The organism is Pseudoalteromonas phenolica, assembly GCF_044788725.1.
Lineage (GTDB): Bacteria > Pseudomonadota > Gammaproteobacteria > Enterobacterales > Alteromonadaceae > Pseudoalteromonas > Pseudoalteromonas phenolica_C.
In genome coordinates this window covers 1,498,741-1,556,411 of sequence record NZ_CP173161.1, presented here as the reverse complement: position 1 = coordinate 1,556,411, position 57,671 = coordinate 1,498,741, and the positions used below count along the sequence as shown (strand labels likewise).

Here is a 57,671-nt window from a genome sequence, read left to right as displayed (position 1 = left end):
TGCAATCAATAAATAAATCGCTTTCAATGACTTCACCTGAATTCAAAGTGAGCGATTGAATAAAACCACTTTCTGAATCTGTCGTTACTTTCTCCACAGTAGCAATTAAATGTTGCACCCCCATGACAATTGACTTTTTCTTTAAAAATTCAGCATAGAGCCCAGCATCAAAGTGATAGGCGTAACCGAAATCTTCTAAGTCATTATCAATCTTTTGAGGAATATAGAATTTACCTTTACTAGCAAGCTGCGTTGATAGACAAAAATCTGCTAGTTCAGCGTCTAGACCTTGCTGCTTAGCTTTATGATAGAAATGATGGAAATCAACGCCTTTCACTTTCATCCCATAATCCGCAAAGGGATGAAAAAACGCATGCGCTGGTTTGTACCAATCCTTAAACTCAATTCCAAGTTTAAATGACGCTTCTGTTTGCTCTATAAACTCTTTTTCATCAATACCTAACTGATAATTGAAATCAACAATATTAGGTAACGTCGCCTCACCCACACCAATTGTTTCAATTTCATTAGATTGAATTAAAGTGATTTTCAATGGCTGTGTTTGTGCATATTTAGCTAAACTAATGGCAGTCATCCAACCTGCAGTTCCACCACCTAGAATGACAACAGAGTTGATAGCATTATCTACTTTCATTGTGACTTCCTATTGCTCATTATTTAATAACACAGAGCGACAATGTGTCTGAACCACATCAGCATGGCTGGGCTGCTTACTTGCAAGCTGTTCAAAATACGCACTACCACCTGCTAAAAATTCATTAATTTTCGCTGAGGGAATTGAATCAATCGTGCCATTGTAACGAGATGGCTTAACACCCATACCGGTTAATACTGCGTACCAACTAGTCGGCTGAAATAACTCTTCAGACGCAACTATTACTGAACCAAGCTCCTTAAATAACTGTTCGCGTTTCTTAAGGGTTGGTGGTTTTGGCATTTCATTTTGACACCATATCCAAAATGCAGAGTCATCTCTTTGGGTGTAGCAATAATGTGCAACCAAGAAATCTCTGATCTGCACGTATTGATCAACCATCTTTTCATTAAATGCTGCTTGTAAAGAAGATTCACAACGCTTGCTCGGATTAAGCTTTGCAAACATGGCTAAAGATTCTGCCACTAAGTGGATAGCTGTTGATTCGAGAGGCTCAATAAAACCTTGCGCCAGACCAAGGGCGATACAATTATGTTTCCACGGCTGCTTTCGGGTGCCTGTTTTAAATCTTATTAATCTAGGCTCAGTAATTGGCTCACCTTCTACAGTCGATAAAAGGATTTCTTTGGCCTTTTCATCGTCCATAAACTTGCTGCTAAATACGTAACCATTACCGGTTCTAGTTTGTAATGGAATATGCCAACTCCAACCAGCTTCTTGCGCTTTTGATATCGTGTAAGGTCGCAGTGGTTTTGAATGGTCACGCCTAGTCTGAACCGCAATCGCACTATCACACGGTAAATAGTCTGACCAATCATCATACTCAGAACCAAGCGTTTCACCCAGAAGTAGACTTTTAAAGCCGCTACAATCAAAGAAAAAATCACCTACGATTTCTTTGCCACAACTTAATTTGATGCCTTGAATAAACTGTGTTTCTTGACACTGCATAACATCAACAACAGTACCCTCGATGTGTTGAACGCCTTGGGCAGTTGCAAACGCACGTAAATAATCAACGGCTAAGCCTGCATCTAAATGTAACGCGAAGCTGGTTCGGTTAATATGATCGTTTGGATTGCTTGTCGGAACAAAAAAGTGGTCTTTTTTTGCAAGTACACTTTCTAACGAATAAACCTCGATATCTGTAGCATTGCCTTCAAATTCTGCTTTTAACCAGGCTTGATAAAACTCTGCACCATCAATTGACTGGCCAAACTTTCCGAATGGATGAAAATACCGCTCATTCTGAGATTTCCAGCCATCAAACTCAATACCGAGTTTAAAACTGGCATCTGCGTGCGCCATGAAATCACTAAGGTTTATGCCACAACCTTCAAGCATATTTAAAATTGGCGGTATCGTTGCTTCACCGACCCCGATTGTGCCAATCTCAGCTGACTCAACCAAAGTGATTTGCGTTTGTGTGTTTTTATAAAACTGTGACAACGCAGCGGCAGCTAACCACCCAGCGGTGCCGCCGCCAACGATCACAATTTTTTCGAGTTTATTATTCATTTAAATTTATCTCCTCGCGAAGAAAACGCTCATGCTCAACACTTTTGCCAACTAAGTTATCTATTTCTTGTTTCATAAAGGCCAAGTGTTTTTGTAAATACTCAATAGGCATGTTGTTCGCTCGCTCGTTGTATTTTCTTGGATACATACCCAAGCCATCTAACAATGCGAGCCAACTGTCTTTACCAAATATGTCCCAAGGTAAAGGTTTTAACTCTGCATTCTGCTCATAGTTTTGTAGTTTTGACTTTAACGTTTCTGGAATAGAAACATTACGACAATCTAACCAAAACTGCGTGTCATCTCTTTGACTTAGAACATAATGCATAATGATAAAATCACGGACGCGTTCGTATTCTAACGCCGTCGCATAGTTAAATTTTTTCGCTGTATCGGAGGAAATTTGATTACCTGGGATCAAGTCTATTAATTTCGCAATGGCTGTCTCAATCAAAGCGATACTAGTTGATTCCAAAGGCTCTAAAAAGCCACTTGAAAGCCCTATTGAAACACAGTTACTTTGCCACGCGTTTGCTCTTCTGCCGGGGGTAAATTTAAACTTTCTCAGTGCAGAGGTCATATCACCTTCAAGTGAAGATAGAAACTCTAGTTCAGCATCTTCATCATTAATATGTTTACTTGAATAAACATAACCATTACCCATACGCGTAGTAAGTGGAATTCGCCATTGCCAACCCGCACTTTTCGCTTTTGAAATTGTTTTGTTTGAAATTTCGCCAGTCTTTTCTGTTTGGACTGCGATTGCACTATCGCACAGTAAATAGTTTGACCAATCTAGGTAGTCTACTTCTAATGCTTTACCGATTAATTCGGCTTTAAAGCCTGAACAATCTATAAATAAATCGCCGGAGATAAGCTCACCTGACTCTAAAATTAAGGCGCCTATATCTTCTTTGCTTTTTTGCACACTTTTTACTTTTGCTTCAACCCTATTCACGCCAAGTGTTTCTGCCGTTTCTCTCATCAAGCGAGCAAATAATGCAGCATCAAAATGGAGTGCCCAATCGAATACTTCTAATTGATTTTGAGGCTTGTTAGGCATCAGTACTTTATTATTTTTTGCCAGTTGTACGCCTAAAGAATAATCTTGTAAATCAATCGTTGAATCATGTGTTCTGGCTCGCAACCAGTAGTGATGAAAATCTAGACTTGGAGTGCCTTGGCCAAATAGACCAAATGGGTGGATAAAACTATGACCTGACTTTTGCCAATCAACAAACTCAATGCCAAATTTAAATGTGGCATTGGTTTTTGCAATTACTGTTTTATCACTCAGCCCTAACTGTTGGTAAAACCGTCTAATCGTAGGGATCGTTGCTTCTCCAACACCTACAGTGCCAATTTGTTCAGACTCTACCAGTGTGATTTCTACTTTATTTGCAAAATGCTTTGATAATGCTGCGGCTGTCATCCAACCCGCAGTGCCACCACCTAAAATTACAATCTTTTCGAGTTTCATACATCGCTCCAAACGAAAAAAACCGCTCAGCACATACTGAGCGGTTTTCTACTACTTCGTCAATCTAATCATTGATTAGAACTTAGCTCGTACACCTAGTGTGTAACGTGCTTCGTAAACGTTTTGGAATGCCTTCTGCGCAGGGAACTGAACATAAGTTTGTTGATATTCTTCTGTTAAGTTCGACACGTTGAAGTAAACACTTAAATCTTCATCGAAGTTATAAGTTACATTCAGATCAAGTTGCTCGTAGTCATCTTGGTAAAGTGCTTGACCACCTGTACCAGCACTACCTGCAGTGATTAAACGAGGGCTACGTGCGTTGTAAGCGATACGTGCAGAGAATTCTTCTTGCTCATACCAAAGTACAAAGTTGTAAGTGTCTTTAGACATGCCAACAAACTGTAGATCTTTACCGTAGATGTCTTTCGCTTCTTGCGTGCTATCTGTGTAAGTATAGTTAGCGTCAATACCAAAGTTATCTAGTAAAGTACCTGTTTCGAAGTAATCGCTAACAGCAACCTTAGTACCAACTTCTAGACCTTGTACTTTACCGCCTTTACCTTGTACGTTTGCAGTAAATGGCCATGGACCACGACGAACACCATCTGAATCAGGCTCGTCAACCATCACTGTACCCGCTTCTGTGAAGCTCTCGATTTCAATGTCGAAGAATGAAACGAATGCCATTGTCGCACCGTCACCATACCATTCTGCAGAGAATGACATGTTTTCTGAACGCCAAGGGTCTAGCTCAGGGTTACCATTAAGGCTACCGTTCACAACACGCATACAACCACATTCGTTATTGAATGTCATACCAACTGTTTTACCAGCACCCCATTGAGCAAGGTCAAGTGCTTGCATGTTCTTCGCGTACGCACCACGAACTACAACTTCTTCAGTCACATTGTAAGCAACGTTTAATGAAGGTAGGTAATCAGTGTAAGAACGGTCTGTTAAAGTATCACCGATATCTGGACCTAAACCTGAGTGAGGTAAGTTAGGACCAGCTAGGTTTTGCTTAACTGATAGATCAGTTTTTACAACTTTAACACCAAAGTTACCGCTTAAATCACCATATTCGAAGTTAGCTTGTGCAAAGTAGTTAAACTCACTTAGCGTTACATCGTATGTAGCACCACCGTTTTCAGTTCTTGCAACATTACCAAATGTTTTTTCATGGAAGGCACGAGGATCACGGAAGTTATCTGGGTCAATTGACCAAACGCCAGGAATACCTTGTACGTTACCAAAATCAGTCTGCCACGAAACTGTCGTGTGCTGATCTAGACGTGTTGGTGGTAATAATGTGTATGGAGTCCATACGCCATCGATGTTTTCACCAGTACCTTCAACACCGTAACATGCTTGACCTTCTTCAGCACCAACATAAGTTTGGTCAACCGCTTTCCACTGTGCGATGTCACAACCATTGCCGAATGTTGAAGTGTAAGTGAATTGGTCATGATCTACATCACGACGGCTGAAACGAACACCGAAATCAACACTAGTGATGAATTCATTATCAAGTGCATAGTTCCACTTTGAGCTTACTGTTGTAAGTTCAGCGTAATCGTCTGTGTTACCTTCAGATGAGAATGCACCTACATGATAAGAATCAAGGTCAGCCATGTAATCTGCAACTGAACGTACGCCTTTACCACCATTTACTTGCTGGTCGAAACCACCAAACACTGGGAACTCACCTAAGTTATTGTGGGTAATAAAGAACTCTGAATCTTGAATACCTTGAGAGTAAGAACCAAAACAACCACCGTTGTCACCTACGATCTCATCGTTGTCACCACAGTATGCAGCAGGTAAGAAACCACCTGGACCTGTCACTAGTGTGCCACTGTCGATACTTAGGATATCACCTTCACCATAACCGTGACGCATACGCGCTGATGCACGAGCGTGAGTAGCACGAACTTGACCTGTTAGCGCACCACCATTGTCGAAATCAAGTTGAAGATTTAAGTTATGAGACTTTTCTTCGTTGATGTTAACTTGCGTGAATGATTGCATACGGTACGGACGCATTGCATAAGCATTTACGCCAACCCATTTGTCACCATTTTCATCAACGTATTCGTCACCAGTTAAGCTAGTTGCGTGAGCATAGTTAGCAAAGGTCTGCCAACGGCTGTTGTGGTTAAAACCACGACGAGCGTTGAAACGGTCTTGGCTCGTATAGAAATAATCTGCAGTTAAAGTAAAGCCATCACCTAAATCAGCTTGAGCTGAGAATTGGAATGCTTCGCGCTCACGCTCTTCAGTTTTATTGAATGCTGTAAAACCGTGAGGAATAATGTGGTTAAGACCAGGATCTTGGTAAGGTGTTTCGCCCCAAGTACGGTTGTTGTTTGTCCAACCTAAACCACCATTTTCTGAAGTATCGTTGAAACCATTGTAGTCAGAAGCAAGTGTTACGTCTGTCTTAACAGCTGCAACTAACACACCAAACTTACCATCGTTGAAGTTAGCTAAGCCGTGGATAGTGCCATCGTTTTCGCTGCTGATAGAACCAGTTGCTAATTCTGCACCCGCAGTATAAGTCCAACCTTCTTCTAAATCGAAAGGACGACGTGTTTTAAGATTGATAACACCCGCGATACCTTGACCTGGGTTTTTAGCTGTAGCCGTTTTGTAAACATCTACGCCACTGAATAATTGTGCTGGAAGATCACCAAAGTCTACAGTTGAAGAGTCAATTGTAGTTGCACTTAGGAAAGTTTCACCGTTAAAAGTAACGTCTACTTGAGGTAAACCACGGATCTGAACTGGACCACTTTCACCCGCAGTACGCTCAACCTGAACACCAGTAATACGCTGTAATGAGTCAGCAATTGTAACGTCAGGTAATTTGCCGATATCTTCAGCTGCGATACCATCTACTTGAGATGCCGCGAAACGTTTTGTATTAATTGCTGCTGCAGTACTCGCACGAATACCACGAACTTCAATTACTTCAACATCTTCTTTTGCTTGATTTGCTTCATTTGCATAAACAACGCCAGATGCGCCAGCACTCAGTACAAGACCGATGTTGGCAGCAATTAAGCTTTTCTTAAAATTATTAGCTAACACAGGATTCCCCTTGAATCATTTTGTTGGTTTTTTATTCACTTCTGCCCAGTGAGGATGACAGCGTTGTCATCTAATAACAAACCATACACCGTAAATTACAATTTCGCTACATTTTTTTTGTACGCTACTCAAAAAATATTCAACAGAAATACTATCCAATTGAAATATAAGTAATTTACAGTGTATGCATGACAATTTGTTACAATAATCGTGTGGAATATAGCATAAAAAAAACGATTTTGAATAGTAATTGGGATAAGAGAATTTACCTAAACTGGCTCCACAATATCCTTGTGGACCTCAATTTTTAGGTTTTCATTAAGAGAAAATGAGCTTTGGCAGAAGCTTTCAAGGGTGATAACCATTCTCAATGACAACGCTGTCATTATAGCTATTTTTATCTAACAGTGTCTATCTCTATTTCACCAAAATATCAGATTTAAAAAACAAAAACGCGCCAAATGGCGCGTTCTAATTTAAAAATAGGTATCAACTTTTAAGGCGTCCAAAATACCGTCAAATCAATATCTGGTTGATTCAATACTGCTCGTAAGGGCACATCGTATTCTGAGCCTTCAGCTTTAGCATTTTCGTACACCGCTTTTTTCTCATCACCAGAAATAAGCAATACCACTTTACGAGCATCTGCAATACCGCTCAGCGTTAAACTCATACGCTCAGTGATACTGCCTGTTACTTCACTCTCAATTGCATTAATTGCACATACTTTGTCGGTGCCTTCTAGACCATTCTTTAAACCATCAGCATGAGGGAATAAAGAGGCTGTATGACCATCTGGCCCCATACCTAAAATAGTCACATCTGCTGTTTTTAATTCAGCATAGGCTTTTTCACATTCAGCTTGCCCTGCAACTGCAGTTTCTGCCGAATTTTTCATTGTGACAAAGTTTGCTTTTGCCGCATGGTTTTGTAGAAGCGTTGATTTAATAAATGCTTCGTTAGACTTTTCATGGGTCGCATCAACCCAGCGCTCATCAACCATAGCAACTGATACTTTTTCCCATGGGAATTCTAAGTTTGCCAGATATTTATAAGCTGGTGCAGGCGATGAACCGCCTGAAACCATAAGCACTGCTTTACCATCTTGCTCAATACCTGACGATAATTGCTCTTTTAATAAAGTAGACAAGGCTTCTGTCATCAGCTCTTTTGAATCAAAAAAACGCTCTGTTAACTTAGCCATTATGCGCCCTCTCCTACGTTAAACCATTTATGGTTACACTCTTCTAAAAGCTCATCGGCCGCTTCTGGTCCCCAAGAGCCCGCACGGTAAAGTGAAGGTGTACCCTTTTCTTGCCAACGAGCTATGATTGGGTCAATCCATTTCCATGCACGACGTACTTCTTGTCTATGGATGAACAGTGACGGATTATTTGCTGCAGCATCTAACATCAGACGTTTATAAGCATCTGAGTGGAAGCCATTTTCATACTGGTCGCTTAACTCAATATTTAGCGTAACAGGCTGAAGTTGCATTTCGTGCTTGTCTAATTTTTTAGACATCAACGTTAGTTGAATGCTTTCTTCTGGTTGCAGACGAATAACAAGACGGTTTGGCTGTACAGGGCCTACATTGTTGCCATATACATTGTGAGAAACTGGCTTATATTCAACCACGATTTCAGCACAACGCTGCTTCATGCGCTTACCTGTTCTTAGGTAGAAAGGTACACCTGACCAACGCCAGTTATCGATATGCGCACGGATAGCCACAAATGTTTCAGTTGTACTCGCGCCTTCTGCAAGCTCTTCTAAGTAACCTGGGACAATTTTGCCACCTAACTCACCCGGTACATATTGGCCGCGTACCACGTTATTATCAACGTCTTCGCCAAGTAGTGGACGAAGTGCCTCCAGTACCTTTAATTTCTCTGTACGAATACTCTTTGCATTTAACTTATGCGGAGATTCCATTGCTACCAAGCAAAGTAGCTGTAACAGGTGGTTTTGGACCATATCACGCAAAGCACCTGCTTTGTCGTAGAAACCAGCACGAGATTCCAAGCCAACCGTTTCAGAAATACTGATCTGAATATTATCAATGGTTTTGGCATCCCATAGGTTTTCGAATAATGCATTCGAGAAGCGTAATGCCATTAAGTTTTGTACTGTTTCTTTACCTAAGTAATGGTCGATACGGAAGATCTGCTCTTCTTTGAAAAACTCCGCGATACGCGCGTTAATTTCTTCTGCAGACTTACCACAGTAGCCAATTGGCTTTTCTACTACGACACGTGACGTTTCTGTGATAAGGCCTTTAGTTGATAAAATCTCACAACATTGACCGTATACAGCAGGAGGAAGAGATAGGTAGAACACGCGAGACTTATCTTCTGCGTCTGAATTTAGAATCTTGTGTAATTCGTCCCAGTTATCATCCGCTTCAGTCACATTGATCACAACAGGGATCAGATAACTGGAAAACGCTTGCCAATCTTTATCGTTAAACTCGCCGTCAGATAAGAATGACTTAAGTGCCTGATGCGCCGTTTCAATGTATTCTTGTTGTTGTTCTTGACCACGAACGGTTGGCAAAATACGAGAGCCTTCAGGTAAGTTGCCTTCTTGATAAGCTCTATACATCGCTGGCAATAATTTACGAAGTGCTAAATCACCACCACCGCCAAAAATTACAATATCAAAAGGGTTAAGCATAATTTACTCTCTACATGGTTAGGCGCGACGTTTGGCTCTGGCGCGCTACATACTTGCTTGCTGGGTAGTTTACCAAGCAAGCTTGGTTTGCGGTATTGAATTCGTTTGCATTTTACGGGGGCTGGAATGATGAAAAAGATTAAAATGAGTCTTAGGGGCTCTGTAATTCCTCTCACAAAAATACAGGCCCTAAGAACTCCAGCGCTACCCGTTCAAAGGTATTGTTTTCACTTTGCGTGAAACCGGTGTGCCTCGGATGAGGCGAAATCCATTAACGATTTTGCTTGTAATAAGCAATTAATCCAGCTGTTGAGCTATCATGTTGGTGCTCAACATTTTCTTGTGTTAATTCTGCTTCAATCGCTGATGCTAAACCTTTACCTAGTTCAACACCCCATTGGTCAAAAGAACAAATCTCTAAAATAATGCCTTGGCAGAAAATCTTGTGCTCATATAGGGCGATCAGTCGGCCTACCGCTTTGGCATCTACCACATCTAAAATCATAGACGTTGTTGGACGATTACCCTGATGAATTTTGTGTGCAATTAATTGCTCAATTTCTGCTTCAGATTTGCCTTTTGCAGTTAAACCTGCACGAACCTGCTCCGCATCAACACCCGCCATCATGGCTTCAGTTTGCGCGAAGAAGTTCGATAATAAAATATCGTGATGCTGGCCAACATTATGCTGAGGCTTCAATGACGCAATAAAATCAGCAGGTACTATCGTATTACCTTGGTGTAAGTACTGATAAAATGCGTGCTGACCATTAATACCTGTCATCCCCCAAATAAGTGGGACAGTTGTATATGGCACTTGGCGACCATCAAATGACACGTGCTTACCGTTACTTTCCATCTCACCCTGCTGTAGGTAAGCTGGAAGCATATGTAGCGCTTGATCATAAGGTAAGATTGCTTGCACTGTATGACCTAAAAAGCTGGTATTCCAAACACTTAAAAGTGCCATAATCAACGGAATATTTTCTTCAAATTTAGCTGTTTTGAAGTGCTCGTCAATTTCGAAAGCACCTTCTAATACCGCTTCGAACTGCTCGTAACCTAGATAAAGTGCAATTGGTAAGCCGATAGCACTCCAAAGAGAGAAACGACCACCAACCCAATCCCACATGGTAAATACGTTTTCGTCTGCAATACCAAACGCACGCGTTTTCTCAAGGTTGGTACTTACGGCAACAAAATGCTTTGCAATGTCAGCTTCTGTTGCATCAGACTCTAAGAACCACGCAACTGATGAGCGTGCATTGGTCATGGTTTCAGACGTTGTAAACGTTTTTGAAGAAATCACAAATAACGTCGTTTCAGGGTTTAAGCCTGCAAGCGCTTGATGTAACTGAACACCATCAACGTTCGAAACATAATGTACATTTAACGTGTCATCAGCGTAAGCTTTTAACGCTTCAGTTGCCATTTGAGGGCCTAGGTTAGAACCACCGACACCAATTGCAACCACATCTTTTACTGACTTGCCTGTAAAGCCTAACCACTCACCTGAACGCACTTTTTCAGTGAATGCTTTAATTTTTTCAAGTTCAGCGTTTACTAATGGCATGACATCTTCGCCATCTACTTCAACCACTGAATTCGAACGATTTCTTAGTGCAGTATGTAACACTGCTCTGTCTTCAGTGATGTTAATCTTTTCACCTGAAAACATTTTTTCGCGCCAAGCTGCAATATCGCATTGCTCGGCAAGTTTAATAAGTTGAGCAAATGTTGAATCGTCAATTAACTGTTTAGAGTAATCGAAAAGAATACCTGGGATCTGAGTAGAAAACTTATCAAAGCGTTTTTCATCGTTTGCAAATAACGACTTTAAATGTTGTTGCTTCAAGCTTTCTGCTGATTTCTCAAGTGCTTGCCAGCTACTTAGTTCACTTCGGCAGTTCATAATTCATTCCTCTAAACACGATTGTGCACATACTTAAAAATTGAAAACGGCACTAATTTTACTCGACAGAGTTAACCATAAGTTAAAATGACAACGCTGTCAATTGGCTAATTTCCAATTTTAGAATGTGGATAATACCTGATTATTTTTAAAATGACACCGGTATCAGTCAAATTTTTATTTCCATATAGGATGCTATTTATTTCCTTTCCTGGTTAAAATAGTTAATCATCATTACCATTTAATGAAATAAGAGCCCGTTTCGCTCTCTCACGCTGAAGAATAATAAATTATGAAAGTGACTATTAATGACGTTGCCAAACTAGCTGGCGTGTCTATGAAGACCGTATCTCGCGTTATCAACAAAGAACCTTCTGTACGTAAAAAGACTTATGATCTCGTTATGGAAGCCGTTAAGGAATTGAACTATCAACCGAATATTGCAGCGCGAAATCTGGCAGGTACGTCTTCATTTGCAGTTGCGCTTGTTTATGACAACCCGAATGCTTATTACGTGATTGATATGCAAAATGGTGTACTTTCTCGTTGTAGAGATGAAGGCTTTGAGTTGGTTATTCACCCTTGTAGTAGTACTGACGACCAAATGCAAGATGAGTTCAAAACTATGATCCAACGCTCTCGCCTTGCAGGCCTTGTGCTAACACCACCACTTTCAGAACAACAAAATATCATCGAGATGCTTGATGAAATGAATATGCCGTATGTTCGCTTACTATCAGGTCGTGAAGAGCAGAATGAAGGAAAAAATAACTGCATATTGGTAAATGACTTCGCGGCAGCATACGAAATTACAGAGCACCTCATTAAACACGGCCACAAAAATATTGCATTCGTGTTAGGTGACAAAGAGCACAAATCAACAACTGAACGATTAGCGGGTTACCAGCAAGCATTAGCAGATAACAATATCAGTTTTAATCAGTCGCTGATTTTTGAAGGTCACTATTCTTTCGAGTCGGGCGTTAATGGTGCAAAACATCTGCTAGCTGATAACAACAAGCTTGGTGTAACCGCTATTTTAGGTGGTAACGATGAGGTTGCCGCGGGGGCATTATTTGCAGCTCGCTTGATGAACATTGAAATTCCAGCGCAACTGTCTATTTCTGGATTCGAAGATTCACCCTTCTCACGTCAAACTTGGCCAAAACTGACCACCGCTCACCAGGCCAATAACGTGATCTCTGAACATGCGGCTCGTCTACTGTTTAGTAAAGCACGCAGCAGCCGTAAGCAAGAAAAAGACATCATTACAAACTTTACACCGTCTATTGTGGTACGGGAAAGCACAGGTCCTGCGCCTTTATAAAAGATATAAAAATAAAAAAGCGCCTGTTGGCGCTTTTTTATTGTGTTTTGAGATTTTTACTGCTTATAACTTGCAAAGAAACGCTGCATTTTGTCCATCGCAGGTATCAATTCATCTTTATGAGGCAAGAAAACCAAGCGGAAGTGATCAGGTTTATACCAATTAAAAGCTCTACCATGCACAAGTAATATTTTTTCTTGCTTTAATAGGTCCAGCATCATTTTCTCATCGTTAGTGACGTTAAATTTTTCTACATCAATTTTCGCAAAAGCGTAGAGCGCACCTTTAGGTTTCACGCAGCTGATCCCATCAATGGCATTAAGTCCTTCATAGGCTATGTTTCTTTGCTCGTATAGGCGTCCGCCGGGCTCAATTAAATTATCGATAGATTGAACACCGCCAAGGGCTTGCTGAATGGCAAACTGCGCAGGTACATTAGCACATAAACGCATAGAGGCCAGTATATCTAAACCGGTAATAAGGTCGCTCATCGCTTCTATATTTCCGCTTAAGATCATCCAGCCCATTCTTAAACCTGCTGCACGGTATGTTTTCGCCAACCCATTGAAAGTAATAACTGGCAAGTCGTCACATAACGCAGCAATAGAAAAGTGCTCTACCCCATCGTAAAGTATCTTTTCGTAGATCTCATCGCTTAAAATAAGCAGATTATGCTCACGCGCAACCTTAACCAACTCTTCTAATAGTGCTTTGTCGTAAACCGCCCCTGTTGGGTTATTTGGGTTGATTAACACCAATGCTTTAGTTTTATCTGTGATTTTAGCGCGAATATCAGCTATATCAGGAAACCAGTCTTGCTCTTCATCACACATGTAATGCACTGGCTTACCACCTGATAGCTTCACAGATGCAGTCCAAAGCGGGTAATCAGGAGCTGGAATAAGTACTTCGTCTCCCGAATTTAACAGCGCTTGTGTGGTCATCTGAATAAGCTCGCTCACCCCATTACCAATGTAAATGTTATCTACACTAATATGTGGTAATTGCTTTTGCTGATAATGTTGATAAACAGCGACTCGAGCAGAATAAAGCCCTTTTGAATCACAGTAACCTTGTGCGGCATAAAGATTTCGAATGATGTCTCTGTGCATATCTTCTGGCATATCAAAACCGAAAGAGGCCGGATTACCTACATTTAGCTTTAAAACCTTTAAACCATCATCTTCCATCTGCTTTGCTTGTTGCAAAACAGGACCGCGAATGTCATAGCAGACGCCATGTAATTTATTGCTTTTAGTAATTTTTGACATACTTCCCCCCAATAGAGCCAGCATAGCCTAAAGCACACGGCAAAAACCAGAGGGAAATAAGATAAATGAAATGAATTTTATTCTAGCTGCAATTTACTTCTAACCATTGTAATAATTGCGCTTTTGAGCCTGATACTTGAGCAGATAGACGCGCCATATTGTCGTCCATATCATCAAGGTCATCTTGTATTAACCCTTGCTCAATCGCACGTGCTAAATTACTTAGGCTTGTTGCACCAAATTGCGCTGCATTTGACTTTAAGCTATGAGCATGACGAATGGCTTCTTGTTTATCATTGTTTAGTGCCATTCTTAATTCATTTTCGAGCCTTTCGAACTCGCTACAGCAAAACACCACCGTATCAGCAAATTGCTCTCCTAGCAGAGCCTGCATCCCGGCCAGCGCATCTTCATTGATTGTTACATTCATAACTGCTCTCTTTCGTTATATCTTTCAATAATGTAGTAAAATACCAGCATGTTGGCAAAAGATAATCTTCAATATGATAAAATCAGCTTAGGTTACGAGCTTGAAAACAAAAATGAAACGATCAAACTGTACAAAATGTCATTATCCTGTAACAACGTGTGTCTGCGAATATGTCACTAAAAAAGTAAAGAATCGCACCAAGATTGTCATTTTGCAGCACCCTGATGAAGTAAACCTGGCTAAAAATACCGTTCGTCTTTTGCAGCTACAATTAAGCGATATACAAGTTGTTATTGGTGAATCCGAAAATGACTTCGCATCAATACTCAATGATCTTCCTAAAGAAAGCACTGCACTTTTATATCCAGGCAAAGATACTATTGATGTACATAACTGCTCAGCACTTGTTCCACAGCTCACTCACTTGGTGGTTATTGATGGTACTTGGAAGAAAACCAATAAAATTTTTGCTTTAAACCCTTGGCTTCAGTCATTACAAAAAATCAGCTTTTCATCGATACCAGAGAACCAATACCGTATCCGTAAAGCAGAGCAAAGCTACAGTCTCTCGACCTTAGAAGCGGTTGGGCACTTTATTAATGTTGTTGACGGCTGTGATAATCAACCTTTGTTGCATCTTCTTAATGGCATGATTGAACAACAAACCAAGTTTATGCCCGAACATGTTAAAGCAAGGTACTTTGAAGAATAACTATGGCAAGGCTAACGAGTGACTTTTATAGACAAGGACCAGATTATAGATTTGGTGACCAAATTTTATTCGAAGATATTAAACGTACCTTTGGCTTTAAAACCATCACGGTCGGCGCTTGGGTAACCAAAGAAGAGCGTTTTATCGCTGCTAATTTAATTTACGACAGTCTCGCTGATTTAACACAAATATTGAATATTCCCCCTGAGGTCATTGGTTTAAGAAAAACACTCAGTTTAAGTTTTGGATCAGGCGGACAAAAAGGCGTTCAAGCTCATTATGACAGCAATGGGAAAGTACTCGCTTTAGCTAAAAATGCCGGTGCTGGAGCGCTGGCCCATGAATGGTGGCATGCATTTGATCATTACATCTGTAAATTCTTATATCCGAACAGCCAATATTTTGATTTTGCCTCAGTGAAATGGCTTACTGAAAGCTCTTATCACCCCCACCCACTGAATGATGAACTCTCAAACTTTTATAAACACTGCTTTTTAGATGAAACGGGTCAGCAAGAAAGTGCCTTCTTTAAAAAGTCGATTATGCTCGATAAAACCTATCAACAAAATTATTTCAGCCGTCCGCAAGAAATGACAGCCCGCGCGTTTGAATCTTGCATCGGCCACCATACTGAAATTAAAAACCACTACTTAGTGTCTGGCGTCAAAAAAAGTAAGCTTGCACAACAAGGTGGTTTTCCTGATAAAACACTTCGAGGGCAGTTAGAAACTAGTATTTATCGTTATTTTAACGCACTAGGAGCTGCTTTACATCGATAGCCAAATTAGCTTGGCTCAACCACAGCATATAATCTTCAAACTTAATGGGTTTAGAAATAAAGTAACCTTGGGCTATGTCACAGCCATAATGCATCAGCTTATTGTAACTTGCTAAGTTCTCGACCCCTTCTGCAACCACCATCGACCCTAAGCTCTTTGCCATATCACAAGTCGTCTTACAGATTGTTTGATTTTTACTGGAAGTTTCAATATCCATGACAAACTGTTTATCAACTTTAAGCTCATCAAAGCCGAGTTCACTTAAATATGCGAGTGAAGAGTACCCAGTACCATAATCATCAATCGCAATTTTCACCCCTAAATGACGATAGTCTTCAATGGTTTCTTTTAGTTTGCCTTTACCGGCAATCGCAACAGATTCTGTGATTTCCAAAATAATTTGCGAGGGGTCTAATGAAAGCTCGTTTAGCTGAGTAATCAGTTGCACTATCAACTCTTTTCTCGATAAGTCTTTACCTGAAATATTCAAAGAAAGCATGTGGTTTGGGTACACTTTCACGATTTCCTGTTGATAACTTAAGCCTTGAGTTATCACCCACTCAGTTAGCGCATTAATTTGTCCTGAAGCTTCTGCTATGGGTATGAATTCATCCGGTGCCACAAACCCTAAGTCTGGATGCTGCCAGCGGAGCAAACCTTCGGCGCCATACACTTGCCCTGTGCATAAAAGCACTTGCGGCTGCAAAAATAAAGAGAGTTCATCATTATGAATGGCATGTTGAAGCGCCGCTGAAAGCTTTAAACGTCTTTCAGCCATCGCTGCAATTGTCGGATCATAAATGTGCCAATTCACGCCAAATGAGTGACTATCAGCTAAAGCTAACAAGCTGCGTTGTATCAAAAGTTCTGAATTGATGGCATGAGTTGGGTAATGAGCTACGCCAACTTTTATCTGATCAGATAATTGAAAACCTTTATACTCAACCCCTTCTTCAAATACTGCAGCCAATACACAGACATATTGCTCAATTTGATTAAGTGATAGGTCACCAATTAAGATCAGAGCAAAAGTGTCATCTGATAATTTGTATAATTGATGCGATTGCTCACTGCTCTCACCTTCAAGGTATGGGTTTAACTGTCCTTTCAACCTTTTAAACAATACTTTAAGTCGCTTATTGGCATATTCAACACCAAAACTTAATTTTACTTGGTCTGACATCATTGGGCTGAAAGCCAAAATTGTATGGTTCCTTTTAATCCCAACTAGAGTATCTAAGAAGTGCTGAAGCGCTTGGCGGTTTGCAAGACCAGTATCTTTATCATGCAGGCTGTAAAATACAAAAGAGTCCTGCTTTTTCTTATCAAGTAGATAAATTGCCAAGCAAATTAAAATGACATGTACAAACACCAAGGCACGAACAGGCCAGATCAATTCACTTTGTGGAATAAAGCCTGATACCAATAAAATTCTAGCCAATTCGATAAATAACGCAGGCAACCAAGCAACTAACATTAAACCGATTAAGGCGTGCTTTGTTTGTAAAGCAAAATAGTAAGAGGTAAGAATACAAACAAGCAAAACAGCAAAACTTAAAATCTGCGCTACAACTGAAATTGATGTTTGGAAGATCACCACAAAACACGCAGCGGCTAGAAAGAAACGTGCCGTTGTTTGCACTATTCTGTATGCACGCTTATTATTTTGTTTTAGCGATAAAAACTTCGCGTTAAACATAATGCAAGCTGCAGCGCTTAAGAACAGCCACCCCGCAGTAAGTGACGAAATATATTCTGCAACTAAATCGGGTAAGTAGAAATATATAACGCCTGTGATCACACTATATTGCAGAGCAATAAATGTAAAATACCCGCCTAGATAAGCGAGATATTTATGTTTACTTGTTAACGCCATCATAAACATAAATAAACTGACAAAATAAAGTAGTCCCAGCTCTGTGCCATACCAAAACTGTCGTGACTGCTTTAATGTGTCAAACTCTTCGGCTGTAATTAAATTTAAACTTATTTGTTGCGCAACTGGGTTTGTTACTTCGATATATATCGCGGTATTTTGACTCTCAGACGTCAACCTTATATGAGGGAAGATCCGCTGCTCAGGCGCACTATTATTCAGCTTCGAAAAGGCTGATTTATTTATTAACTTGCCCGATTGCACCCAATAAAAAGTAACATGACCTTGTGTTAGCTTGTCAGAGTAAAGCACCCAATGATATTTGTCGATTTGCTCAAAAAAGGTTGGTGATATTTTTAACCAAAGCTTTTGCTGAGGTTGTATGTCAATAAAAGGAGAAGATACGAGCACAAACTCTTTATCAAGTTGCAAGACATCAAGAATAGAGAGCTGGGGATCAGGTTGCGCTTCTAGATAGAAAGTGTCAAACGTTTCAGACTTTGCCTTAGAAACACCTAAAAGAAGTATAAAGATGATTATTCTAAATACCCAAACCGACATACCCTCTCCTTGCATTTAAGCTTGTCGCTTAAGAATTAAGTATGTCGATTTTCTATCGGATCGCCAGAATAAAAATGTAAATAAATTTAATCTTTAATGCAGATTTAATTATTACAATTATCGTCACTGATGCGACTAGCCACCGCACTATTCTGACCCTTATATTTCGCATCTTTACGTGCGTTATAAGGCTGTTCAGCTGGGCTTGTCATAGTTTCAAAACTGAGCGCACCAATTTTCATTTTTGGACGTAGTGCTAACGGTAACTTTCCTGAGTTGTAAAACTCTAAAACAATATTACCTGACCAACCCGGATCAATTCTGTGTGCTGTAACATGCACCATGAGCCCTAAACGTGCTAATGATGAACGGCCATCTAACCACCCCACTAAATCCGCAGGTAAAGTTACTGACTCATAGGTCATTGCCAGAGCTAGTTGACCGGGGTGTAAAAAGAACTGCTCATTTTCGCCCAGTTCAATCTCATCACTCATGATTGATTCCATGGCATCGTTTAGTTTGTCTTTTGGGCCACTTAAATCAATATATGGCGCGCCATGATCTTGGAATACACGAAACTTATTACCTAAACGTAAATCAAGGGTGATCCCTGAGATCATGTCATCACTTGGTGAAGGCTCAATAATAATTTTTTGATCTGCAATGGCTTGTTTAATATGGGTATCAGATAATCTCATTTCTTAATCGTCCGTCATCACAATCTCAACTTGTGAGTCTGTGCTTGATTGGTAGTGCAGCATGCTCGCAATAAGTTGACTGCATGCTGTGTAATGTTCAGTTGCCTTAATAGGCTGTTTTACAATATTAAGACCTTGCTCAGAATGTGTCCTGATCTCAATATCTAAAGGGATTTCAGCCAATAATGGTACACCATGGCGGCTCGCCAAACGCTCGCCCCCTTGCTGACCAAATACATGGTTTTTGCCACCACAATGGCTACAAATGTAGTGACTCATGTTTTCAATCAGGCCCAGTATAGGCAAGTTTACTTGATTGAACATCGCGATGCCTTTTTGTGCATCGGCAAGGGCTAAATCTTGTGGTGTAGTAATAATCACCGCACCACTGGCTGGCACTTTTTGCGTCATAGTGAGCTGAATATCGCCTGTGCCTGGAGGCATATCAACAAATAAATAATCCAGCTCGCCCCAGTCTGTTTCGTTCAATAATTGGTTGAGCGCTTGAGACGCCATAGGGCCTCGCCATACCGTGGCATCTTCTGCTGGTACTAGAAAACCAATAGACTGCATTTTTATGCCATCTTTGATAATAGGCTGTAGCGTTTTATTGTCTTTTGTTGTTGGTTTCTCGTGTTCTAAAGCAAACAGTGACGGAATAGATGGGCCATAAATGTCAGCATCCAAGATACCGACCTTGGCACCTTGTGCAGCCATCGCATAAGCAAGGTTTACCGCAGAAGTCGACTTACCTACCCCACCTTTACCCGATGCCACTAAGACAATGTGTTTTATTTGTTTGAATTTATCTTTTGCAGTTAATGCAATTTCAGCACTTAGCCTGATTTTTGTCTGTGTTTTCTCAAGCAGTTCAGCTTCAATATCTAATAACGCACTTTTTGCTGCAAAGGGTAAAGTAAGGTGCACCTCAAAACCGTCATTCGTTTTATCTACTTTATCTACCCAGTCATTGGCGATACCAAAAGGAAATACCGCACTTTTATACTGAGATAATGCGGTCAAAATCGCCGTTTTTTCGGGGTTAAGTTTGTCAAACAGTTTATTGAGTCCAAACATAAAAATAAAACGTGCTCGAATGATGAAAAAGACCTCGGAATTATGTAACATTCAACCCATTAACACCAGTCAATTCAGCTAAGCTAAGGCTTTAATGTTCCTTATTTTGGCTCAAATTAGTGGTTTGTTTAATAGTTAAGCAACATCACTTAAATTTCATGGAACCGTTTATGAGCAAGAGAAAAATTCTCATCACTAGTGCTTTACCTTATGCCAATGGTCCAACTCACCTTGGTCATATGCTTGAGTACATTCAAACTGATATTTGGTCACGTTTTCAAAAATTACGTGGTCATGAAACTTATTACGTCTGTGCTGATGACGCGCACGGCACGCCAATTATGCTCAATGCACAAAAGCAAGGCATCACACCTGAAGAAATGGTGAAAAACGTGAGTGTTGAGCGTCAACGTGACTTCGCAGATTTCAGCGTTGAGTTTGATAACTACCACAGCACACATAGTGAAGAGAACAAAGAACTAAGCGCATTGATCTACAATCGTTTGAACGATAAAGGTCATATCAAGAAGCGTACGATTTCTCAGCTATTTGACCCTGAAAAAGAAATTTTCTTACCAGACCGTTTTGTAACAGGTACTTGCCCGACATGTAATGCTGAAGATCAAAACGGTGACAGCTGTGATGCTTGTGGCGCAACATATAGCCCAACTGAGTTAAAAGATCCGCGTTCTGCGATGTCTGGTGCAATTCCAGTATTAAAAGATTCTGAACACTACTTCTTTGACCTACCAGCTTTTGAAGACATGCTGAAAGAGTGGCTACACTCAGGTAGCCTGCAAGCTGAAATGGCAAACAAACTAGAAGAGTGGTTTGCTGAAGGTCTGCAGCAATGGGATATCAGCCGTGATGCCCCTTACTTTGGTTTTGAAATTCCTGGTGCTCCGGGTAAATACTTCTACGTATGGCTAGATGCACCGATTGGTTACATGGCTAGCTTCAAAAACTTATGTGACATATCAGGCTTAGATTTTGACGCTTTCTGGGGCGAAGGTTCTGATGCTGAGCTTTACCACTTCATCGGTAAAGACATCATTTACTTCCACAGTCTGTTCTGGCCTGCAATGCTAGATGGTGCGAACTTCCGCAAACCAACTAATGTATTCGCACATGGCTTTGTAACCGTAAACGGTGCAAAAATGTCTAAATCTAAAGGCACCTTCATTAAGGCGCGTACTTATTTAGATCATTTAAACCCAGAGTATCTGCGTTATTACTTCGCAGCTAAATTAAACAGTGGCATTACTGACTTAGATTTAAACCTAGAAGACTTCGCACAGCGTGTGAACTCAGACTTGGTGGGGAAAGTTGTAAATATCGCGTCTCGTTGTGCAGGTTTTATTACGAAGAAATTTGACGGCAAGTTAAGTGATGTGATCATGGAGCCTGAGCTATTAGCTGAGTTCCAAAATGCCTCAGACACCATTGCTGAGCATTATGAAAACCGTGAATATAGCCGAGCGATCCGCGAGATCATGACCCTTGCTGACAAAGCAAACCAGTTCATCGACGCACAAGCTCCTTGGGTATTAATCAAAAACGAAGACACACAAGAACAAGCACACCAAGTATGCTCTCTTGGTTTGAACTTATTCAAAGTGCTTCTGACTTATTTGAAACCAGTACTGCCTGTAATGGCTGCGAACGTTGAGTCTTTCCTAAATACTGAATTAACTTGGGAAAGTGCACAAACGCCATTAGTTGGTCATGAGATAAGCAAATTCAAAGCGTTAATGCAACGTGTTGAAATGGACAAAGTAAATCTAATGGTTGAAGAGTCAAAAGAAAGCTTAGAAGCGGCTAATAAACCAAAGATTGACCCTAATAGCCCGCTTGCGAAAGAGCCTATTGCAGATGAAATCGAGTTTAACGACTTCGCTAAAGTTGATTTACGTGTTGCGAAAATCGCTAAAGCTGAACATGTAGAAGGCGCTGAAAAGCTGCTTAAACTGACGTTAGACTTAGGCGGTGAAACACGCCAAGTATTTGCCGGTATTAAGTCAGCTTACGCACCGGAAGACATCGAAGGCAAACTAACTGTTATGGTGGCTAACCTTAAACCGCGTAAGATGCGTTTCGGTATGTCTGAAGGCATGGTGCTGGCAGCAGGACCTGGCGGTAAAGAAATTTACATTCTGAACCCAGATGAAGGTTCAGAGCCTGGCATGCGTGTCATGTAATTAACAATTATGCTTCATAAGCCCGCTATCTTGCGCAATGCTGATCAGTTAAGAAACAAATAGATCAGTTGACCGATCTTTTAAAGGGTTCAGAATCCGATATTAGGAAACTAATATCGGATTTTTTTATGCCTCTTTCTAATCACTGTGACGACCTAACTTCGTTTTTAGATGATGTACACACCCTGGATAAACTAAAGAATGTCCTTGATGCCGATATACTTGAACAGGCGTTCGAATATGCTGGAGTTGCAACCGTGCGTCGAAGAAGGTTGCCGTTAGAAGCTATAATGTGGTCAGTCATTGGTATGAGCCTATTTCGTAACGAAACAGTATGGGATATCGCAAGCCGATTAGATATTACGCTGCCGGGGAAAAATAAACTGGTTGCGCCCAGCGCTTTGGTTCAAGGCCGTCAACGTTTAGGGGTTGATGCAGTGTGTCACTCGTTTCGATTGTTGGCCCAAAGAGCATTTTACAAGCATGCCTTTGAGCAGTGGTGTGGACTGAATTTGTTAGCTGTTGATGGAGTGAGCTTTAGAACTCAAGATAACGAAGAAAATCGTATTGCGTTTGGTAGTGACAGTAATCAATTTGGTGAAGGCAGTTATCCTCAAATCAGGATGTGTAGTTTGATGGAGGTATCAAGCCATCTATTACTGGATAGTAGCTTTGATGCACGCCATGTAGGGGAAATGACACTTGCCAAAAGACTTTTATCGTCTGTCCCAGATGACTCTTTAACGCTATTTGACCGTGGCTATTACTCTTTAGGCCTTTTATATCAGTGGCAAAGACAAGGTAAAAATACACATTGGATGTTACCAGCTCGCAAGGATTTACAATACCAAGTTGAACGTCATATCAGCGATGAAGATAAAATAATCTCTTTACATACTAGCCCTCAAGCTAAAAGTAAATTTAAAGATTTACCAGAGCAAATAACCGCCCGACTCACTACGTATAAAGTTGATGGGAAAAGCTACCGTGTACTGAGTTCATTAATCGATCCCATGCGTTATCCATATGATGAATTAACAGAAGTCTATACTCAGCGTTGGGAAATAGAGTTGGGCTTTAGAGAAATGAAACAAGGGTTGCATCAGTCTAAACATGCATTACGAAGTAAAAAGCCAGATATGGTACGTCAAGAGTTATGGGGACTACTGTTAGCTTACAACTTAATCCGCATTGCAATGATTGATGCAACGAAAGCGGAAGAAATCCTGATACCCAGACAACTTAGTTTTAGTTTATGTATGCGCCATATCATCGCATTTTTTATGCTCACTCCTATCCACAGTGCGAGTAAGTTGCCAGTACATTATGAAGAGCTGCTGACAACACTAAGATTGTTTGTATTACCAGACCGGCTTCCTGATAGGAGATACCCAAGAGAGGTTAGAAAGAAACCAAGGAAATATCCGTATAAAAGAAAATGCCAGTCAATTCTTAACTGACTGGCATTACGCTATCTTGCGGGCTTTTTTGTATCTGAAACAACTAATATTAATCACGCATAAAAAAGCCCAGTCAATTGACTGGGCTGTATCCTTGGTAACACTTAAAACTAATAAGTATTAGCCTTTGTACTTTTGCATCACAAGTGTTGCGTTAGTACCGCCAAAGCCGAAGCTGTTAGACATTACCGTGTTTAGCTCAACGTCGCGACGCTCAGTTACAATGTCTAGGCCTTGTGCTTGCTCGTCTAGCTCTTCAACGTTGATTGAAGGTGCTACGAAGTTATTTTCAAGCATTAGTAGTGAGAAGATAGCCTCATGTACACCTGCAGCACCAAGTGCGTGACCAGTCATTGCTTTAGTTGCGCTAATTGCAGGAGATTTTTCACCGAATAACTCTTGAATTGCACCTAGCTCTTTCACGTCGCCAACTGGTGTAGAAGTACCGTGTGTGTTTAGGTAATCGATTTCACCTTCAACATCAGCCATTGCTTGCTTCATACAACGAACAGCGCCTTCACCAGATGGTGCAACCATGTCGTAACCATCAGATGTAGCACCGTAACCTACGATTTCAGCATAGATGTGTGCACCACGAGCAAGTGCATGCTCTAGTTCTTCAACAACAACGATACCGCCACCACCAGAGATCACGAAACCGTCACGGTTTGCATCGTACGTACGAGATGCTTTTTCAGGTGTTTCGTTGTACTTTGTTGAAAGCGCGCCCATCGCGTCGAATTCCATTGCCAGTGTCCAGTGAAGTTCTTCACCACCACCTGCAAAGATAACGTCTTGCTTACCAAGTTGGATTTGCTCTACCGCATTACCAATACAGTGTGCTGATGTTGCACAAGCAGAGCTGATTGAGTAGTTAACGCCTTTGATTTTGAAAGGCGTTGCAAGACATGCTGAGGCTGTTGATGCCATAGTACGAGGAACCATGTAAGGACCTACTCGCTTAACACCTTTTTCACGAAGAATATCAGCCGCTTCTACTTGGTATTTAGAAGAACCACCACCTGAACCAACGATTAGGCCAGTGCGCTCGTTAGACACTTGCTCTTCAGATAGACCTGAATCTTCAATCGCTTGTGCCATTGAGATATAAGAGAATGCAGCAGCATCACCCATAAAGCGGTGTGCTTTACGGTCTACGTGTGCTTTAACGTCGATGTCGATGTTACCTGAAACATTACTACGAAGATTGTAGTCAGCGAATTCTTGATTGAAAACGATGCCACTTTTACCAGCTTTTAAAGATTCTAATACTTCATTCTTGTTGTTGCCGATGCTCGATACAATACCGATACCTGTAATAACGGCTCTTCTCATGGGTGATTCCCTTAATTTTATTTCTAAATTCTGTGTATTCTACTTTGAATTGCGACCTTAAGTGGTCAGCTTTCCAGCTTACACACGTACTCTGAATTGTTTTTTACTAAATTTCAACGGACGAAAACAATTAAAACACGTAGAATACTGCATTAATACGATCCTTACTGCATTAATCATGATCAAAAACGCACAAATTCACTTTAATGAGTCTGGCACACCGGTCGCCGACGACTTCGATGATGTTTATTTCTCCAACGATGACGGTCTTGCTGAATCTCACTATGTTTTCTACGAAAATAACAACATTTCAGCGCGTTTAGTCTCACACGACCAAAAACACTTTGTGATCGCAGAAACCGGGTTTGGTACAGGCCTTAATTTTTTAAATACTTGGCAGCAATGGCGTCAAATAGACGGTAGCAAAGCAAAGTTACATTTTATTTCTTTTGAAAAGTTTCCGATTAAACAATCAGAACTCATCAAAGCGCTAGCAGCTTGGCCAAGCCTTGCCTCTTTATCTGAGCAGCTTTGTAAACACTACCCGATTGCACTTGAAGGTTGCCACCGCCTTGAGTTTGAAAATGGCCGTGTGACCCTTGATTTATGGTTTGGTGATGTGCACGACACTTTACCAAAAATGAATTACACCGAAGGAGGTATTGTTGACGCTTGGTACCTAGATGGCTTTGCACCAAGCAAGAATCCAGATATGTGGACGCAACCCCTTTTTAACGCCATGGCGAATTTAAGCCGAGATAATGCAACATTCGCGACATTTACTGCCGCAGGTTTTGTCCGTCGCGGCTTACAAGAAGCTGGATTCGAATGTAAAAAAGTAAAAGGCTTTGGTCGCAAACGTGAAATGGTTGTTGGTCAGTTAAATACCGCTAACAGCATATACAATACACCTGCGTTTTATAACTTAAACAAAAGACCGCTCAGTAAAGTTGCCATCATTGGTGGTGGCGTTGGCACTAGCTGTTTACTGTATCATTTAGCCAAGCGTGGCATTAGCGCGACATTATTCTGTCAAGATGATGCACTTGCTAAAGGCGCCTCGCATAATCGACAAGGTGCGGTTTACCCAAATCTGCAATCTGAAAATAGCCCATCCAGTGAATTCTATGCCCACAGCTATTTATACGCCTTAAGGTTATACAAAGATATTGCCGACCAAGGTTTTGAATATGACCATGATTGGTGTGGTGTTTTACTCCAAGCAGTGAATGACAGCAAATCGCTGCAACACAAAAAGTTAGTAGAAAAAGCGGTATGGCCTGAGGCACTGATTTATTCTGTGAATGAATCACAAGCCAGTATACTTGCTGGTACTGAATTACCCTACTCTGGATTGTTCTTTCCAGAAGCTGGTTGGGTTAATCCTGCACAGTTAACCCATGCAGTATTTAACGCTGCTAATACATTGCAAAACGTGCAAACACATTTCAATACAGATATTCAAACTTTAGAGCAAAGCGAATATGGGTGGTATTTGGTTACTGAAGACAATCGATTTGGACCATTCTCTGATGTATTTGTTTGCGCCGGTGAACATAGTGACAGGTTTGAGCAAACAAAAGACATCGGCTTACACGGTGTCAGAGGCCAAGTGTCACATGTTGAGTCTGGTGAAGCATCTAATAAATTAAAAACTGTTCTATGCCATAAGGGTTATTTTACGCCAATTAATGATGGCCATCATTGTATGGGGGCCACCTTCGATAAACACACCAAAAGCCGTGAAGTTAAAGACGAAGATAATGTCACCAACAAAGCTCAGCTAATGAAATTTTACGAACAGAGTGACTTTGCGAAAAGCCTGGGTGACATAACCGCTGCGAAAGCTGCAGTGAGATGCTGTTTCAACGACCACTTACCTATGCTTGGTCAAGTTCCTGAGAAAGCTGATTTATGTCAGGCCTATGCAAACTTAAGCAAAGGCAAGCAGTACGATTTCTCTGAAGAACAAGTGCCTTATGCAGGACTTCATATCGTTACAGGTTTTGGGGCTAGAGGCTTGTGCAGCGCGCCATTGGCAACCGAGCATTTGATTGCCAAATTATGTAACGAACCAAGCCCTTATAGTTTAAGGGTCAATGAGGCCATACACCCTAATCGCTTTATTGTCAGAGATCTTATACGTAATAAGATTTAACGGCTAAGATAACAAAGGCGACCTAGGTCGCCTTTGTTATCTTTAAAACCAATCTAAATTAAGGTTTTGCAATTTGTATAACCACGCGTCGGTTTCTACCTCGACCTATCGCATTATCATTAGGTTGCACATGACGCTTTTCACCAAATCCCTCGGTTTGAATTTTCTCGGCCGGTACACCCATGCTCGCCATATAATCTTTTATCGCTTTCGCTCTCTTCTTCGAAAGCTCCATATTCACCCAGCGCCCACCATAACTGTCGGTATAAGCTGATATAAAAATAGATTCTATATTTTCATCGTTTTTAAGATATTCACCGATCATTTCTAAACGCTTTCGAGATGATTTTGAGAGCTCGCTAGAATTCTTTTTATAATTCATTACCGTAAAGGCAATATCTTCAAAACTGTATGGCAATAAGTTGTCACGACACTGTAAAAACGCCCAATAAGCTTGACGGAAGTTTACAGATGAAAGCGCGACTGAAATGCGGTCTGTACTATTTTGCCAATCTTGGTAAAAGAATGTCGGATAAAACCCTTTTTCAAGCTCAGTCAACATTTCCCAAGAAATATCATTATTGAGCTCGCCATCAAACTTTTTAAGCAATTGCATCTTACTTATATCACGCGCAGGGACGCCTGCACGCCATTGCGGTGGAACTGATTGCAAACCTGCAAAATCATAGGTTTCTGGGCGAACAACCATATCAAGATTAAAAGTTAGATCTTTGTTTTTACTGGCAACCACATTAAAAATGGCTTCACCGTAATATGGAATTTCATGATGCAAAGAACATGAGAGACGATTTGTCTTATTAACATCCCAATTTGAGCTATCGGTACCAGCACTATATTGGCGCATAGCAGCATCGGCAAAACCTATGTCCGCAATTAATAAACCCAAACCGAATAAATATGCTTTGTACTTCACAACCTTCTCCGCATTGACAAAATAATGCCGCTTTTATGATTTCGAAAAGATAATAGCAAGAAATATGCCGCCAAAATATTAGTAGCTTAAACTCATTGATCACCACCTTATTTCGGGTCGCAAAAATCTTCTCAACCAGTATAATACGCCCCTTAAATTCATAACATAAGTGCATTATGGCAGATCAAGAGCAAACTTTATTTTCGCAACGCTTTCGTGGCTTCTTTCCTGTAGTTATCGACGTAGAAACAGCCGGCTTTAACAAAGATACTGACGCGTTACTAGAAATCGCTGCCACAACATTAAAAATGGATGATGAAGGGGTGTTAAGTTTAGATCAAACCCTACACTTTCACGTCAAGCCTTTTGAAGGTGCAAACATAGAACAAGCTGCCATTGAATTTAACGGTATTGACCCTTTTTCAGAGCTACGCGGCGCAGAAGACGAAGATATCGTGATCAAAGAGATCTGTAAGATGGTGAGAAAAGCACAAAAAGCTGCTGGTTGCTCACGTTCTGTAGTCGTTGCTCATAACGCTGCGTTTGATCATGGCTTTTTAAATGCCGCAATAGAGCGTAACAAGATAAAACGTACGCCTTTTCACCCTTTTGTGAGCTTTGATACGACTTCTTTAGCTGGTCTTGCACTAGGCCAAACCGTGCTTGCAAAAGCGTGTCGCACTGCCGGTATTGAATTTGATAATAGCCAAGCTCACTCAGCCCTTTACGACACTGAACGTACAGCCGAACTATTCTGTTTTATCGTGAATAAATGGCAAGCATTGGGTGGTTGGCCGCTGCCTGAATTAGAAGAAGACGAAACGGAAGCATAGCCTCATATCGTTGAAGAATATAAATATCTAAACTTCTTTCATTAGATAAACTGCTTTCACCAGACATAAAAAAACCGCTTATCGAAGCGGTTTTTTATTGCTAACTTTAACTTATAGGTATTGGCCTAATGCTTTAACTTGGTCGATCATACGGTTAGAGAAACCCCATTCGTTGTCGTACCAAGCCATTACTTTAACAAGCTTGCCATCAACTTTAGTTTGCGTTGAATCAAATACTGATGACGCTGGGTTGTGGTTGAAGTCAATTGAAACAAGCGGAAGTTCGTTGTACTCAAGTACTTCAGCCATTGCACCTTCAGTTGCAGCCGCTTTAACCGCAGCATTAACTTCTTCAGCAGTTGTTTCGCGAGAAGCAATGAATGTTAGGTCAACTAAAGATACATTTACTGTAGGAACGCGTACCGCCATACCGTCTAATTTGCCAGCAAGCTCAGGTAGCACTAAACCAACTGCTTTTGCAGCACCTGTTTTAGTTGGGATCATAGACTGAGTTGCACTACGCGCACGGTAAAGGTCCGGGTGATAAACATCCGTAAGTACTTGGTCGTTTGTGTAAGCGTGAATAGTTGTCATACTACCCTGCTCGATACCAATTGCGTCATTTAATGCTTTAGCAACTGGTGCAAGACAGTTGGTTGTACAAGATGCATTTGAAATGATATTGCTAGAAGCATTAATCACTTCAGAGTTCACACCGTGAACAACCGTTGCATCAAGATCAGTACCTGGCGCTGAAACAATTACTTTTTTCGCGCCCGCTTCAATGTGCTTAGCTGCAGCATCACGAGACGTGAAAATACCTGTACATTCTAATACGATATCAACGTTAAGCGCTTTCCAAGGCAGGTTAGCAGGATCACGTTCTTGCGTAAGTGTGATTTCGTCATTACCAATCACTAACGTATTTTCAGCTAGAACAACTTCTTGGTTGAAACGACCATGTACTGAATCAAACTGAGTTAGGTGCGCATTCACGTTAGCAGGTGCTAGGTCGTTGATAGCGACTATCTTAATTTCTTCGTTTTGACCAGACTCGTAAAGCGCTCGTAAAACATTGCGACCGATACGGCCATAACCATTAATTGCGATATTAATCATTTTCAGTTCCTCGACTATTTTACTTCACTTGCTTGTTTCGCAAGCGCTTCGATCGCCTGCCAATCTTTATTTGCGATAAGTTCTTTATCTAACATCCAAGTACCGCCTACACACACGACGTTATTTAAGGCTAGGTACTTAGGTGCTGTTGCTAAGCTAATGCCGCCCGTTGGACAGAATTTAACTTGTGGTAATGGACCACCAATTGACTTAAGCATTGGTGCACCGCCCGCGGCTTCCGCTGGGAAGAATTTTAAAAACTTAAAACCATGTGATGCTAAGTTCATCACTTCACTTGGTGTTGCTGCACCCGGTAAGAACGGAATGTCAGTTTCTTTAGCAAGTGCTAAAAGCTCATCATTTACACCGGGACTCACCATGAAGTCAGCACCGGCAGCAACTGATGCTTCGAATGTTGCCCTGTCAATCACAGTACCTGTACCTACGTAGGCTTCTGGTACTGCTTCTTTCATCAACTTTACTGCCTCTGCCGCCACTGGCGTACGAAGAGTAATCTCAAGTGCTTTTAGGCCACCGTTATATAACGCTTTAGCTAACGGCGCAGCGTCTTCTAAGTTTTCAATCACCACCACTGGTACTACTGGCGCTGATGTTAAAATGTTTTCAATACTCATCTTGTTCCTCATTCCCAATGCTTTTATTCTTCTAGTCCAAAGGCACTCGCGCCTAGGTCTGCACTGCTTACGATATTTCTAAAGCCAGCGAATAGCTCACGGCCTGTGCCATAAGTTGGCTCTGTATGGCTGATCACATGCTCGCGTTTTGCTAACTCTTCATCTGATACATGTAGAATTAAGTCACCATTTGGTGCATCTAATGTGATCAAATCGCCTTCTTGAATCTTAGCGATGATCCCGCCTTCAACTGCTTCTGGGGCAAGGTGAATTGCTGCAGGTACTTTACCTGACGCACCTGACATACGACCGTCAGTCACAATCGCTACTTTGTAGCCTTGATCCTGAAGTGTTGCCATGACAGGCGTTAATTTATGAAGCTCAGGCATGCCCTTGGCTTTAGGACCCTGCTCTTTTAACACTGCGATAAAATCTTGATTTAGTTCGCCAGCAGCAAATGCTTCTTGCAATGCTGATTGAGAGCTAAATACTTTAGCTGGCGCACTCACAAACTGGTGTTGCTCTTGTACAGCAGATACCTTAATAACCGCTTTACCAATATTGCCTGTTAGTAGCTGTAAGCCACCTTGCTTATTGAATGGGTTGCTCACAGGACGAAGTACTTCTTCATCTAGTGAGTTTTCAGGACATGGTACCCACTTCACTTTGCTCGGACCTGTGCTGCTAGACATAATTAGGTTGTCATCAACATCTAAAACTGGCTCTTGGGTATACGCATCAAGACCTTCACCAACAATGGTTTTCACATCATTATGCAAGAAACCTGCGTCACGAAGTTCACGCATTAAGAAGCCCATACCACCCGCTGCTTGGAAGTGGTTAACGTCTGCAGAGCCATTTGGATAAATACGAGTAAGTAGTGGCACAACTTCTGAAAGTTCAGCCATATCTTTCCAGGTGATTTGAACACCTGCCGCTTTCGCCATAGCAACTAGGTGGATCGCATGGTTAGTAGAACCGCCGGTTGCTAGTAAACCTACTAAACCATTGATGACAGTCTTTTCGCTTACTACTTCACCGATTGGGTTTGCATCTTTAGTATCGATAAGCTGCTTAAGCATTAACTCAACCGCATTGCCTGTTAAGCCATCACGTAATTCAGTGTAAGGGTTAATGAAAGAGCTACCAGGCAGATGAAGACCCATGATTTCCATCAGCATCTGGTTTGAGTTTGCAGTCCCGTAGAATGTACAAGTACCCGCACTGTGATAAGACGCACTTTCCGCTTCTAAAAGCTCTTCACGAGATACTAGGCCTTGTGCAAACTTTTGACGTACACGTGCTTTTTCTTTATTTGGAATACCAGATTGCATCGGGCCTGCTGGCAAGAAATAAATTGGTAAATGACCGAATGAAAGCGAACCAATTAATAGTCCCGGTACGATTTTGTCACACACACCTAAACAGAAAACGCCATCAAATACATCGTGTGAAAGTGCAACAGCGGTAGACATCGCGATCACATCACGTGAAAACAACGACAGCTCCATACCATCACGACCTTGAGTCACACCGTCACACATTGCAGGTACACCACCAGCAACTTGAGCTGTCGCATCGTATTTTTCTGCAATCGCTTTAATTAAATCTGGGTAGTCTTTGTAAGGCACATGCGCCGATAGCATGTCGTTATAAGAATTGATAATTGCTAAGTTCGGTTGCTCATCAGCTTTTAAGCGACTTTTATCTGAACTTGTACATGCAGCCATAACGTGAGCTAAGTTGCCACATCCTAAACCAGCGCGCACACGTGTTTGTTTTTTTGCTTCTTGGATGCGTGCTAAATAGGCTTGGCGTGTTGCTTTGCTGCGTTCAACCACACGCTCTGTGACGGCTTGGATACGAGGATGTAACATAAAATTCCTACTTTTCTCTAAATTAAGAGGATAAAAGGCTCAGTACAATTAAAGACTCCACTCTAAATGTACCGAGCATCTTTAGATTTACCCGTTCAAAGGTACGCTATCAGGTTGTCTCTCACCTCAACCTGACACCGGTGTCATATTATTGAGCCATAAAGCTGACACCGGTGTCAACACCTAACCTACAATTTAGTCAAAGATTCATAAATGAACAAATTTCAGTTGCAGACAAAAATCATCAAAAAATTGCCAAAACAAATGCGCGATAATTTGGTAGTTAACTGATAAACAACATTTTTTTGACTTGAATGAATTTGAAGTATCAAAAAAGTGTAAAGGCTTCAACACAGTGAAGCCTCTAGATAAGAAGTGAAATTTTATTTAAGTTTTTAAGACAAAAACTGTTGAGTGATTTTACCTTCGTCTAATTTAACCATGTGCGGAGGGTAAATACGTGTGAATTGTTTTGAGTCTCTAGCGATAGTGACCTCTATCCCTGGGTGCATTAAATCATTAATTTTGACTCGACTACTCATTAGCAAACGCTGTAATTTTTGATGAACTAACCTCAAATTTCGTTGGTTTCGCTGATAGTGAACATTAAGTTGTTTTTCATTTGCAGCGAGTTTATTCAAATAAGCCGTTTTTTGAGGTGTTTCAGGCGCTTTCTCGGCCTTAGCTTTGGCATTGTTTAATGCAATTGCTTTTTCAGCCAAACGCTTCTCAAACAACTTAAACTCTGTTTGTTTTTCTTTTAATTCATGAAAAGACTGAGCAATTGCAATATGCGTTTTAGTGCCAGATGGCGCACCTAATTCACCCGTTTCTATGCGTAGAGCATTAAGCACTTTGCCACCAATGAGTTTTCCTCTCGGGGTATCGCCCTTCCCTATTCGAATTAATCGCCGAGACGATAAGTTACAGTGCAACGCTTGCTTTTCGATCAATAAATCTTGTTGAGTTTCGATACAAACATATTGTGCGTAACCAATTGATATACTGCGTTTTGCTCGAATAAAACACGAAAAATCAAGGTCCTCTGTCACTTTACGACCTATTGCACCTTGCACAATTGTAATGGCATTTTCACTTTGCAGATCAGCAGATTCAACAAAACCTAATACTGTAATATCGCCAGTCGCTTTTATTTTCATACCATCTTTTACGTCACCACTGATGATCACTGAACCATCAAACTCAATATGCCCTGTAGACACATCAACATCGTTGTAGCATAAAACATCATCGACACGCATACCTCTAGGTAAGGCAACTGGCACCCCTTTGGCATCGGCAATCAATAAGTTGGGATCTTTGTCTGATATTTTAGTGCCTTCTAGTACTTCAATCTCAAAGTTTTTACCCGGCTTAGCCTCAATAACATCACCAAAAACTGAATATCCTTGCGATCCTTCTGTTGCAGGAATTCGTTTCATAAGTGGACTACCCGGTTTCACGGTAATAATGGCACCTAAGTCACGCATATCGACTTTGCCACCATCCTTTTCCTGCGGGCTTAAAATTCTATCTTGGGCTGTCATACATAAACGCACAAATCGTGCATCTGTGCCATCTTTTGCACGCTGGCCATGGGCAACAATTGCACTGTACTGCGCGCCAGGTTGTTGCTCGAATTGCTGGCCTAAACATTGCTCAAGTGCATCACGGTTAACGCCTTTAATGACACCGGCTTTCTGTAATGCAATTTTAGCATCATCCATAGACACTATTTTACCGCCACAAGCGGTCGTGATGTGAGCATGAGCCATCATATTTGACTCATCAACTTTAATCATAATAGCCGCGTCAATAGCTCTCGCGACAATTAAGGAATCTTTACCGTAGTCATCACTAGATGAAAAAAGCTTACCTATATTGGCATGTACAACTTCAAAATCAGCATAGCTAGATTGCTCTAACAACTCCATGAGTTGTGAAGCACTCGCAGGAAACCCTGACTCGATAGGGTGTGACAATAAGTACACAAATCCATCACCCTCATCAAAACGAAACAATGACATAAGTCTTTCCACACTACGGTTTATTATTATTGACTAAAACACGACCAAACCATTTCACCACAACCCTCATGACTTGTTAAGCTTAATTTAACCAAGATGGTCACAAAGCTTAAAGAATTGTAAATGGCACTTTTGGTGTATTTTGCTAAAAAAAATAGCAATGAAATATTTTCTTTTAGTTACATTAGGTTATCGACATAAAAGAATCGCACTTTATAGCAGAAAATAAAATTACGAATAAAGCATGATTTTACAGATGTATACAATATAGAGACTAGAAAAGCATAATTATAATTAGTGGTAAAAATCGAGTTTAACAAAACTAATCCGATACACTAGCAAATGAATGTGACGCTTATATTGATATATAGAGAAAGAGGCAGAGCTTTATTACTCTGCCGACTTGAAGCTACCTAAAACTAGGCATAATTGCAGGCAAACCTGGTAACAAACCCACTAGGGCCATCACGCCGGTTAACACCACAAACATAATAAGCGGAATAATCCAACGGTTCATAGAGCTCAACTCTTTACTTCGCTCCTTACAACCGATTAAACCTAAATTATCTAATAACATAGTTAAAGACCAACCAAATGCCGGGTTAACTAATGCCGATGAGAAAACAACAATGGCTGCTGATTGAGTGGTTTTACCCTCTCGGGTCATCTCCATACCCGCCTCTAGTAGCGGAATGAACACACCTACAATCAATGCAACACATAACACCGGCTGCCAAATTGCTAAGTCCATCGGGTAACCCCAAATACTGGCAACAACACAAAATAGCGCTGTTAGAACTGCCCCAGCAGGGATTGGGCGTTTCGCTATAGCAGCAGGCACGATGTATGTACCCCAAGAAGAAGTAAAGTTCGCACCACCTAAAATAGAGCCGAACGTTTGGCGAATAGACGCACTCGTCATCGTATCGTCAATATTCATTTGTACTTTTTCAGTACGCGCTGGATAACTAATTTTTTGGAAAACCTGGTGACCTAAAAAGTCTGGCGACCACATAGCAACGGCTAATATGGCAAAAGGCAGAACAACAATAAAGCTCTCAAGGGTTGGTAAACCTAGCATCCAACCTGTATTTTCACCCCACCAATACATGGGGTTCATGTTTGGAAGGCCTGGGCCTGTTTTAAACTCAAATGATGCGCCCAGAGCAAAAGCAACACCACCACCAAGCAAACAGCTTAATGGCACAGCCAACCAACGCTTTTTAAAGTGCTCTAATAACGCATATAAAACGATGGTACTAAGTATAATAATGAAAGCGATATGTGACATATCAATGCCTTCAGCCCACGCAAACAACTTCTTAACTTGCGAAGTTGTGCCAATAAAACCAAGGTACAATAGCAAACCACCACACACCCCTCGACTAGTGAGCCCAGCTAAAACACTCCCTCCTTTGCTTATTGCGAGCATTAAACCAAACGCCCCTATGAGCAGGCCAAATGCCATTGGGTGACCACCCGCCGCGACGACTATAGGAATAAGTGGAATTAACGGACCATGAGTACCAGCTAAGTTTGCAGTTGGTAAAAGAAAACCAGAGAACAATAAAATAAATAACGCGACTATCAGTAATTCATAGCGCACATTCTCAAGAATAAACCCTTCCCCTAACCCTAGGGGTGCAGCAAAGGTCGCAGCAATCGCGCCCACCATCACTATTTTGCCTATGGTGCCCGCCATCGCAGGGATCGTATCTTCTAATTCAAAGCGATAATCTTTAAATGGTAAATTAGGACGCCAGCGCTTTGGCTGCATAATTTGTAATTCATGCTCTAAATACTCATCACGAGTATTAAAATCAGAACTTGGACGATGTTGCGCCTGATAGCTACCTTCGCAATGTGCCTCAGCCTGACTATCGATAGTTTTTGTTGTCATCACATCTCCTACTTCGGATGTTGGTGTTATTTGATGCCACAAGCATAAAACAACCAAATTTGAAAAGAGCTTAGCAATAAGTCGAGTATTTAACTTAATAAATGAAGCACCAGTAAAACACAGATCCACAAATGCTTAACTAACAATCAATAAGCACAAATATCAGGCAACTCATTAATTAATGATAACTTTTAAAGCTATTAAACATTGCGAAGCAAAAATATTGGCGTTAGAATGCAACCACTAAGTCACGTTGTGACTCTGAATACCAAATTCAGGGGCTGATTAGGATTCGACAGGATTCATGAAGCCTGAGGTGCATGTCGAGGTGCGGTTGGCCTCGTAAAAAAGCCGCATTTAAAGTAATCGCAAACGACGATAACTACGCTCTAGCGGCATAATAGCCCGCTAGCACTCCTCCATGAAATGCTTGTGGTTCTGGTTCTGGAGTGTCACCCTACACAAGATCGCTACGGAAACCCTGGCCGGGGTTGAAGGGCTAAAACTAAGCGGCCTCGCCTTTACTTATCGTGTTCGTCCGAGATTTAAAGGTTAACTAATAGACGATACTAAACATGTAGGACCGAAGGTCGACGCTTTCTGGACGGGGGTTCAAATCCCCCCAGCTCCACCAAATTAGCGTTCGGTTAACGCCGAAAACGTCTAAAAGCCCTTAACTTTTAATGAGTTAGGGGCTTTTTTGTATCTATAAGGTTCGAGTAGGTTTTTACTATTCGGAACTTTAAGTACCATTGCAAGTACCACGAACAGCAGTTATTCTGGCTGTGGTACAAAAAAGCCATTTTACTAATTAATTCAGTAAGCTATAGGTTTTAAAACAATGGGAAAAATCATTAAGCCCCTCACAGATGCACAAGTTAAGAAATCCAAGGCCAAAGAGAAGGACTACGAACTCGCCGACGGGAACGGGCTATATTTGAGAGTCAGAAAAACTGGCAACAAATCTTGGATATTTAGATATACCCGACCGTTCACCAAAAAACGTAATAACATGGTACTTGGTCCCTACCCTGAAATCACTCTTGCTAATGCTCGAGCTTTACGAGAAGAACACAAGCAGTCTCTTTCTCAAAACATCGATCCACAAGAAAAGCGTGATGATGACAACTTACGTGCACTCCACGATAACAACACCACATTTAGATTTGTGGCTGAAAAGTGGTTTGAAGTAAAACGTCACACTGTCAGTAAAGGATATGCCGACGACATTTGGCGCTCACTCGAAAACCATGTATTCCCAGATATTGGTCACCGACCTATTAGCAGCTTAAATGCACCTTTAGTAATAAAAGTATTAGAGCCATTAGCAGCTCGAGGCGTACTTGAGCAAATAAGAAGATTAATACAACGAATTAACGAAATTATGATTTATGCACTCAATACAGGTATGGTTCAAAGCAATCCACTTGCAGGAATAAGAAGTGCATTTAAATCACCCAAGCGAAAGAACTTCAGCACTATTGAACCAGAACGCTTACCTGAACTGATGGAAAAACTAAGTCGTGCAAGTATCAAATACACAACTCGAATACTGATTGAGTGGCAACTTCATACTATGTGCCGCCCTTCTGAGGCAGCAGCTGCAAAATGGGAAGAAATCGATTTCAATAACAAGCTTTGGATTATCCCAGCAGAAAGAATGAAGATGAATCGAGAGCACAAAATTCCTCTGACTGAACAAACTTTAAAACTTCTTGAGCTGATGAAACCCGTCAGTGGTCATAGAGAATATATCTTCCCAGCAGATAGGAACCCGAGAACCCATATTAATGCCCAAACAGCCAATATGGCGATTAAGCGTATGGGTTTGAAAGGTGAACTCGTTGCCCATGGAATGAGAGCTCTTGCCAGCACAATATTAAATGACAAAGGCTTTGATCCAGACCTTATTGAGACTGCGCTAGCTCACGTTGAGAAAAATGAAGTAAGACGCGCTTATAACCGCGCTGAGTATATTGAACGCCGAAGGGAAATGATGGAATGGTGGAGCCAATGCATCATAGGCTCTTCGCTAAGATTAGTTGTTTAAGTCTTCATCCATTTCAGTAGTTTGTATCCGTCCGGTGATCACCACCTAGGCTTGAAACTGCCACGGTAGTAGACTATCGATATCGGGCGTTGGTTGGCACAATTCATTTAAGCATATTGTGATGTAATCGTAGGCTACTAAGCCGTTGGCTTTTGCTGTTTCGATGATGCTGTAAAGTATCGCACTGGCATTAGCCCCTGTCGCTGTTTGGCTAAACAACCAGTTCTTACGACCAATTACGAACGGCTTGATGGCTCTCTCTGCGCGATTATTGTCGATACTTAATCGCCCATCATTTACGTACATAATGAGTTTCGGCCATTGATTTGCCATGTAATTGGCAGCATCTATGAGTTTGCTATTACCAACTAAGCTAGGCTGATGCTTTTCAAGCCACTGTTTAATTTTGTCGAGTATCGGCTTACTTTGTGTTTGCCGAGTTTGATAAACCTCATCAACTGATTTGGTTTTTAATCGCGATTCTATGCCATACAGTTTCTGTATTAAACTGAGTACCACATCGGCTTTACCTGTTTTGTTTTTTCCTTGCAGCTTTTTCGCTTCTATAAATTTACGACGAGCATGCGCCCAGCAACCCACAAGGGTGGCCTGTGTTTTTTCATACGCTTGGTAGCCATCCACGTGTAAATAGCCTTGATAATCATCAAGGTAATCCATCACGCAGGCGGCTGCGCGACTATTATGGTAGTCGTAAAGCACGATATTGGGGATGAGGTTGTCCGGGTTGGGGGAATCGCCCCCTGAGCAGTACACCCACATGTAGCTGTTAACTTTATCCGATTTCACCACATTAACTGTGGTTTCATCCGCATTAAGCGTGGGCTGTTTGAGTAATTCTGCTTTTAAACGCTCAATGAGTGGCGTAAACAGCGCGGCTGATTTAATCACCCAGTCGCTCATGGTTTTTCGGCTGAGCGTTATGCCGTATTGCTTAAATAGGCTCTCTTGCCGATGAAGCGGTAAACCATATTGGTATTTACTGGTGATAATTTGGCTTAGTAAACTTGCTGTGGCTATGCCTTTGTTAATTGGCATCGCTGGCATTGGCTGTTGTTTTATCTTTGACTCGGTGCCTGATTTTTCACAATCACGACAGGCGTATTTGGGACGAATGTGCTCAATCACTTTGACTTGTGCAGGAATGAACTCAAGCTTTTCAGACGTATCTTCCCCGATTTTATGTAACTCCCCCCCACAACAGGCACAACATTTATCGTCGATGTCGTGAATAATTTGCTCGCGGGGTAAGTCTTTTGGGAGCGGTGTGCGTTTTGGTTTGCTGCGAGTATAGCTAATTGCTTGCAGCTCAAGCTCAACTGCTTCAGCAATCTCTTCCGCTTCATTGAATAATTCACCTTGCCCCACAAAGCCTTCCGCACTTGTGCCGAATTGTTTTTGTTGGGCTAAACGGAATTGCTCATATAAATAAGCGATTTTAGCGTCTTTCTTTATTGACGCTTCTCGTTCATATTTTAGTTGCTTTTCAAGCTCTGCAATGCGTTGTTGCATGGTAAATACATCGTTCATGCCTTTATTTTACGGCTTTCACTCACGATGTGTAGTGCTAACAGATTAAACATTGATGATCATCATTTGATCTGAACAATTAAATAACCGTGTGATGACTTACGTTTATTTCCTCATGACCAATGACATCATAGCCAGATAATAACCAGTGTAATTGCTGCTCGCTCAGAGTCATGGTGTTACTTGTAAGCTTAGGCCACTTGAATTTGTGTTTCTCAAGCCGCTTGTACCACAATGCAAAACCCGTCTTATCCCAGTAGAGTAGCTTTAACTTATCGTGCTTTTTATTGCAAAACACAAACAGCGAACCAGATAGAGCCGATAATTCAAGCTGACATTCCACCAACGCCGCTAGGCCATTAATGGATTTCCGAAAGTCCACATACTCAGCACATAAATACACTTCAGGTGGGTTAACAAACATCTTCATACAGATAAACCTTTAATAATCGAGACGACAACAGAAGGGCAAAGCGTGGTGGGAAGTGCCAGTTGGCCTGTGCGGACATTAAAGTTAATCGTAGGTCGCTCAACGATGCTAACTTGTGTACGTTGGCTTTGCTGCTCAACACGCACAAATTGAGAGGGTGCTTCTACTGATTGTGCTTGCTGCAGGCTTTTATATTTATAAAACGCGCTAATAGACACTTGGTGATGTTTGCAAAAGGCTTCATTTGTTCCGGGAAATGATGGGCGAAGCGCGAGGATTTCTTGCCAGCGTTTAGGGATTTGTGAATTCATAATAACCTCCAATAAATGATTGGCGGTATTTTCAAATACAAAAAATGTTGTTGCTAGGTGAGGTTGGTCGAACGGTTACGTTCTGGTAGTGCTTTGGTTTGAAAAAATCGGTTTTTAAACATAGTGAACCTCCGACACGATAGTGTGAAGGTTCTCTAAGAAGATAACAAGATAGATAATAAAAAATAGAACTTAGTTAACTTGACTTTAACTATCTAGTCATCTGAAACAGATGTAATTCCTATCGCGCTTGCACCAGCATCTCCCGTTAGGTACATCCGCAATGCGTATAACAGATCCGGAGTGTTACGGAACATTTCAGGCTTTTCAATTTGAAGGCTGATTCGGGACTTAATCTCGATGTTTCTATCGTTCACTATTCTGGAAACATCATCTACCAAGGTCACATATTTTTTGGTCAGATCATTATCCGGGGCGAAAATCATTTTGAACTCTTCACCCTCAATCCCTCGACTTCTCAGCAGCGCAAGAAGAAGCTCCAAATGCTTACAGAGAGTTGCTATCTGATATCCTTTTCCATCATTCACAACCTTCTGAAAGTCGAACTCAAGGCAGCCATATAAGTTTTTGGATAAAGCCCCGAGATCCTCTTTAGTCAATTTGTTGATCAGTGTTTTGGAACGCCAAAGAGCTATCGACAAAACCTCCATGGTAATGGATCTGGTCAGGCCCTGATTATCAATGGGGTCGATGACATTCTCCAACAACTTTTGTTGGTATGGCAGTTCGGCATTACCGATGGCGAAAGCAATATTCTTGTAGTACCTCCGCAAAAGCTTTTTATCCTTCACAGCATCAAGGAGCCGGGTACCAATAATCCTGGGGGCATCCTTATGTAGACAACACAAAAAGAAGAAAAGCTCCTCTTTAAGGGTGTCCGGCATATTGTCTGATTCAATTATTGATATGATTTTTTGAGTACCTTCGAATATCGCGCTTCTAAAATGGTCAGGCACATCTGACTCTGAAAGGGAGTGGCCATGATTCCAGATGGTTAATGCAGGGAAGCGGATGCTCTTAGATAAGAAGCACCCCTTAGGCTGTTCCGCTCCTATTGTTACGTCTTCTGCTGATAATTTTCCGTTGCTATCTTTCACCTTATAAAATGAAAGTACTTCACCTTGTTGAGGCAATCCTTGATCCGTTCTCAGCCACAACGACGATTTGTGCACAAACACATCATCAATAAAGCAGAAAATATTATCGTTCCCTTTGTCAATCCATTTAGAGATAACTCCGGATACACGACCATTGTGTGAGATATCACTAATTTTTTTGAGATCTCGTTCCAACCACTCCACAAGGTCAGAGAAGCTTTTGCCACCTTCTTTAGGAAACTTCTGAAAATCGGACCAGCGTTTACGGGCTGGGAAATCTGGAACCGGTAAGTTCTCTAGATCAACTACCTCTCCCTCTAACGCTGAGCGCCATTCCACTCGAATAGATTTGAAACCCGCCTCTGCTGAATTTAACGGAATAAATCTAAGTTCGTATGGTTCATCCGCTCCATAGGTGTAGGTCATCTTCAGTTTGCAGGCTGTGGCCTTCTTCAAAGGAAAGGCTGGCGATTTCAGGTATGCAACAAAATGTAGCTCTTGATTACCTTCTCCCTGCTGCAGAGGAAAACTGTAATGCGTTTGTCCGGCTGGAAGAGTAAATGACTCTTCTACTGGTATATTCACAGTTCTGCCACGTTGCGGTGTTACTGTCGCATCTTTTACCAAATAGAAATTTTCAAAGTGCCCATCACGTACAATTCTGATCGACAGTTCTGGAAGATGATCACGCCAAAGGGCAATGTCATCAACTTCCTCCTGCCATCTGTTTAACGTCTGGCAGCCTTTTATTGGTGACCATGCAGACCCCAGCCAGTTGTAGTCCTTTAGCAAATCTGACTTCCTGATTGTATCCTCAAGAGGCAGGATAAAGACACCAACTCCACGAAAATCCCTGTTTGTAAAGTTCAGGCAGTCACTGATAGCTTCGTTAGATAATATGTTGAGATATAAATCCTGAGTTAGAGCCTCTCGAATAGAACCTGGCAAGTGATACCAGTGTTCATCTTTCACAAAGGACACTTCCCCTGAATCACTGGTTAAACCATCGAAGCCGAACAAATGGAGGAGCTCTTCAGATGTCTGGCAGCCATCACGGTCAAGATTGTGAGCCATAGCAGTATGAATGCTTCTGTTTGGCACAATAACCGTAGGGTGTCGTTCCCAGCTCATGCCTTGTGTCTCAGACAATATTTCGTCCAGATCTTTTTGGTATATTGCCTGGACTGGGGTTATTGAAATGCCGCCGTCAAATGAATCAACCACCAGCACAAAATCTCTCTCTTTAACTCTGCCCTGTACAAATTTCTTCGATGATTGCCATGCAAAGATAGCGGCTATGCTTTTGGGAAGCGGTGTCGAATCGTCAAAATAAAAATTGACGCTTTTTCTTATTCCCTCAAGGTCGAAGTCATTGACCCAATCAGGAACAAGATAGGTCAGCTTTTCCGCCTTGATATAGTCACTCAACTTTTCCATAAAAAACATCGCTGCACTGCTTTTGGTGGTATCTGGCAGTGTTGAGCTATGTGAAAAGAGGCTCCTCATGCTGACCGTTTCAATATCTGAATGCAGGGCGATTGATTTTGCGTAACCACAGTCTATTACCATCCCTCCATTAATATTTAAAGGCCAGTGCTGCTGAAGCAACCTGAACGGCAGGTGCGCCTGAGAGCCTGTGTTATTCGTGAACGTCGGACGGATAGAACACAGGTCTACAACAGAGCTATCCATCCGTATTGGACCACTTTGGTTATTTGTCGGCGCAGAGTATTCAAACGGGGTATCCGTGACAAATGACAGTATCGCCTTCGGTATCTCTTTGAGAGATGCTGGCTCTATTTTTATTTTCTTTTTTGCGCCCTGAACTTCCTCAATAACCAGATTCTCGGAAACGATCTGTAATAAATACTTATCCTCACCGACTTGTATCTTCCATTTATCACCCGTCAAATTGAAATCGACAGGGATGATTCCTGCTGGAAGAGTTATGTCTTCAGCACATTCACCTTGTCGGTTGCTGCCGATATCAAAAGAAACTTCATATCCGGGAGATAATGAATCGAGGTTAAGCTTGCTTGACAGATTGTTTTGATGAAAAAATAAATCAACACCGCTTTCTTGTGTTACAAAGCCAAACTTCTTTTCATAATTTATAGTTTTAATCTTCCCTTTGATCTTTGAGTCAGCCGTAGGAAATAAATATCCCCGGACTGGCAATTCTGGGGAGATAGAAAAATTATCATAATCGAGACCGACCGGTTGCTGAACGATTCGAAAGCGCCCGCTATGGTTAAGCAAGGAAAGGGTATTCCAATAAAAAACACTGAGGATATCTCTAAGGACTCTTTTGCCATCCAGTGTAATCTGCACGTCGATAGCTTGGAGCCAGAGCCAACCATCCCACACTTTTCGATAACGTTTATCCTGAAGAAGCGTGTTGTTAGGCGGAAGATTGCCCCAAGCACCTATTTCAGCGGCATCTTCAGTTCTGAACCAGCGCTGGATGGAAACAAGCAACTCCTCACAAGTCTCTTCTGTCGCTGCTGAAAAAATATTCTGTCTTTCAATTAGAATTTGTTCCAGCCGGAACAGGAAAGCTCTCAAAAGTCGGTTTTCTGCCGTATCAACACTGGCTCTCCGCCTAACAGCCTTCATATAGGGCTTGCCAGAAAGCTTCTCACGGAGTGTTCTTCCCGGCTGACGACTGAGCCATTGAATACTGTTGCTGTCAACCTCTCTTGCTGCATGTATTGGCATCATGGCATGTTCGCGTAATATCTTATCCCGAGTATGCTCCATGATTGCCAGAACTGATTCCTTTGAGTGCGACACAATTCGATAGATACGGTCCTTTATCTCGCCCTCAGGTGACTCATGCCGCACCGATTTCTCCACGGCACTCAAAAAATCGACAATTCCGGTATGTAGTGCATCCCCTGAAACAGGATCGAAGCTCGAGACTTCCGTCAGCCACTTGCGAACTATTAGTATCCAATTGGCTTGGGTCTTTACCTCATCTTTATCGTTTAGCCCCCTATAAAGAGATTCAATCGAGTCAAATTCAATGGTTCTTTCCATTATCTATGACTCCTTTGTCTTATTACACAAATCCTTGAGTGATTTCGCTTCTTTTACGTCACATGACATAGTTTTCATTATTTCGTTTGTGGTTAGCTGCCATAGCTTCTTTTGGTTATCACTTGCAAATCTTTGGAGCTCACTAGGGATAAGAGTATCCCCCACTTTTGAACTACTATGAAAATTTGATTGTTCAGCTGAGGCAACTATGGCCTCTCTGGAATCGTTATTATTACTCTCACCCAAAAATGCATCATCTTTTAGATAATTAGCACTATTCCAGATAAACTGCCCATAGCCAAACTCACAAGCAAGATCGAAGTCCTCTACGATGTTATAATCGTCATTGACTAGTTGAGTTCGTATTTTATCAAGGCAGTCTAATTTTGATTTCCCTCGGGTTTCAATTCCTCGAAGTTTTGGCATAACCTTTTGAACAAGCTGGTCTTCAAAGGCAACTTTCATTGCTTTGCCCAAGCTTGCGTCATCGTTGTTTCTCTGAGCTTCCAACACATCTGGATAATTAGCAATGTAATACTCGATAGACTGCCACACCCTGTGCCCCAGAGCTCTACCAACCTTGGACAACGAGGTATTCATTTCTTCAATGAATCCTTTGAATGGTAAAATCTGATCGTCATTGAATTTGCTTTCTTTGCACCACCAACCCTCCCACAGTTTGCGGGGCAGCAGAGGAGCCTGTTCGCCCAACGGTTTCAGCTGACGGCGTCGTTCAAGAGTGGTCGGCCTGGGAAAATTGATTACAATTCCTCTATCAAGAACCTTATCCGAAAGAGATTTTGTTGTTTCGTCCTGATTCATAGTTCCTGCCCAGAGCACATTTCTTCCAAGAGGCAGATCATATTGTTGAATACCTGCGCCAAGCTTCACTTCAAGACACGGCACTTCGCTGCCTTTGCGACCGCGTCGCAGCTCAAGCTTACTTAGAAATTCAGCAAAATAAAGCTCAACATGAGCGAGGTTCATCTCATCCATTAATATGAGACTCATTACATCCTCTAAGCCTGGATAGTCATCAACCTGTGCCTTTTGACTTTGTGCCAATAAACGCAGAACTGGTTGGGCATCAAATTTGTTATCGATGGAATTGAAGAAGCCAAGCATCGATTCCTGACTGTCCCAATTTGGCTGTACAGACAGGCTCAGAAAATTGATACCGCCAAAATGGGAGTAAAGTCTGGGCAGTTCAGATTTACCTGTACCACTAACCCCAGATAGAACGGTCATGGGTGACCATTCAGCAGTTTTTAAAGCTGTATGAAACGCATAAAGTATTCGTCGTGGAAATCTCAAACCATAATTTGCGCAAGATGTCCTAATCCTATCAAGCCATTGAATTTCACTAATTTGCTCCTGCGCGCGAGGCAGACTCTTATGAATGTATGGAGTTTCAATGTCCCGAACCCTTGCTTCTCGGTCCTGTTCACGCTCGTAAGAAGACTGTAAACGTTTAAGCTCTTCCATCAATCTGTTATTGTCGGCATCCACCGACTCAAAACGTCTCTGCAAAGATTTGTTTTTATCGGACAGCTCAGCTACCTGCATTTCAAGGTCTGACTGGGTCCGTGCAGAACTTCTAAGAACCTCATTTTCTTCAGATAGCCGCTCACAAGCCAACTGCAACTCACTCTTTTCAGATTTCAATCGATCAAAAGCTTCTTGCATCTCATGTGTTGGACGTGTGGCGAGGTCTTCTCGCAGCTTTTTGATTTCCTCTTCATAGGTTTTCAACTTCAGCAAAACAGCAGCCGGATCTTCATCTCCAAGTTTTTGCTTCAGTTCTTCAAAGTTTGAAATGAGGGCACTGCTTGTTTTGATGGATTCTCTCAAACGTGCAATTTCCTCATTAAGCGCAGACCTCTCACTCTCAAAAGATTGCTTCCGTTCAACAACCTTGGCATCCACCTCAACGTTCAAATTAGCTTCTCGTTCCTCAAGGCGGTCTTTGCTGGATTGAAGGCGCTGCTTTTGATACTCAAGCTCATCCTTGAGTTCATCAAGCGCAGCCTGATCCTTCAGGAGAGCCTTTCTTTTTTGTTCGAGCTCATCCTTTTCCTGTTGAATCGCAGCCTCATGAACTTTCAGTCTATCAGCTATCTCTTTCTCCAAGCTTGCTATTCTGGATGTCCTCTCCTCCGAAAGTTCTTTTTCAATGGCAGTCAGAGCGTTTGCCCGTTTTAACTCCTGCTCCTTTTCATGTTCTTTCCGAAGATTGAAGAGCTCGTCATCAAGCTTTGCCCGGGCATCTGCATACCCATTGTCCCTTTGGATTTCAGCCTTTTGTATCGCCACCTCTCTCTGCCGCAGTTTTTCCTTTTCGGATTCAAGAGACTCCAGCTCACTTACACATTGAGATTCCCGCTGCTCCAATTGTTTTTTGAATGCTGCGAACTTTTCCTCAAAAAGTTGCGGAAAGCCGTTTTTGGCCTGAAGCTCCATCTCTTCAAGCTGAACACGTTTGTCATTCTGCTCCGCTTCTTTTTTAGCTATCGCGTCTTTAGCGGCTTTTAGCTCCTGTTCCTTTTGAACGATAGAGGTCTTTTTTTGGCCAAGAGAATATTCTAATTCTTTCAGTTCCTGCTGTTTAATCAAGAGACCAACCTCTGGGACGTTCATTGTTTTATCAGCCTGAACTGCCTGTATAATATCCTCAGAAAACTGGGCGTTCTGCTTGTTATTGCTGTCCATTAGAAGACCTCCGTTATGATCTTGATTGCTTTGAATACATTGTTTTTCAACGACTCCATATCGTCCCGTGAAAGAGCTGAGGAAAGCGTGTTTCCATCACCTCGTTTGTTCAATAAATCTGCTATGAATTGAATGACACATGCATCTGCTTGATAAAGACATTGGATCTCATTATTTGACGCAACAAACATAAGACCCAGTAGATCTGCTCCAAGTGAAGCTCCAAATCCATCAATAGATTTTTTGATAAAGCCACTTTTTACAGTTGTAATTGATAGCGGAATTTTATCGCAACTCTTGTAGAAACCAGCCTCAATTAGTTTATGAAGCGCTCTTTTTTTTATGTCTTCGCTACTACTGATTCCAACAGCCCTTCGGTCCTTTATTTTGGGGTGAAGACTGATTTGCATTGCTGAAGCTAGACCCTTGAGGATTTCAACAGACATTAGCTCATCCAAACGCTGCGCAAACATAAGTTCTATGCGAATGAGCTGTTCCTTCAGTTCATATGCCATTTCGTAGATAAAAGAGAGCCCAAAGAAATCGTCCAGTTGAGTTTCTGCATTGAGACGCTCCTGGTTTATATCTATCTCTATATCATAACTGTGATTATTTTCTGACAGCTCCGAAGAAATGGCGGGCAACAGCGCTTTAATAACCGTTACAGTACGGTTAACATCTTCCTTGAGTTGCTCTTTATCCTTCTTGTAGTCAGAAATGTCGCCATGTGAAACGGAATCCCGCAGTTTTTTAAGGGACCGTGCAAAATCCAAAAAACCACTATGATTCCGCACCAAACCATGAACTGGGTGAGTAGCATATTTCGTTGCAGCTCCAGCAATAGCCATCGCTAATAAAGGCTGAAGCTTGACTTTCCCATTTTGTATTTGCCGTATCGCCCCCGCCTTAACTTGAAGTAGCAGTTTGCTTTTTGGGGATAGAGAGAAACCGACTTTTTTAGCGAACCCATAGAGTAATCTTTCGTTGTGTTCATAATTCTGACTGGAAAATGTTTGCTCCCATTCAGGAACAGGATATTCAGCAACGACCAGAGCTAATGCGTATTCGACTGAAGAGTAGAGTTTCGAGCCGATCTGCTGTTTGTTAGAAACATATTCTCTTTCTTCATGCTCGGTTTTTGGTAATTCATTTAATTTAGCCAAAGCAGAATTGATACCGTATCCAGCATGTCTGAATAGTTTAGTAATACTGGGATATCTCCATTGGTCACCCTTAAGGTAAGTCGCGTTTTTTTTCTCTGAAGTAATTCTATCAACAACTCCTTTCTTCTTGATGTCTTTAACCCACTGCCAGTCCAGAGAAGTAAGGTAATTGGCAAAACTTTCAGAGAATCCAAAGCCGCACCCATCTGTCACCAAAAGGTCAGAATTGCCTATCTGGATAAGGACATTGCAATGCAAGTAAACCAGTTCCGGATTATCATGTAAGGATATGGCTTCAGCCATTGGCACCGGAGGCGGGTACTGATCGATACCTTGGTTCAACAAGGCGTGCCGTTTATATTTTTTCTTAAACTCCCTAATGGCTCTGATGATATCGTTGGAATCAGGAACTGCTTTCCAGCAAGAGTCTTTTGCTGGGCGTATCTGAATTGAACGAATCGATTTTTCATCAGTAGGGTTAATGAAGAAATTTACATAGTGTTCAAACTCACCTTTTTTCTGAGGATTCTCTTTTGAGAAAAGATTCTCTATTTTTTTATAGTTCAACTGCTCCGTGCTGACATAGGGAAGAAGCTTCCCAGACAACAAATCTAAAAACACTGTGGCCACGATATATTCCAGATTTCCGTCTGATTTATTCTGCCACTCGTCCAGAAGCTCCTGTCCTTGCTGAGTCAACTCATAGCGATCATTCAAAAGGCCGAGCTGGTTGAGGCGATTCTGAATGAAGGCCACCAACTCCTTTTCAAGACAAGTGAGCAGCGCAATCTTTTCTGTGTCGCCAGATTCAATCTCTGTTATCTTCAAGACAGTTTCTTCAAACACATTGAGGCCACTCTTTTTCTTTTGCGGAATAGAGATGTTGAAAGCGTGACATGGCCATAGAACACTTTGTCTGGCGGCGATGTTCAATCCATCCAATGCTGTGCGAAAACTGATTACTTTAGGACGGTGGTCTTTTGCTGATTTTTTTGTAGAGGGCGCACTCATAGGATCGTCCCCTTTTCTTGGCACAAATCATAGAAGTTTTTCAGAGCCGGAACTGCATCCACAGCAATCTGGGTGTTTGTAAGGACGCCGTTTCCCACAATGGCTAAGACCTTCTTCTGACGACTCATGCTCACACATAGGCGGTTTTCCGACATGAGATGACCGAATAGTTTTTGTTGCTTCTTTTTGTAATCCAGCTCGTTGCGTATATTAGGCGGCAAGGCGTTCATGTCCTGAGACCTCACCATGGAAAGAAACACAATATCGAACTCCATGCCCTGAAAGGCATCAACAGTACCGATGCGGAGCCGCTCTTCGCCATTTTCAAGAAAGCGGTATTCCTGACATATCTGCCATGTACCATCCTGTGCCCGCTCCGTGACACCATATTTTTCTAACTCTCTGTAGACTTCAAATACTTGAGGTTTATAAAAACTAATAATTCCAAAACTAAGGCCTGCATGCTTTGTATCACCAGTCAGTTCCTGCATAAATTCTGCACTGGATTCTTTCGATTTTATCCAAGTATTAGTTTTTTCAGCGATAACTTCTGCCTCTACACTTCGCCATCTCTTCCCACCATCTTTGTTGTAACCTTCTGGCCCTCGACTATTAGGTACATCAAACCATACAGCTGCTTTATCTTCGATGCCTTTTAACTTCTGGGAAAAATACTTAGCAGCTAAAGGAGAACGATAACCTTCATTGTATTGGTTATAAAAGTTGCGGCTTACAAAATCCCCCAAAATCGGATGTGTTCGGTACTGAGCATCCAGCGTCACTGTTCGTTTGATGCCATCTTTCTCCTCCAGTTTCTTCAGGCGGTTGAACAGATACTCAAACATACTTTTCTTGACAAAATCGACCTCAACCGACGGATCGGATGAATCGCCACCTTCCAAGGCTCTCGCGACCTCCTCATCAATCAAATGAGGCAACTGCCTGTGGTCCCCGACAAGGATTATTCTTTTTTCAGCCTGAGACATCGGAATAAGCAGGTCTCGCGGGCTGGTTCTCGCCGCCTCATCGATGATCACCGTATCGTACCTGACCATTTCTGTTCGCTGATCATATCGGACGTTTTTATTCTTTGAGCGGATGATATCTTTCCCGACCGCCTGTTGAGTGGTTGCAGCATACACAAAGTTGTAATCCTCTATGGCCTCACGAACGCCATCAGGATTGTCTTCAAGCTCATGTAAAAACTCAGCCAGAATTGCATCCCTTTTATTGGTTGAATTAAGTTTTTTCTCCAGAAGCTGAGATACCGTTGCCACCAATCTCAATACATCCTCTCTTGGTTTTTCTGTCCTGAAATCAGGCAAAGGCAGATATTTATAAAGTAGTGATTCTTTCAGCTCTCTAAGCTCTGGAAGAAAACTTAAAGGCTTACCACAGCGCCAACGAGAAGCTTTTTCAAGAACGATTAAATCTGGATTAGCCAGTTCGTCTTCGATCTTATCCAGCAAATCGACCGCTCTTGCTGCACCGTCGTCAACAAAGGCAGATTCACTGACACGAAGAGCACGAACGAGCCGCAAGGTGGAAGGATCATTTGGCTTCAGCTCCGTCTGCAGGGAATTGATAATTTCTTCAGCCTCACTGGTGACCTCTTCAGAAATAACGTCTCTGGGCAATCCCAGAATACGCTCCATTAAACTGACGGTGTTGCTCTTAGAGGGACACAATGAATATACGACAAACAGCTCTGCCAGTCTTACCTGATCCTCAGTCTGAGCAATCTGAGGATTCTTGTTTCGAATATTCTCAGCGACACTGGAGCACCATTTGTTAATTTTTTCAGTAACAGCATCTGCCGTAAACTCCGAATCACCGGACCTTTTGCCGAACTTAACGGCCGGAAGGGCATTAACACTCAGTCTCGAAACGATGTTCTCCACCGCATCATGCTGAAAACCGGAGATAAGTATCTGACCTCTTATCGACTTGGTTTTGTCATATTCCTCATTGAGCCTTTCAAGAATTGCCGTGACTACAGTTGTTTTGCCTGTTCCCGGAGGCCCCTGAATAAGAGCAATATCCGGGGTGTTCAATGCGACATCGATAGCCTCCTCCTGCCTGTCTGTGGGAGGGTGTTTGAAAATCTTCTCTTTCACGAAGGACGTCAAAGGCTTCAGTTTGGTGACGCGCTGTATGTCAGGGAGAGTTCCACCTTCTTCAATCAGCAGGCCGAGTAGCGGATTAGCACAGCGTCCTTCCAGAATGGCTGACCGTGCCCGCATTCGTCTTTCAATCTGAATTTTGTCTCCATTGATGGACAGAATCAAAAACATTGGACCAGACGGGATTGACGACAGGTCCAATTCAATGCTGGTTTTTGAAAGTTTAAGGATTGGGGCATAGACAGAAGCTGGCATTTCAGCATCGTTCTTTTTCTGATCCTTTTTGGATGCAAATTCTTCTTCCAGAGCCGTGCTGTAGGCTTCCCATGTAAGATCAGGATTCTGGAGATATAAAGGCTCCTCGGAGGTGATCTCTATCTCATCTCCTTCGGTAAGTTGATCCGGAATAGACGGCACAAAAAACTTCACTCCTTTTGTTGTCTGCTCTGTGCCATGAAAATCTATTCGACCTACGGCTTTCGCCCTTGCCAACAGCATTTCACCTTCAATAGCGCCATATTCGTCCCACTGTTTTAAGTAGCTCCCTGTTTCCTTGGTAAGCTGACTCATAGCTCCAGCAGCTAAAGCCCGAATGCGCCCCGTCTTAGTGTAATCAGAAAACTGGACCGTACCCCTTGCCAGACGCAATGATCCTTCACTCATCTGGTTATCTCTAAAGACCGCTTTGGTCGCAAAATAGATATCCTTTGACTTATCGACATTGCGCCTTTCAACCGGGATACGAACCCTCTCGCCATAGATAGAGAATTCCCGGTACTTCTCCTGCACAATGGCTTGGGAGTTGGGCGAGCCCTCATCCTCAGGAGTATCCGCTTCAAAGTCAGCCTTGGCGGATGGGCCGCTCATGAGCAGAAAGAAATCTTCGCCGCCAACGCTGATTTTGCATTTATCGTTTAATACGCTCCCCAGCTCTTCAGCTCCATTGAAGCGAATGCCATTTCTTTTAGCCGTTGATTCTATGCGCTCATCAATGCCGATCTCCACGTCGCCAATTTCAACGATTTCACCATTGAAAAAGATGATTTTAACAAGCGCACTACCGTCCTTCGCAACCTGCATTACCTCGGCAAGGTGCGCACAGCCTCTTTTTAAATGGAAATTCAGATCTTTTCCGGCCGAGGCTTCCCGGAGCATCATACTCCACTGCTGGTCATCGATTCTTAATCTGTATGCCTGCCCGGTATTGTTAAGTGCGATATATCCAACACCCATGTTTGGAGTCTCTCCGGACAGCTCCTGTTTCATCCATAATTCAAAGGTGATTTCAGCATTTATGTCTTTCAGTTTCATTTGCCACCTCCGCTGATTATGCATTTAACCAACCGAGGACTATTCAAATGTGCGAACATCCAAAACTGAACATCCGGTGTTACCCGGTCTATTTTCATCTGTGAATAAACTTTCTGAAAACCACTTTGCGGGTGGCTGTCAGCGGCAACGGATAAATCGGCTTTGCCATGGTCTGACTTTTTAATCAGAATGCCATTATTGCTCGAAGAAATGAGCACCTCTGCTGTATCAGAATCAATCATTGCAAACTCGTTAAAGACTCGTCTCGGTACTGTCAGCTCTGCCCCCTGCGAGATCTCACGTACATACCGCCAGCATGGTGAGTTCAAGGGTTTGTCCGGTCCATTCCATCGATAAGACTTAAGAATGAGTACCTGCGGCCTCTGTGTTTTACAGTAAGGGCAATTGTGACCCTCTGTTTCCGGGTGAATGAAATCATAGTAATAGTTCATCGAGCAGCCTGGGCACGTGACGGTCATATCCACTGCCTGAGCAAGAGCTTCAGGCCAGTGATAGATAGTCGGCCGCAGCAAGGGAGATGTTCTTCCCGGTCCGAATGTGCCCTCAAACAAAGCGGTCAGCTTCTCTGTAAGAAGAAGGGATCTGGGTAGGCCGCTGTTGGAAGAGTTGGAATCATCATCTTGGTCATCAACCCAAGGGAACAATCCGGCATAAGCCTTATCATCAATATCCTCGTCATCATTTTCTTCATCAGCCCAGTCGCCTTCATCCGTTCCATCTACTTTTTTCCCTACAAAAGGGTGAATCAGCGAGAGCAGGTAGAAAGCCACCACCGCAAACGCATGGCAATCGCTTGAAGGTCTTCCACCGTCTTTGCCCTGAACGAGCTCGGGGGCTCCGTATTTTGGTGTGTAAACAACACTTCCGCCTGCGGTGATTTCAAACCGAATATTGTCGGCATCAATCAGCCAGACGGCTGAATCATCAAGCCCTTCTGAAATAAAGATATTGTTGGGAGAGATGTCACCATAGACCATGCCATTGCCGTGAAGGCGTGCCAGCAATGATGCGCATTTGTAGAGCGCATGAAGCCTGCGTCTGAGCCCACCGGTTCTATAATAATGAACAATCTTTTTAGCTTCGTTCTCCGGCATTGCCGAAAGCCATGCCGGGATATCGTCTGGGCCAATATTTTCTGCGGACTTGCCATCGAGCCAGAAATGACTGAACGGAACCATTTCACTCAAAAGCTGCATCACATAACCGGCATTGTCTTGAAGCAGAGCTGCTGGTACGGATATATTCAGGTTTTCTGGCAGAGGCAGGAGCCGGACGCGCTTAAAGCGCTTTGAATACCGTTCAACCAACTCCTCATCGGTGACTGGAGTTCCGCTTTCATCTGTAACAAGTTTGATCGCCAGATCAGGGTCCTTGGTACGGAAAACGACCCCTTGGCCACCTTGCCCGAGCACCTTGTCCTGAATGTGTACATTCTGATATTCATCCACGTACTCGTTGAATCTTTGACTCATTGGGAACCTCCTTTTTTAAACAGGCAGGCAATCGTCTTGTCATCGGAGTGTCCCGGGACAGGCCATTCATTGAGCCACCGTTTGAGATCCCTCTGTCTTTCTCCCGACTCCAGGTCTGCATAAGTCGAGTAGAGTTCCTGTGCAAAAGTCATCTGCTTTTCAGGTAACAGGTCATCGGATATGCCATCTGTGCATAGCACAACTGCATTGCATGCCGCGCTTTCAATCGTCGCGGTTTCCCACTGTTCGGGCTTAAACTCCTGTTGAAGGCAGCTGGTATAGTTTGAGAAGGAATCTTGTTTGTGATCACTGAGAATAAGTTGGTTTTCGCTAGATTCTCCAAGGGCGGCAATCATTCCGTCACCAAGGCGTCCAAGAGTGATAATTCCTGCGTTCTGGATAGCGAAAAGGCATGTGGCCGAACAATCTGTTGAAGAGTACGGAGCTATTTTCACAAGCCAGTTGGCATGAATGAGCCTTAAAATATCTACGATATTGGCATCGGGGGTATTATGGTAGCTCTTGGCTGCCTCAAACACAGCCAGACAGGCGGCTTTTGAACCGTGATCTGAATGTTCCTTGCTGCCCAGTCCGTCCGATACAACAACGACATTTCCCCATTTATACCGACGTGCCATCCAAGAATCCTGATTAGGAGTCCCTGCTTTAACATGTAGGGGGCCAATCACTGTGGCTCCCCAACTATTCCAGAGTTTGTCAAGCATCCCAATCCTCCTCTGGTTCTTCTGTTTCAGCCGGTGCGGATTCCAGAACCCGGGCTGTGGATACTGGCGCGGTCAACGGCTCATCAGAACCAAAGATTGTGCTGTCAATCGCTGAAGCTATGTTCTCCGAAAGGTAAATATTGTTATTTGTGGAAATTTTCTTCAACTTCAACAGGTCAGCATCAGCGCCGACGGCAACTGTCCGGATGATCAGGTCGCTAAATGTGTCCAGTTGTTTCTGAAAGCTAACGATATCTGAATTGGGGAAATTGCCGTCAGACAGAATGAGAACCATTAATCTCCCGGTATCATTCAGATACTGGGACAGAAAATCAGAGAGAACACATAGGTTCGATGAGCCTTCAGCGTTAAAGGCAGGGATATCCCCGTCGCTTTGCAAAACGGTCTCGGCAATATTCTGCGCCCATTGATAAAAGCGGATGTCTAAGCCCGAATATTTTTCCTTATCTATGAACCTTAACTGAGCCGCATATCGGCAAAGATTCCGCTGAAGATGGATTTTGCCCATCTCATTCATACTGCCGGAAACATCTACAAAAATAAAAAGTTCCATCTCAAATTTTCCCGAAAAAATTTAGCAAATGCTCAGAGGCACCACTACCAAAAAACCATTCCACATTAATAAGATCATCTGATTTTTGCTTTATCACAGGATGCGGGGGGCGAAAAGACGAAATCATTATTCCGTGCCCTTTCACACCACCAAAATGTTTAGTAGTTTCACTCAGCTTCAAAACATGGTTCGCTTCAACCTTTCCACTTTTACATTCAATAATGAATAATCGATATCCATCGGTACAAATAACATCAAACTCTTGATAACCGATATTTTCTTTAAACCCATCATGGTAATACTTAAAGTTATCGTTGGAGTCGACGTCCGTAACAGAAACCTCTAACCCAAGGCGTAAGTCTTTTAGAACAGCAGATTCCTTTAAGGGAAGTAACACACTAAAAACATACACCTCTAGCCACTTACCCATAAGAAACTCTAGAAAATCAGGGAATTTATCAAACACAAATGACTTACCACCAATTGTTAGCTTTGCTTGTTTATCAATTGTCAGTTCAGCGTAGAAATCATTCCCCCAACTTTTGAATGATTCATCAGAAATATAATTTTTCAGCTCACGATACTTTGACGCGATCAAGTTACGATTTTCCCAAATTATCTGAGAAGCATTAATAATTTCTCGAGAAAGTTCTTGTTCTGTAAGACCAGGCTTCGATACGGTTAATCCATCACCGTTCAACTTCAGAAATGTTTCAACCGAATCTACTGAAACAATCTCACTTTTAGTAAAACTATTCAGATTGATCACCTGTTTCTTTGAAAAATCGAAATAAAATGGCGTTGCATTCACCTTGCGACAGGCGGCAAGAGCCCCCGCATACATCAACTTGGTTCCGCCAGTTAAGTTGAAGCCGATCTTCGCATCGGTAGGCATTTTCGCGATCAGATCCAGAATCGTGGCCCTGACATTTTCAGGGTCATACGGGTCCACCGCAATTTCACCGTATTCAGCTTCTCCAAGAAACTGTTTCATAACATCGGCAGGGAACTGTGCGGAATTCACAAAGATGTGCTTCCCGCTTGAAAACTGGATCACGCCAAGCAGGTTCGGCATCCGCTGTTCGCCGAACAGGTGAAAAATGGCATCATACTGATCAGATTCCGTATTGGTTGTTCGAACCTGTCTTCCATGCCATTCCAGCCACTCGCTCGGCAGGACGATTTTTTCCGGAGGTCTTCCTGGCTGAGAAGATGCGATAAGACGTTTTTTTAGCGACGGATGCCTCAGGGCCGCAAAAGCCCAGACGAAAGCCATCACCGGAGTACCCGGGCTCAGGTAGAGCGTAACCAGCTTTTCTCCTTCAGCTGCGGCAACCGCATTCAGGGATTGAGTCGCGGCCTCATAGATGCCCTCCGTGTCATTGAGATGCGTCAGCTCCACAGAGTGAAAACGCACATCGACCTTTTTACCGGCATCGCGAAGCTGTTTCTTTAGCCATTCATCGAAATGATTGTGCGCAGCCCCTGTATTTGAAAACAGGTC

General features: G+C 42.2%; 38 protein-coding genes and 1 other RNA gene (2 of these 39 only partly in view). 9 read left to right on the top strand and 30 right to left on the bottom strand.

Annotated features, from left to right (window positions below; translation table 11 throughout):
* From ACH784_RS07145 to pgi, 7 genes are all read right to left on the bottom strand, one after another.
* On the bottom strand, positions 1 to 655 hold the 5' end (the start) of the coding sequence (locus ACH784_RS07145; RefSeq protein ID WP_404394625.1) for a tryptophan halogenase family protein. 851 nt of this gene lie to the left of the window's left edge; 655 of the gene's 1,506 nt are visible here — the first part of the coding sequence; it begins with the start codon at positions 653 to 655; its stop codon lies beyond the left edge, outside the window.
* 9 nt (positions 656 to 664) lie between these two features.
* Positions 665 to 2,194: a tryptophan halogenase family protein gene (locus tag ACH784_RS07140; RefSeq protein WP_404394623.1), complete on the bottom strand. Its 1,530-nt coding sequence runs from the start codon at positions 2,192 to 2,194 to the stop codon at positions 665 to 667.
* Positions 2,187 to 3,674 (bottom strand): tryptophan halogenase family protein, encoded by a 1,488-nt coding sequence (locus ACH784_RS07135; protein ID WP_404394621.1) that lies wholly within the window; start codon positions 3,672 to 3,674, stop codon positions 2,187 to 2,189. The genes ACH784_RS07140 and ACH784_RS07135 overlap by 8 nt, the downstream gene beginning before the upstream one ends.
* A gap of 75 nt (positions 3,675 to 3,749) precedes the next feature.
* Entirely contained in the window at positions 3,750 to 6,767 is a 3,018-nt protein-coding gene (locus tag ACH784_RS07130; RefSeq protein ID WP_404394619.1) for a TonB-dependent receptor, read from the bottom strand.
* 496 nt (positions 6,768 to 7,263) lie between these two features.
* Positions 7,264 to 7,971: a 6-phosphogluconolactonase gene (pgl, locus tag ACH784_RS07125; RefSeq protein WP_404394618.1), complete on the bottom strand. Its 708-nt coding sequence runs from the start codon at positions 7,969 to 7,971 to the stop codon at positions 7,264 to 7,266.
* Positions 7,971 to 9,443, bottom strand: coding sequence for a glucose-6-phosphate dehydrogenase (zwf, locus tag ACH784_RS07120; RefSeq protein ID WP_404394617.1), 1,473 nt, complete (start codon positions 9,441 to 9,443; stop codon positions 7,971 to 7,973). Before zwf ends, pgl begins: the two co-directional genes overlap by 1 nt.
* A 271-nt stretch (positions 9,444 to 9,714) precedes the next feature.
* Positions 9,715 to 11,355 carry a glucose-6-phosphate isomerase gene (gene pgi, locus ACH784_RS07115; protein WP_404394616.1) on the bottom strand — a complete coding sequence of 547 codons (1,641 nt, stop codon included), beginning with the start codon at positions 11,353 to 11,355 and terminating at the stop codon, positions 9,715 to 9,717.
* A gap of 292 nt (positions 11,356 to 11,647) precedes the next feature.
* Here pgi and ACH784_RS07110 point away from each other — a divergent pair, with 292 nt between their 5' ends.
* Positions 11,648 to 12,682 (top strand): LacI family DNA-binding transcriptional regulator, encoded by a 1,035-nt coding sequence (locus ACH784_RS07110; RefSeq protein WP_404394614.1) that lies wholly within the window; start codon positions 11,648 to 11,650, stop codon positions 12,680 to 12,682.
* A 56-nt stretch (positions 12,683 to 12,738) separates the two neighbouring features.
* Here the strand turns inward: ACH784_RS07110 and ACH784_RS07105 are convergent, their stop codons facing one another.
* Together ACH784_RS07105 and ACH784_RS07100 are read right to left on the bottom strand one after the other, a co-directional pair.
* Complete coding sequence (locus ACH784_RS07105) at positions 12,739 to 13,953, bottom strand: pyridoxal phosphate-dependent aminotransferase (RefSeq protein WP_404394613.1); 1,215 nt, start codon at positions 13,951 to 13,953, stop codon at positions 12,739 to 12,741.
* Positions 13,954 to 14,035: 82 nt separating this feature from the next.
* Positions 14,036 to 14,383, bottom strand: a complete 348-nt coding sequence (locus ACH784_RS07100) for an Hpt domain-containing protein (RefSeq protein ID WP_138482850.1) — start codon at positions 14,381 to 14,383, stop codon at positions 14,036 to 14,038.
* Between the two features lie 112 nt (positions 14,384 to 14,495).
* On the opposite strand from ACH784_RS07100, the gene ACH784_RS07095 reads away from it, so the two are divergent.
* Positions 14,496 to 15,095, top strand: a complete 600-nt coding sequence (locus ACH784_RS07095) for a tRNA-uridine aminocarboxypropyltransferase (RefSeq protein ID WP_404394612.1) — start codon at positions 14,496 to 14,498, stop codon at positions 15,093 to 15,095.
* A gap of 2 nt (positions 15,096 to 15,097) precedes the next feature.
* Positions 15,098 to 15,874: a CLCA_X family protein gene (locus ACH784_RS07090; RefSeq protein WP_404394611.1), complete on the top strand. Its 777-nt coding sequence runs from the start codon at positions 15,098 to 15,100 to the stop codon at positions 15,872 to 15,874.
* Here the strand turns inward: ACH784_RS07090 and ACH784_RS07085 are convergent.
* The 3 genes from ACH784_RS07085 to apbC all read right to left on the bottom strand — a co-directional run bounded on the left by ACH784_RS07085 (position 15,843) and on the right by apbC (position 20,086).
* The gene (locus ACH784_RS07085) at positions 15,843 to 18,311 is read right to left on the bottom strand and encodes a putative bifunctional diguanylate cyclase/phosphodiesterase (RefSeq protein ID WP_404394610.1); all 2,469 of its coding nucleotides are present in this window, start codon (positions 18,309 to 18,311) and stop codon (positions 15,843 to 15,845) included. The genes ACH784_RS07090 and ACH784_RS07085 overlap by 32 nt on opposite strands.
* A gap of 104 nt (positions 18,312 to 18,415) precedes the next feature.
* Positions 18,416 to 19,009, bottom strand: a complete 594-nt coding sequence (gene dcd / locus ACH784_RS07080) for a dCTP deaminase (protein ID WP_058029501.1) — start codon at positions 19,007 to 19,009, stop codon at positions 18,416 to 18,418.
* A 3-nt stretch (positions 19,010 to 19,012) separates the two neighbouring features.
* A complete protein-coding gene (gene apbC / locus ACH784_RS07075; RefSeq protein WP_404395213.1) occupies positions 19,013 to 20,086 on the bottom strand; it encodes an iron-sulfur cluster carrier protein ApbC in 1,074 nt (357 codons plus the stop codon).
* 170 nt (positions 20,087 to 20,256) lie between these two features.
* On the opposite strand from apbC, the gene metG reads away from it, so the two are divergent.
* Both metG and ACH784_RS07065 read left to right on the top strand, forming a co-directional pair.
* Positions 20,257 to 22,284 carry a methionine--tRNA ligase gene (gene metG, locus ACH784_RS07070; RefSeq protein WP_404394609.1) on the top strand — a complete coding sequence of 676 codons (2,028 nt, stop codon included), beginning with the start codon at positions 20,257 to 20,259 and terminating at the stop codon, positions 22,282 to 22,284.
* Between the two features lie 128 nt (positions 22,285 to 22,412).
* Positions 22,413 to 23,744 carry an IS4 family transposase gene (locus ACH784_RS07065; RefSeq protein ID WP_404389461.1) on the top strand — a complete coding sequence of 444 codons (1,332 nt, stop codon included), beginning with the start codon at positions 22,413 to 22,415 and terminating at the stop codon, positions 23,742 to 23,744.
* Between the two features lie 120 nt (positions 23,745 to 23,864).
* Here the strand turns inward: ACH784_RS07065 and fabB are convergent, their stop codons facing one another.
* Positions 23,865 to 25,079 carry a beta-ketoacyl-ACP synthase I gene (gene fabB / locus ACH784_RS07060; RefSeq protein ID WP_404394608.1) on the bottom strand — a complete coding sequence of 405 codons (1,215 nt, stop codon included), beginning with the start codon at positions 25,077 to 25,079 and terminating at the stop codon, positions 23,865 to 23,867.
* A gap of 178 nt (positions 25,080 to 25,257) precedes the next feature.
* On the opposite strand from fabB, the gene mnmC reads away from it, so the two are divergent.
* Entirely contained in the window at positions 25,258 to 27,237 is a 1,980-nt protein-coding gene (gene mnmC, locus ACH784_RS07055; protein WP_404394606.1) for a bifunctional tRNA (5-methylaminomethyl-2-thiouridine)(34)-methyltransferase MnmD/FAD-dependent 5-carboxymethylaminomethyl-2-thiouridine(34) oxidoreductase MnmC, read from the top strand.
* Between the two features lie 58 nt (positions 27,238 to 27,295).
* Here mnmC and ACH784_RS07050 read toward each other — a convergent pair whose 3' ends face one another.
* Positions 27,296 to 28,144, bottom strand: coding sequence for an OmpA family protein (locus ACH784_RS07050; RefSeq protein ID WP_404395212.1), 849 nt, complete (start codon positions 28,142 to 28,144; stop codon positions 27,296 to 27,298).
* Positions 28,145 to 28,347: 203 nt separating this feature from the next.
* Here ACH784_RS07050 and rnt point away from each other — a divergent pair, with 203 nt between their 5' ends.
* Positions 28,348 to 29,004: a ribonuclease T gene (gene rnt, locus ACH784_RS07045; RefSeq protein WP_404394604.1), complete on the top strand. Its 657-nt coding sequence runs from the start codon at positions 28,348 to 28,350 to the stop codon at positions 29,002 to 29,004.
* 111 nt (positions 29,005 to 29,115) lie between these two features.
* Here the strand turns inward: rnt and gap are convergent, their stop codons facing one another.
* The 5 genes from gap to ACH784_RS07020 form a co-directional block, all read right to left on the bottom strand.
* Positions 29,116 to 30,123 (bottom strand): type I glyceraldehyde-3-phosphate dehydrogenase, encoded by a 1,008-nt coding sequence (gene gap / locus ACH784_RS07040; protein ID WP_138482830.1) that lies wholly within the window; start codon positions 30,121 to 30,123, stop codon positions 29,116 to 29,118.
* Between the two features lie 14 nt (positions 30,124 to 30,137).
* The gene (locus tag ACH784_RS07035) at positions 30,138 to 30,758 is read right to left on the bottom strand and encodes a bifunctional 4-hydroxy-2-oxoglutarate aldolase/2-dehydro-3-deoxy-phosphogluconate aldolase (RefSeq protein ID WP_404394603.1); all 621 of its coding nucleotides are present in this window, start codon (positions 30,756 to 30,758) and stop codon (positions 30,138 to 30,140) included.
* Positions 30,759 to 30,781: 23 nt separating this feature from the next.
* The gene (gene edd, locus ACH784_RS07030; RefSeq protein ID WP_404394601.1) at positions 30,782 to 32,635 is read right to left on the bottom strand and encodes a phosphogluconate dehydratase; all 1,854 of its coding nucleotides are present in this window, start codon (positions 32,633 to 32,635) and stop codon (positions 30,782 to 30,784) included.
* 395 nt (positions 32,636 to 33,030) lie between these two features.
* Complete coding sequence (locus tag ACH784_RS07025) at positions 33,031 to 34,662, bottom strand: DUF342 domain-containing protein (RefSeq protein WP_404394599.1); 1,632 nt, start codon at positions 34,660 to 34,662, stop codon at positions 33,031 to 33,033.
* Between the two features lie 409 nt (positions 34,663 to 35,071).
* On the bottom strand, positions 35,072 to 36,562 hold the full coding sequence (locus ACH784_RS07020; protein ID WP_404394597.1) for a DUF3360 family protein: 1,491 nt from the start codon (positions 36,560 to 36,562) through the stop codon (positions 35,072 to 35,074).
* Between the two features lie 277 nt (positions 36,563 to 36,839).
* On the opposite strand from ACH784_RS07020, the gene ssrA reads away from it, so the two are divergent.
* Positions 36,840 to 37,196, top strand: a transfer-messenger RNA (tmRNA) gene (ssrA, locus tag ACH784_RS07015).
* Between the two features lie 207 nt (positions 37,197 to 37,403).
* Positions 37,404 to 38,612: an integrase domain-containing protein gene (locus ACH784_RS07010; RefSeq protein ID WP_404394596.1), complete on the top strand. Its 1,209-nt coding sequence runs from the start codon at positions 37,404 to 37,406 to the stop codon at positions 38,610 to 38,612.
* 45 nt (positions 38,613 to 38,657) lie between these two features.
* On the opposite strand, the gene tnpC is transcribed toward ACH784_RS07010, so the two are convergent.
* The 11 genes from tnpC to ACH784_RS06955 all read right to left on the bottom strand — a co-directional run.
* Positions 38,658 to 40,142 (bottom strand): IS66 family transposase, encoded by a 1,485-nt coding sequence (tnpC, locus tag ACH784_RS07005; protein WP_404395210.1) that lies wholly within the window; start codon positions 40,140 to 40,142, stop codon positions 38,658 to 38,660.
* A 97-nt stretch (positions 40,143 to 40,239) separates the two neighbouring features.
* Positions 40,240 to 40,590 carry an IS66 family insertion sequence element accessory protein TnpB gene (tnpB, locus tag ACH784_RS07000; protein WP_404394594.1) on the bottom strand — a complete coding sequence of 117 codons (351 nt, stop codon included), beginning with the start codon at positions 40,588 to 40,590 and terminating at the stop codon, positions 40,240 to 40,242.
* A complete protein-coding gene (gene tnpA / locus ACH784_RS06995) occupies positions 40,587 to 40,901 on the bottom strand; it encodes an IS66 family insertion sequence element accessory protein TnpA (protein WP_404394593.1) in 315 nt (104 codons plus the stop codon). The genes tnpB and tnpA overlap by 4 nt, the downstream gene beginning before the upstream one ends.
* Before the next feature lie 215 nt (positions 40,902 to 41,116).
* Positions 41,117 to 45,058 carry a DUF2357 domain-containing protein gene (locus ACH784_RS06990; RefSeq protein ID WP_404394591.1) on the bottom strand — a complete coding sequence of 1,314 codons (3,942 nt, stop codon included), beginning with the start codon at positions 45,056 to 45,058 and terminating at the stop codon, positions 41,117 to 41,119.
* 3 nt (positions 45,059 to 45,061) lie between these two features.
* Positions 45,062 to 47,767, bottom strand: coding sequence for a chromosome partitioning protein ParA (locus tag ACH784_RS06985; protein ID WP_404394590.1), 2,706 nt, complete (start codon positions 47,765 to 47,767; stop codon positions 45,062 to 45,064).
* Positions 47,767 to 49,941, bottom strand: a complete 2,175-nt coding sequence (locus tag ACH784_RS06980) for a hypothetical protein (RefSeq protein WP_404394589.1) — start codon at positions 49,939 to 49,941, stop codon at positions 47,767 to 47,769. The genes ACH784_RS06985 and ACH784_RS06980 overlap by 1 nt, the downstream gene beginning before the upstream one ends.
* Positions 49,938 to 53,375, bottom strand: a complete 3,438-nt coding sequence (locus ACH784_RS06975) for a DEAD/DEAH box helicase (RefSeq protein ID WP_404394588.1) — start codon at positions 53,373 to 53,375, stop codon at positions 49,938 to 49,940. The genes ACH784_RS06980 and ACH784_RS06975 overlap by 4 nt, the downstream gene beginning before the upstream one ends.
* Positions 53,372 to 54,868 carry a serine/threonine protein kinase gene (locus ACH784_RS06970; RefSeq protein WP_404394586.1) on the bottom strand — a complete coding sequence of 499 codons (1,497 nt, stop codon included), beginning with the start codon at positions 54,866 to 54,868 and terminating at the stop codon, positions 53,372 to 53,374. Before ACH784_RS06970 ends, ACH784_RS06975 begins: the two co-directional genes overlap by 4 nt.
* Entirely contained in the window at positions 54,865 to 55,593 is a 729-nt protein-coding gene (locus ACH784_RS06965; RefSeq protein ID WP_404394585.1) for a PP2C family serine/threonine-protein phosphatase, read from the bottom strand. Before ACH784_RS06965 ends, ACH784_RS06970 begins: the two co-directional genes overlap by 4 nt.
* Positions 55,586 to 56,167 carry a hypothetical protein gene (locus ACH784_RS06960; RefSeq protein WP_404394583.1) on the bottom strand — a complete coding sequence of 194 codons (582 nt, stop codon included), beginning with the start codon at positions 56,165 to 56,167 and terminating at the stop codon, positions 55,586 to 55,588. Before ACH784_RS06960 ends, ACH784_RS06965 begins: the two co-directional genes overlap by 8 nt.
* 1 nt (position 56,168) lies before the next feature.
* A protein-coding gene (locus ACH784_RS06955) for a Card1-like endonuclease domain-containing protein (protein WP_404394582.1) crosses the window boundary here: on the bottom strand, positions 56,169 to 57,671 show its 3' portion. The gene runs 228 nt beyond the window's last position; 1,503 of the gene's 1,731 nt are visible here — the last part of the coding sequence; its start codon lies off the right edge, out of view — the gene reads right to left on this strand; the stop codon is at positions 56,169 to 56,171.

Coding starts and splice junctions, on each gene's coding strand:
- ACH784_RS07140 (WP_404394623.1), bottom strand. CDS start 2,194: ATGAATAATAAACTCGAAAAAATTGTGATCGTTGGCGGCGGCACCGCT.
- ACH784_RS07135 (WP_404394621.1), bottom strand. CDS start 3,674: ATGAAACTCGAAAAGATTGTAATTTTAGGTGGTGGCACTGCGGGTTGG.
- pgl (WP_404394618.1), bottom strand. CDS start 7,971: ATGGCTAAGTTAACAGAGCGTTTTTTTGATTCAAAAGAGCTGATGACA.
- zwf (WP_404394617.1), bottom strand. CDS start 9,443: ATGCTTAACCCTTTTGATATTGTAATTTTTGGCGGTGGTGGTGATTTA.
- pgi (WP_404394616.1), bottom strand. CDS start 11,355: ATGAACTGCCGAAGTGAACTAAGTAGCTGGCAAGCACTTGAGAAATCA.
- ACH784_RS07110 (WP_404394614.1), top strand. CDS start 11,648: ATGAAAGTGACTATTAATGACGTTGCCAAACTAGCTGGCGTGTCTATG.
- ACH784_RS07105 (WP_404394613.1), bottom strand. CDS start 13,953: ATGTCAAAAATTACTAAAAGCAATAAATTACATGGCGTCTGCTATGAC.
- ACH784_RS07100 (WP_138482850.1), bottom strand. CDS start 14,383: ATGAATGTAACAATCAATGAAGATGCGCTGGCCGGGATGCAGGCTCTG.
- ACH784_RS07095 (WP_404394612.1), top strand. CDS start 14,496: ATGAAACGATCAAACTGTACAAAATGTCATTATCCTGTAACAACGTGT.
- ACH784_RS07090 (WP_404394611.1), top strand. CDS start 15,098: ATGGCAAGGCTAACGAGTGACTTTTATAGACAAGGACCAGATTATAGA.
- ACH784_RS07085 (WP_404394610.1), bottom strand. CDS start 18,311: ATGTCGGTTTGGGTATTTAGAATAATCATCTTTATACTTCTTTTAGGT.
- dcd (WP_058029501.1), bottom strand. CDS start 19,009: ATGAGATTATCTGATACCCATATTAAACAAGCCATTGCAGATCAAAAA.
- apbC (WP_404395213.1), bottom strand. CDS start 20,086: ATGTTTGGACTCAATAAACTGTTTGACAAACTTAACCCCGAAAAAACG.
- metG (WP_404394609.1), top strand. CDS start 20,257: ATGAGCAAGAGAAAAATTCTCATCACTAGTGCTTTACCTTATGCCAAT.
- ACH784_RS07065 (WP_404389461.1), top strand. CDS start 22,413: ATGCCTCTTTCTAATCACTGTGACGACCTAACTTCGTTTTTAGATGAT.
- fabB (WP_404394608.1), bottom strand. CDS start 25,079: ATGAGAAGAGCCGTTATTACAGGTATCGGTATTGTATCGAGCATCGGC.
- mnmC (WP_404394606.1), top strand. CDS start 25,258: ATGATCAAAAACGCACAAATTCACTTTAATGAGTCTGGCACACCGGTC.
- rnt (WP_404394604.1), top strand. CDS start 28,348: ATGGCAGATCAAGAGCAAACTTTATTTTCGCAACGCTTTCGTGGCTTC.
- gap (WP_138482830.1), bottom strand. CDS start 30,123: ATGATTAATATCGCAATTAATGGTTATGGCCGTATCGGTCGCAATGTT.
- ACH784_RS07035 (WP_404394603.1), bottom strand. CDS start 30,758: ATGAGTATTGAAAACATTTTAACATCAGCGCCAGTAGTACCAGTGGTG.
- edd (WP_404394601.1), bottom strand. CDS start 32,635: ATGTTACATCCTCGTATCCAAGCCGTCACAGAGCGTGTGGTTGAACGC.
- ACH784_RS07025 (WP_404394599.1), bottom strand. CDS start 34,662: ATGTCATTGTTTCGTTTTGATGAGGGTGATGGATTTGTGTACTTATTG.
- ACH784_RS07020 (WP_404394597.1), bottom strand. CDS start 36,562: ATGACAACAAAAACTATCGATAGTCAGGCTGAGGCACATTGCGAAGGT.
- ACH784_RS07010 (WP_404394596.1), top strand. CDS start 37,404: ATGGGAAAAATCATTAAGCCCCTCACAGATGCACAAGTTAAGAAATCC.
- tnpC (WP_404395210.1), bottom strand. CDS start 40,142: ATGCAACAACGCATTGCAGAGCTTGAAAAGCAACTAAAATATGAACGA.
- tnpB (WP_404394594.1), bottom strand. CDS start 40,590: ATGAAGATGTTTGTTAACCCACCTGAAGTGTATTTATGTGCTGAGTAT.
- tnpA (WP_404394593.1), bottom strand. CDS start 40,901: ATGAATTCACAAATCCCTAAACGCTGGCAAGAAATCCTCGCGCTTCGC.
- ACH784_RS06990 (WP_404394591.1), bottom strand. CDS start 45,058: ATGGAAAGAACCATTGAATTTGACTCGATTGAATCTCTTTATAGGGGG.
- ACH784_RS06985 (WP_404394590.1), bottom strand. CDS start 47,767: ATGGACAGCAATAACAAGCAGAACGCCCAGTTTTCTGAGGATATTATA.
- ACH784_RS06980 (WP_404394589.1), bottom strand. CDS start 49,941: ATGAGTGCGCCCTCTACAAAAAAATCAGCAAAAGACCACCGTCCTAAA.
- ACH784_RS06975 (WP_404394588.1), bottom strand. CDS start 53,375: ATGAAACTGAAAGACATAAATGCTGAAATCACCTTTGAATTATGGATG.
- ACH784_RS06970 (WP_404394586.1), bottom strand. CDS start 54,868: ATGAGTCAAAGATTCAACGAGTACGTGGATGAATATCAGAATGTACAC.
- ACH784_RS06965 (WP_404394585.1), bottom strand. CDS start 55,593: ATGCTTGACAAACTCTGGAATAGTTGGGGAGCCACAGTGATTGGCCCC.
- ACH784_RS06960 (WP_404394583.1), bottom strand. CDS start 56,167: ATGGAACTTTTTATTTTTGTAGATGTTTCCGGCAGTATGAATGAGATG.